The organism is Robertmurraya sp. DFI.2.37, from assembly GCF_029211245.1.
GTDB classification, from domain to species: domain Bacteria; phylum Bacillota; class Bacilli; order Bacillales; family Cytobacillaceae; genus Robertmurraya; species Robertmurraya methanolica_A.
Window position 1 is genome coordinate 1 of the sequence record NZ_JARGEJ010000042.1, and the last position, 43,123, is coordinate 43,123.

At 37.5% G+C, this 43,123-nt stretch carries 47 protein-coding genes and 2 pseudogenes; 35 read left to right on the plus strand and 14 right to left on the minus strand.

Annotated elements, in window-relative coordinates; genetic code table 11:
* The first annotated feature begins 183 nt into the window (after nt 1-183).
* From PZE06_RS18440 to PZE06_RS18480, 10 genes are all read left to right on the plus strand, one after another.
* Nucleotides 184-1,368: a hypothetical protein gene (locus PZE06_RS18440; RefSeq protein ID WP_275791797.1), complete on the plus strand. Its 1,185-nt coding sequence runs from the start codon at nt 184-186 to the stop codon at nt 1,366-1,368.
* A 45-nt stretch (nt 1,369-1,413) separates the two neighbouring features.
* Entirely contained in the window at nt 1,414-1,938 is a 525-nt protein-coding gene (locus tag PZE06_RS18445) for a MerR family transcriptional regulator (RefSeq protein WP_275791798.1), read from the plus strand.
* A gap of 20 nt (nt 1,939-1,958) precedes the next feature.
* Entirely contained in the window at nt 1,959-2,288 is a 330-nt protein-coding gene (locus PZE06_RS18450) for a hypothetical protein (protein ID WP_275791799.1), read from the plus strand.
* Between the two features lie 470 nt (nt 2,289-2,758).
* The gene (locus PZE06_RS18455) at nt 2,759-3,133 is read left to right on the plus strand and encodes a GntR family transcriptional regulator (RefSeq protein ID WP_275791800.1); all 375 of its coding nucleotides are present in this window, start codon (nt 2,759-2,761) and stop codon (nt 3,131-3,133) included.
* Nucleotides 3,134-3,145: 12 nt separating this feature from the next.
* Nucleotides 3,146-3,835, plus strand: coding sequence for an ABC transporter ATP-binding protein (locus PZE06_RS18460; RefSeq protein ID WP_275791801.1), 690 nt, complete (start codon nt 3,146-3,148; stop codon nt 3,833-3,835).
* Nucleotides 3,832-4,227 (plus strand): hypothetical protein, encoded by a 396-nt coding sequence (locus tag PZE06_RS29615; RefSeq protein WP_306421263.1) that lies wholly within the window; start codon nt 3,832-3,834, stop codon nt 4,225-4,227. The genes PZE06_RS18460 and PZE06_RS29615 overlap by 4 nt, the downstream gene beginning before the upstream one ends.
* Nucleotides 4,228-4,271: 44 nt before the next feature.
* Entirely contained in the window at nt 4,272-4,661 is a 390-nt protein-coding gene (locus PZE06_RS29620; protein ID WP_306421264.1) for a hypothetical protein, read from the plus strand.
* 16 nt (nt 4,662-4,677) lie between these two features.
* Nucleotides 4,678-5,874, plus strand: a complete 1,197-nt coding sequence (locus tag PZE06_RS18470) for a hypothetical protein (RefSeq protein WP_275791802.1) — start codon at nt 4,678-4,680, stop codon at nt 5,872-5,874.
* 74 nt (nt 5,875-5,948) lie between these two features.
* A complete protein-coding gene (locus tag PZE06_RS18475; protein ID WP_275791803.1) occupies nt 5,949-6,446 on the plus strand; it encodes an RNA polymerase sigma factor in 498 nt (165 codons plus the stop codon).
* Nucleotides 6,447-6,788: 342 nt separating this feature from the next.
* A complete protein-coding gene (locus tag PZE06_RS18480) occupies nt 6,789-7,013 on the plus strand; it encodes a hypothetical protein (RefSeq protein ID WP_137744458.1) in 225 nt (74 codons plus the stop codon).
* Nucleotides 7,014-7,229: 216 nt separating this feature from the next.
* On the opposite strand, the gene PZE06_RS18485 is transcribed toward PZE06_RS18480, so the two are convergent.
* Nucleotides 7,230-7,502, minus strand: coding sequence for a hypothetical protein (locus PZE06_RS18485; RefSeq protein WP_137744459.1), 273 nt, complete (start codon nt 7,500-7,502; stop codon nt 7,230-7,232).
* A gap of 97 nt (nt 7,503-7,599) precedes the next feature.
* Nucleotides 7,600-7,935 carry a DUF6054 family protein gene (locus tag PZE06_RS18490; protein WP_137744460.1) on the minus strand — a complete coding sequence of 112 codons (336 nt, stop codon included), beginning with the start codon at nt 7,933-7,935 and terminating at the stop codon, nt 7,600-7,602.
* Nucleotides 7,936-8,242: 307 nt separating this feature from the next.
* Here PZE06_RS18490 and PZE06_RS18495 point away from each other — a divergent pair, with 307 nt between their 5' ends.
* From PZE06_RS18495 to PZE06_RS18505, 3 genes are all read left to right on the plus strand, one after another.
* Nucleotides 8,243-9,280, plus strand: a complete 1,038-nt coding sequence (locus PZE06_RS18495) for a serine hydrolase domain-containing protein (RefSeq protein ID WP_275791804.1) — start codon at nt 8,243-8,245, stop codon at nt 9,278-9,280.
* Between the two features lie 31 nt (nt 9,281-9,311).
* Nucleotides 9,312-10,517: an MFS transporter gene (locus PZE06_RS18500; protein WP_275791805.1), complete on the plus strand. Its 1,206-nt coding sequence runs from the start codon at nt 9,312-9,314 to the stop codon at nt 10,515-10,517.
* A gap of 98 nt (nt 10,518-10,615) precedes the next feature.
* Complete coding sequence (locus PZE06_RS18505; protein WP_275791806.1) at nt 10,616-11,287, plus strand: GNAT family N-acetyltransferase; 672 nt, start codon at nt 10,616-10,618, stop codon at nt 11,285-11,287.
* Nucleotides 11,288-11,511: 224 nt separating this feature from the next.
* Here PZE06_RS18505 and PZE06_RS18510 read toward each other — a convergent pair whose 3' ends face one another.
* Nucleotides 11,512-11,955: an Rrf2 family transcriptional regulator gene (locus tag PZE06_RS18510; RefSeq protein ID WP_275791807.1), complete on the minus strand. Its 444-nt coding sequence runs from the start codon at nt 11,953-11,955 to the stop codon at nt 11,512-11,514.
* Between the two features lie 176 nt (nt 11,956-12,131).
* Between PZE06_RS18510 and PZE06_RS18515 the strand changes: the two genes are divergently transcribed.
* The gene (locus PZE06_RS18515) at nt 12,132-12,998 is read left to right on the plus strand and encodes an SDR family oxidoreductase (protein WP_275791808.1); all 867 of its coding nucleotides are present in this window, start codon (nt 12,132-12,134) and stop codon (nt 12,996-12,998) included.
* 55 nt (nt 12,999-13,053) lie between these two features.
* Here PZE06_RS18515 and PZE06_RS18520 read toward each other — a convergent pair whose 3' ends face one another.
* Nucleotides 13,054-13,614, minus strand: a complete 561-nt coding sequence (locus tag PZE06_RS18520) for a sugar O-acetyltransferase (protein ID WP_275791809.1) — start codon at nt 13,612-13,614, stop codon at nt 13,054-13,056.
* Nucleotides 13,615-13,732: 118 nt separating this feature from the next.
* Nucleotides 13,733-14,278, minus strand: coding sequence for a cupin domain-containing protein (locus tag PZE06_RS18525; RefSeq protein ID WP_275791810.1), 546 nt, complete (start codon nt 14,276-14,278; stop codon nt 13,733-13,735).
* A gap of 148 nt (nt 14,279-14,426) precedes the next feature.
* Between PZE06_RS18525 and PZE06_RS18530 the strand changes: the two genes are divergently transcribed.
* Nucleotides 14,427-15,035 (plus strand): LysE family translocator, encoded by a 609-nt coding sequence (locus PZE06_RS18530; protein ID WP_275791811.1) that lies wholly within the window; start codon nt 14,427-14,429, stop codon nt 15,033-15,035.
* Nucleotides 15,036-15,408: 373 nt separating this feature from the next.
* Here the strand turns inward: PZE06_RS18530 and PZE06_RS18535 are convergent, their stop codons facing one another.
* Both PZE06_RS18535 and PZE06_RS18540 read right to left on the minus strand, forming a co-directional pair.
* A complete protein-coding gene (locus PZE06_RS18535; RefSeq protein WP_275791812.1) occupies nt 15,409-15,846 on the minus strand; it encodes a VOC family protein in 438 nt (145 codons plus the stop codon).
* 333 nt (nt 15,847-16,179) lie between these two features.
* The gene (locus PZE06_RS18540) at nt 16,180-16,965 is read right to left on the minus strand and encodes a helix-turn-helix transcriptional regulator (protein ID WP_275791813.1); all 786 of its coding nucleotides are present in this window, start codon (nt 16,963-16,965) and stop codon (nt 16,180-16,182) included.
* Between the two features lie 298 nt (nt 16,966-17,263).
* On the opposite strand from PZE06_RS18540, the gene PZE06_RS18545 reads away from it, so the two are divergent.
* The 5 genes and pseudogenes from PZE06_RS18545 (at nt 17,264) to wrbA (ending at nt 22,347) form a co-directional block, all read left to right on the plus strand.
* A complete protein-coding gene (locus PZE06_RS18545; protein ID WP_275791814.1) occupies nt 17,264-18,736 on the plus strand; it encodes a flavin monoamine oxidase family protein in 1,473 nt (490 codons plus the stop codon).
* A 286-nt stretch (nt 18,737-19,022) separates the two neighbouring features.
* Nucleotides 19,023-19,961 carry a ring-cleaving dioxygenase gene (locus PZE06_RS18550; protein WP_275791815.1) on the plus strand — a complete coding sequence of 313 codons (939 nt, stop codon included), beginning with the start codon at nt 19,023-19,025 and terminating at the stop codon, nt 19,959-19,961.
* A 139-nt stretch (nt 19,962-20,100) separates the two neighbouring features.
* Nucleotides 20,101-21,015 (plus strand): annotated as a pseudogene (locus tag PZE06_RS18555) (ring-cleaving dioxygenase).
* Nucleotides 21,015-21,623: an alpha/beta hydrolase gene (locus PZE06_RS18560; RefSeq protein WP_275791816.1), complete on the plus strand. Its 609-nt coding sequence runs from the start codon at nt 21,015-21,017 to the stop codon at nt 21,621-21,623. Before PZE06_RS18555 ends, PZE06_RS18560 begins: the two are co-directional and overlap by 1 nt.
* A 58-nt stretch (nt 21,624-21,681) precedes the next feature.
* Nucleotides 21,682-22,347, plus strand: a complete 666-nt coding sequence (wrbA, locus tag PZE06_RS18565) for an NAD(P)H:quinone oxidoreductase (protein WP_275791817.1) — start codon at nt 21,682-21,684, stop codon at nt 22,345-22,347.
* Between the two features lie 518 nt (nt 22,348-22,865).
* Here the strand turns inward: wrbA and PZE06_RS18570 are convergent.
* Nucleotides 22,866-23,642 (minus strand): YibE/F family protein, encoded by a 777-nt coding sequence (locus PZE06_RS18570; RefSeq protein WP_275791818.1) that lies wholly within the window; start codon nt 23,640-23,642, stop codon nt 22,866-22,868.
* Nucleotides 23,639-24,754, minus strand: a complete 1,116-nt coding sequence (locus PZE06_RS18575; protein WP_275791836.1) for a YibE/F family protein — start codon at nt 24,752-24,754, stop codon at nt 23,639-23,641. The genes PZE06_RS18570 and PZE06_RS18575 overlap by 4 nt, the downstream gene beginning before the upstream one ends.
* Nucleotides 24,755-24,906: 152 nt before the next feature.
* On the opposite strand from PZE06_RS18575, the gene PZE06_RS18580 reads away from it, so the two are divergent.
* The 6 genes and pseudogenes from PZE06_RS18580 to PZE06_RS18605 all read left to right on the plus strand — a co-directional run bounded on the left by PZE06_RS18580 (nt 24,907) and on the right by PZE06_RS18605 (nt 28,524).
* Nucleotides 24,907-25,356: a MarR family winged helix-turn-helix transcriptional regulator gene (locus tag PZE06_RS18580; protein ID WP_275791819.1), complete on the plus strand. Its 450-nt coding sequence runs from the start codon at nt 24,907-24,909 to the stop codon at nt 25,354-25,356.
* Nucleotides 25,357-25,437: 81 nt separating this feature from the next.
* Nucleotides 25,438-26,304: a permease gene (locus PZE06_RS18585; protein ID WP_275791820.1), complete on the plus strand. Its 867-nt coding sequence runs from the start codon at nt 25,438-25,440 to the stop codon at nt 26,302-26,304.
* 159 nt (nt 26,305-26,463) lie between these two features.
* Nucleotides 26,464-26,589: a hypothetical protein gene (locus PZE06_RS18590; RefSeq protein WP_275791821.1), complete on the plus strand. Its 126-nt coding sequence runs from the start codon at nt 26,464-26,466 to the stop codon at nt 26,587-26,589.
* Between the two features lie 118 nt (nt 26,590-26,707).
* Nucleotides 26,708-27,195, plus strand: a pseudogene (locus tag PZE06_RS18595) (arsinothricin resistance N-acetyltransferase ArsN1 family A).
* Nucleotides 27,196-27,572: 377 nt separating this feature from the next.
* Nucleotides 27,573-27,785 (plus strand): helix-turn-helix transcriptional regulator, encoded by a 213-nt coding sequence (locus PZE06_RS18600; RefSeq protein WP_275791822.1) that lies wholly within the window; start codon nt 27,573-27,575, stop codon nt 27,783-27,785.
* Nucleotides 27,778-28,524 (plus strand): hypothetical protein, encoded by a 747-nt coding sequence (locus tag PZE06_RS18605; protein WP_275791823.1) that lies wholly within the window; start codon nt 27,778-27,780, stop codon nt 28,522-28,524. The genes PZE06_RS18600 and PZE06_RS18605 overlap by 8 nt, the downstream gene beginning before the upstream one ends.
* Before the next feature lie 99 nt (nt 28,525-28,623).
* Here the strand turns inward: PZE06_RS18605 and PZE06_RS18610 are convergent, their stop codons facing one another.
* Nucleotides 28,624-28,986: a hypothetical protein gene (locus tag PZE06_RS18610; RefSeq protein ID WP_275791824.1), complete on the minus strand. Its 363-nt coding sequence runs from the start codon at nt 28,984-28,986 to the stop codon at nt 28,624-28,626.
* A gap of 492 nt (nt 28,987-29,478) precedes the next feature.
* Nucleotides 29,479-29,832, minus strand: coding sequence for a winged helix-turn-helix transcriptional regulator (locus PZE06_RS18615; protein ID WP_275791825.1), 354 nt, complete (start codon nt 29,830-29,832; stop codon nt 29,479-29,481).
* A gap of 124 nt (nt 29,833-29,956) precedes the next feature.
* On the opposite strand from PZE06_RS18615, the gene PZE06_RS18620 reads away from it, so the two are divergent.
* The 6 genes from PZE06_RS18620 to PZE06_RS18645 all read left to right on the plus strand — a co-directional run bounded on the left by PZE06_RS18620 (nt 29,957) and on the right by PZE06_RS18645 (nt 34,712).
* The gene (locus PZE06_RS18620; protein ID WP_275791826.1) at nt 29,957-31,015 is read left to right on the plus strand and encodes an LLM class flavin-dependent oxidoreductase; all 1,059 of its coding nucleotides are present in this window, start codon (nt 29,957-29,959) and stop codon (nt 31,013-31,015) included.
* Between the two features lie 12 nt (nt 31,016-31,027).
* Nucleotides 31,028-31,594 carry an NADPH-dependent FMN reductase gene (locus tag PZE06_RS18625; RefSeq protein ID WP_275791827.1) on the plus strand — a complete coding sequence of 189 codons (567 nt, stop codon included), beginning with the start codon at nt 31,028-31,030 and terminating at the stop codon, nt 31,592-31,594.
* Nucleotides 31,595-31,718: 124 nt separating this feature from the next.
* Nucleotides 31,719-32,024: a hypothetical protein gene (locus PZE06_RS18630; RefSeq protein ID WP_275791828.1), complete on the plus strand. Its 306-nt coding sequence runs from the start codon at nt 31,719-31,721 to the stop codon at nt 32,022-32,024.
* Between the two features lie 15 nt (nt 32,025-32,039).
* Entirely contained in the window at nt 32,040-32,285 is a 246-nt protein-coding gene (locus PZE06_RS18635) for a YuzB family protein (RefSeq protein WP_095310595.1), read from the plus strand.
* Between the two features lie 674 nt (nt 32,286-32,959).
* Nucleotides 32,960-33,955, plus strand: coding sequence for an NAD(P)/FAD-dependent oxidoreductase (locus PZE06_RS18640; protein WP_275791829.1), 996 nt, complete (start codon nt 32,960-32,962; stop codon nt 33,953-33,955).
* 145 nt (nt 33,956-34,100) lie between these two features.
* Complete coding sequence (locus PZE06_RS18645) at nt 34,101-34,712, plus strand: superoxide dismutase (protein WP_275791830.1); 612 nt, start codon at nt 34,101-34,103, stop codon at nt 34,710-34,712.
* Nucleotides 34,713-35,540: 828 nt separating this feature from the next.
* Here the strand turns inward: PZE06_RS18645 and PZE06_RS18650 are convergent.
* The 3 genes from PZE06_RS18650 to PZE06_RS18660 form a co-directional block, all read right to left on the minus strand.
* A complete protein-coding gene (locus PZE06_RS18650) occupies nt 35,541-36,170 on the minus strand; it encodes a helix-turn-helix transcriptional regulator (protein WP_275791831.1) in 630 nt (209 codons plus the stop codon).
* 300 nt (nt 36,171-36,470) lie between these two features.
* Nucleotides 36,471-36,797 (minus strand): hypothetical protein, encoded by a 327-nt coding sequence (locus PZE06_RS18655; protein ID WP_275791832.1) that lies wholly within the window; start codon nt 36,795-36,797, stop codon nt 36,471-36,473.
* 696 nt (nt 36,798-37,493) lie between these two features.
* The gene (locus PZE06_RS18660) at nt 37,494-38,279 is read right to left on the minus strand and encodes an HD-GYP domain-containing protein (protein WP_275791833.1); all 786 of its coding nucleotides are present in this window, start codon (nt 38,277-38,279) and stop codon (nt 37,494-37,496) included.
* A gap of 309 nt (nt 38,280-38,588) precedes the next feature.
* On the opposite strand from PZE06_RS18660, the gene PZE06_RS30135 reads away from it, so the two are divergent.
* From PZE06_RS30135 to PZE06_RS18670, 3 genes are all read left to right on the plus strand, one after another.
* Nucleotides 38,589-38,633 (plus strand): erythromycin resistance leader peptide, encoded by a 45-nt coding sequence (locus PZE06_RS30135; protein WP_369011855.1) that lies wholly within the window; start codon nt 38,589-38,591, stop codon nt 38,631-38,633.
* 302 nt (nt 38,634-38,935) lie between these two features.
* Complete coding sequence (locus PZE06_RS18665; RefSeq protein WP_275791834.1) at nt 38,936-40,399, plus strand: Msr family ABC-F type ribosomal protection protein; 1,464 nt, start codon at nt 38,936-38,938, stop codon at nt 40,397-40,399.
* Between the two features lie 453 nt (nt 40,400-40,852).
* Nucleotides 40,853-42,481, plus strand: a complete 1,629-nt coding sequence (locus tag PZE06_RS18670) for a Na/Pi cotransporter family protein (protein WP_275791835.1) — start codon at nt 40,853-40,855, stop codon at nt 42,479-42,481.
* Nucleotides 42,482-43,123 lie beyond the last annotated feature (642 nt).

Genomic DNA, 43,123 nt, shown 5'->3' on the forward strand with positions numbered 1-43,123 from the left:
CCTCCACTGCAAGTATGAACTATGATCATTTTACAGTGATAGGTTGATATTTTTTGCTGGTATATTTGGGTAAATAAGCGTTTCATCTTATCAAGCAAAAACTGTACACTTTATTCTAGCAGTCACAATCCCACCTCCTATCTAGAAAAATAGCATTAGAAATTGTTTGAGGAGAATTGTAGAATGATGAATGATATTGAGCGGATTATTTTGAACTTAGAACAGGTTAAACTAAATCAGTATTGGCCAGGTTTTGAAAAAGTTGCCTATGCATTATACGATGAGACGAGTGCTTATATTTTTAACCATCCCAAATTTGACAATCAGCAAATAGTGGAAGAAAAGGAACCATTTCATGCTTGTACCCTCATCATATATGAAGGCTACCCAACAGCGATTGTTGATCTCAGGCTGTTTAAAAATTACGAAGACTTATATTCGATCCTTGTCCATGAATTATTTCATGGCTATCAATTTTTAAAGGAAGAAAAACGATTTCCGGATGAACTTATGGGAATCACCTATCCTATAACGGTAGAAAACGTGGAATTGCGAAATCAGGAACGATTGAGTCTTTTTCATGCTTTAATGGAAAAGGAGCCGCTAGCAAAGAAGGAGTACCTTAATACATTTATCGCTCTCAGACAGCAAAGAGAATTACAGCTTGGGGCGTACCTTGAGTATGAGAATTTAATAGAAACGATAGAAGGCCCTGCATGGTATGTGGAACTTCATGCTTATTATGAAACAAGTCAATTTGAATTTTCTGCAGTTTTACAAAAGTATGGTGAGCCGTTAATAAATCAATATCAATCGACAGTAAATATTCGTCGCAGCTGCTATAGTTCTGGCTTGTTTATGTGTCTATTGTTGGATGAGTTATCACCAGGATGGAAGGAAAGCTTTTTTAGTACGGAAAAAACTATCTATCAATACGTGAAGGAGCTTAGCGTTTTTGACGCTCCCTTTCGGACTATTGAAGTCAGTCCTGAAACAGAGAGGGTTGTTCATGCTATTTTCCAAAATAAGGAGGCGGAATTTACCACGTTTAACGAGGAAGCAGGCATTCAACTCATGATTATTGGAAATATGGAGGCAACCTCTTTTGACCCTATGAATATCGTGATGTTAGCGGGTAAGGTTTTACATAAAAATTTCCTCAAAGTTAAAATCCAAGAGAGAGAATATTTATTCGCTCAACCAGTCGTTGCATACGGTGAGAAACTTCGAGAATTTGGTAAACTTCAACTCAAATTAGGGAAAGAACTGTTGGAACGAGATTCCTCTCTTTTTATTGAGGGGGTCGGTGACATTAAAGGGAAAATTGAGAAGAAGAGAAATCAGCTTTACTTATACATTGAGGATTGACTGTCCCCTTAGGGATTGGCTTATGATCCTGATGAGGTGATGAAAATGTTGATAAATGAAGTGTGTAAAGAATGTTCTTTAACAAAAAAAGCGATCGAATATTATGAAAAGCAAGGACTAGTCCGTCCTAAGATTGAAGAAAACGGATATCGGAATTACAGTGCTGAAGATGTTGCAGTCTTAAAAGAAATATTCGTTCTCCGGAGTTTAGGTCTCGGCATCCCTGAGATCAAACATGTCATTTCAAGTGGTGATAAGCAGGCGGCATTATCCAAGTATAAGTATTTGAAGGAATTGGAGAAGCAAAAAGTTGAGAAGCAACAAAAGGGTATTGAGTTGTTAATAGAAAATTATCAAATTGAGCCGGTCAAACAATATATTGAGGATCAGATTAACCCTTTTTTAACCATTAAGGAAAAACTCGTTCAGTCTTTCCCGGGGGTTTATGGAATTTACTTCTCGATTCATTTTGGAAAATTTTTAAACGAAACAATCGATGGCTACGAGAAGAAAGAGCCTATCAAGAGATTATTAGCTTTCTCGATCATTTGGAAGTCAATGAGGAATTAGAGAAATCTATAGAGAACTCCATGGTTCTTTTTAAACAGAAAGACTTAGAGCAAATGGATATGGTTCTTTTTACTGCAGTCGAGAATATTGAGGAGTACATGAAAACAAATAAGCAAAGGATTGAGAAGTACATTCGTTTTCGTGACTCTGAAGAATATAAGTCTACAGACGCGCATAGAATGCAGCAGCTCCTAGTAGAGTTTCAGAAACAAAGTGGATTTACCGACGTATTTATCGCCAATTTAAAAATTTTGAGCGACTCTTATCGTGATTATTATAAAAAGTTAGAAGAGGCAAATGAGCGATTTATTAAGAGCTTTCCGCAAATGAGCAAGGGGGAGGTTCCTTGATTATATGGAAATAGAAAAGGATTTGTCTTAAAGTAGCACAAATCTTGAAGCAACTTAATAGGCTTTGTTATATGTCGATCTTGATTTTTGATTTATTTCATTTGAAACTAGGGTTTCGCATAGCATATTTATAAAGTTGAAGCACTCTTTTAATATAGGCTCAGCCATGTTAATGAAAAAAATAAATATCTCCTTGACTTTTAAACTGTATTAACCATATAATACATATATCGGGTGTATTATGTGGTTAATACATAAGCAAGGGATGCATGTTTTTCCATTTTTTTGTTGGTGGTGTATTAACCGAATGATACAGCACTTTTTAAACCTTTTGTTTGAATGAACTGGGGAAAAAATTTACTAACACTGTATTAATCGTTTAATACATATGATTTTTTGCCCAAACTGTATTAATCCATTAATACATCATTTTAAAAAATCACACATTTTGTTATTAGGAGATGGATCTATTGAAAATTAAATTTAATAACCGGGATCCTGTGTATGTGCAAGTTATTCGGCATTTTAAGGAGCAAATGGCAACAGGGATTATTGAACCGGGTCAGGAGATTCCTTCTAGAAGAGAGCTTGCGAATCGATTGAAGATTAATCCAAACACGGCGCAGCGAGCGTATAAAGAAATGGAGGAAAAGGGATTGATTTTTACTGAAGGAAATTTACCAAGTCGAATGACGACAGACGAAAAAGTATTCCAGACAGTACGGAGCGAGTTGATTTTGGAAGCGGTGGATGCTTTTGTTAGTGCAGTTAAAACGATTAATGTGCCGTTAGATGAAGTTTTGCCAATCATCGAGCAAAAATATAAAAACGAGTGTAATGAATAGGGGGGATTGACTGTGATTGAACTAAAAAATGTAACAAAAAAATTTGGCAAGAAGCAGGTTCTAAAAGGTGTATCCTTTACAGCGGAGAAAGGAAAGATTACTTGTTTAATTGGAATTAACGGTGTAGGGAAAACAACAATTATGAAGGCAATTATGGCTCTTACTCCGATAGATAATGGCGAAATTTTGATAAATGGCGAAAAGCTTAATAAAGGCAGTTATGAAAAAGTTACCTTTATCCCTGATGCGATTACGATGCTGCCCAGTATGAAAATTAGTGAAGCCTTTACATTTATGGCTGATTTTTATAACAGCTGGAACCCGGAAAGGGCAAAGGAGCTTTTGAAATTTTTTAAATTGAATGAAACGGATCGTATTTCTGAGCTTTCAAAAGGAAACACCGCGAAAGTAAACCTAATCCTTGGATTGGCCTTAGATGTTGATTATATCTTAATGGATGAACCTTTTTCAGGAATTGATATATTTAGTCGAGAACAGATTGCCGATGTGTTTACAAGTCATTTAATTGAAGATCGAGGAGTTATTATTACAACGCATGAAATCAATGATATTGAGCATTTAATCGATAAGGCGGTTTTGCTTGATAATGGTGTGATATTAAAAGAATTCAATACGGAAGAGATTAGGGAAACCGAGGGGAAATCTGTTGTTGATGTGATGAGAGAGGTGTATCGAGGATGAACCGTTATTTGAAGCTAGTGAATTTTGAGTTTGAACGCTTTTTTCGTTTTTATCTTATTTTAATAGGGATTACAATCCTTTCAGAAATAATTGGAATCATCGTAAAATCAAAAGCTTATTTGAATCTGGCTCACCAAGAAATTAATGTGAATTTAATGCCGCAAAGCGAGTTTATTGAGCACTTTGGGAAAATGTCTATTCATAATTTTTCGCAATCGGGCTGGTTTATGGGGCCAATTGCTCTCTGTATCGTGACTTTATTAATTTATGTGTTTTTTATTTGGTATCGTGACTGGTTTGGAAAAAACACCTTTAGTTATCGCTTATTTATGTTGCCAACGGAGCGGATTAATATTTATTTTGCAAAGGCAACAACGATTATTTTGTTTTAGGTCTTGTTGCATTACAAATTCTATTATTCCCGATTGAAAGCCAATTGTTAAAATGGCTCGTGCCATCCGAGTTCCGCATTGATATGAATTTGACTGAAATTACTGAAAATCTATATTTCTTATATTTATTATTTCCGAAAACACTGATTGAATTTATCCTTTATTATGGTACGGGAATCATTGCCGTGTTTGTTATCTTTACAGCTATTCTATTTGAACGTTCGTACCGTTTAAAAGGAATCTTTTATGCCATCATTTATGTTGCTGTTTCCTTTCTCGTCTTTATAGGACCTGCATTATTTGATGCGTTTGTTCTTGAAGGATATTTTTATCCTATTGAATTATTCTTGTTAGAAATTGATGCAGCCTTTCTCGTTTTAGCTGGTGCTATATGGGTAGGGAACAAGCTCATCAAGCATAAAATTAGGGTATAAGGGAGGAGTGAGTTAGATGAAACGTTATTGGAAAATTAGTCTGCTCTCAATCGCAGTGGTTGTTGTGTTGGGAACATATTTTTTACAATCAAGCTTAGCAGCGAAAAATGATATAAATATCAAGTTTGAAAAAATAAGTGGCGATGACGCTGAGTTGAATGACTTAGTTATATATGGTGATTTTCAACTTGGAGATATATTCCAATCTTTTAAGCAAGTATCCGAGGAAGAAACAGTTTTCTTCAATAATCAATCTTTTCTGGAGCAATTGCTTCATATTACTGCTAATCCGGTTTTAACAAGATTAATTGATGAACATCGAAATTTTATGAGAGGCAAGGAATTAATAACAAATAATTTTTATGAGGATGAGAATTTATTAGCTTATGCGACGATAAATAGCAAGAATCCTTTTTCTTCAGTTAGAAGTTTTTCTTTTGAAATGGAAGTATTAAATAAAAAATCAAACGAGACGGTCAAAATAGAGTATGATATTCCCGAAAAAGAACGAGTTAGCTGGATTGAGGTCGTAAATGTCGAAGTGATCAATGAACAGGTAAAGGTAATGACGCAAAACTCTCTTCTTGATGGGGGAAGTAAAATAAGTGTGTACACCTTTGATCTGAAAGAGAAAAACTTCGTAAATAAAGAAGAAATTTTATCAACATCTAATAGTGAGGATAGATGGGAAGGTTTAAGAGCAATCAGCGATTATTCATCGATAGAAGCAAAGCAATATGTCTTGATGCTGAAAGAAAATTCCGAGATTAAACAGATTGAGGAAAATGGCTATTACTATCAGGAAGAGGAAATGATCGCAAAGGAACAATATGTGCTCAACGTTGAGACAAATGAATATAAAGAAATCAAAAAATCAGATGAAGAACTCCGCTTTGACTCAGCAGTAAGCGTTGGTTCCTCCATCTACGTTCCGGTTCTGGTGGAAAAAGGCTTCGAATTGCATCATTATGATATTGAAAAGGATGAATGGAGCGCGAAAGAGATATTTAATAGGCCTGATATGAAAAATGGTTTTGAATCCAGTTTCTTAAAGTTGATGAATGGAAAATTTTATTTAACGTATTTATCAAATGACGGTCACATCCTTTTTATTGGGGATATGAAAACAGGCAAAACCTTATATGAAGGAAAGCTAAAGGTCGATAGTGCAAATTACAGCGAAGATAGTCTTAATATACATGATATAGAGTAAAGAAGGACGTTTGAAGAAAGAACGAGAAGGAATTTTAAATTTTTTCTCTAAAAAGATGGGTTTTGGTGATGAAGATGAGAGAGAATCTTAATGATATTCAATTTGAAGAAATCGTGAATATGTATAGTCCGGAGTTAAAAAAATTAGCGTGGAGATATGTGATGGACTCATACCTTGTGGAAGATATTGTTCAAGAGGTTTTCATAAAATGTTATCTCCATCAAGAACAATTAGAAAGCTTCCATTCGATTAAAGGGTGGTTATACACGATAACGAGAAATCAATGTATGGATCATTTAAGAACAAGTTATCACCAAAGAGTGGTACCAACCTCCGAATTCTTTATTGCCAATGAACAGACACCAGAATCAGAAGTGATGACGCAACAGCTCGGGGAGGAAGTTCATAAGCAAATGAATAGCCTCCCTGATAAATATCAAGAAATTTTATATTTGTCCTATATGAAAGATTTGAAAATGAAAGAGATCGAAAAATATTTGAATATTAATATCTCGACTATAAAAACAAGACTTTTTCGAGCAAAACGTCTATTAAGGCAATCGATGAACTAAAAATCCAAACCGCATGGCTTGGGTTTTTTTATTCTCAAGCACACATAGTTAAATTTCTAACAAACTTTTGGCATTACGGCGATTTTTTCAAAGGAAAGCCCCTTCGCTTAATCCTTGCAGAACAATCGACCCTCAATGATCCTGCGCTTTAATTTGTCTGACAATTTGTAATCAAAAGGTTGATGAATAGACATTATGCTTCCTTTGCAAACCTTCTTTTATTGCGTAACAGCTTCCATCTAACTGATACATACTATTGTCGATACTGAAAATAATACTTGTATGGTTATCCTTTTCTAACGGAGGGAGTGAACACCTCTAACTGCTATTAGAGGATATATAATGAAAAATATCGCTGACATGGTTCATATAGGTGAGTTAATAGCTGTTTCTCAAGTTTTTCAACTAAATCCTTTTCAGATGGTAACTTCAATAGAAAAGGGCTTGGTAGAAGTATTTGAAACAAAGGAAGATTTTTTAGCTAAATATGGAGTTAAAGAAACGTATGATGAATTAGATGATTGGTGTGAGTTAAACAATGGTAAGCTTTTTACTAAATTAAAGTAGAAGTCAGTGTATCCAGGTGATGATTGCTCCATTAACGTCATTATCCGTTTCATTAGTTACAGCCGTTTTTAAGCTCAATAAAAACTTAAAACAAGAAATTGTTTTTTGCCGAGTTTAGACGTAAGAATCAAAGTGTTGTAAGAATGATAAGGCGCTTAATTTTTCCTCTTTTCAGCTCGAAACGCTGGAATGCTCCTAATAAAAGAGTAATGTTGGTCACCCTTTGCTTTTGGAGCTGTTGCGTTTTCGTTGTGAATTTTGATATTGTTCACAAACGATGATCAATGAACCAGTTATTAATAAAATGATGCTTAATGTATAAGGAACCCAGCCAATGATTTCCCCTAGTACTATTGCAAGTTTGCCAGGCGGATCACTCCAACCTGATAAATTAGGAATGTATAAAGCAATTGCCAGATGCATGATGCCAAATAATATGATTCCTGTAAAAAATAAAAAGTAGCCTAAACGGGTTAAGTCTTTATTCATCTAATCTCTCCTATAGTTTATCGAAATAAACAATTAAGTACTTTTATTATCATATTTGTTAAGCTGGGAACTGAGCGGCGTGCTCATTAAAAAAGGATTATTCCATTTGTTCTATACTTTTTCGGACGATTTCCACCATATCATCTTCGGCGCCGAGACTAAAGTTAAAGAAAACACCACTTCCTCCGCCAGCGCCAATTGCTGATATGAAAATAGTATTGTGAGAACCGACTACAGTAAGGCTTAAGCTAGCCCTGTTGCCATTTCTCATAAAATATTTATCATAGACTCGAACGGCTATTTTAGTATCTTCAATCGTGTAGTTGCTTTCTGCGACTAACTTCATACTTATTCCACTGTTGTTAATATCATTTTGCAATTGGTTGATTACCTCTTCAAACTTACCATTAATCGTTTTTTCATACTTTGCCATATGGACACCATCCTACCTATAGTCTTTCTAATTCTATGGAATTAGAGGCTTTATATTAAAAAGGCCTGAAAATCAAGGCTGTACACGAAATGAGCCCAAAACCGCTTTATCAACCATTCTGATGAACAAAGTCATTACTTTTAATATACATTTTTATTGCTGTTTTTCAAACTTATTTAGAAATAACGCGAATGAAATATCAATAGAAAATTAGCTTTACAGTGAGAAGTTTTGTTTTGGGAGAAGGATTCTAGCTTTTTGTATGGAAGTATTGAAGAAACAAAACTTTTTTGGATTGGAGAAATGGATGCAGACTAGATTGCTTGAAAAAATAAAGAATGTGCAAAATGAGAATGAATTTTCTGGTTCTGTCTTGGTTGCAAATGAGATGGAGCAGATAATAGAGCTAAGCTTTGGCTATGCAAATCGCTCCGAGCAACTAAAAAATCATTATGCTACACGCTTCGGAATTGCATCAGGGTGTAAGATATTTACAGCCGTTGGCATATGTCAATTAGTGGAGAAGGGAAAACTATCATTTTCAACAAGATTGGATGAGTGTCTCGATGTTAACTTCCCTCATTTTGATCAGAGGATAACGATTCATCATTTATTAACACATACAGCAGGAATTCCGGATTACTTTGATGAGGAAGAGATGGAAGATTTCGAAGAATTGTGGATCGAAAATCCTATGTATAAAATAAGGAGCTTGCGAGATTTTTTGCCATTATTTCAGAATAAGCCAATGAAATTAAAGGTTGGAGAAAGATTTCACTATAATAATGCTGGCTATATTTTATTAGGCTTAATCATTGAACAGATAAGTGGCCAAACTTTTTCCGACTACATTCAAACAAACATTTTTTCTCAAGTTGAGATGATGGAATCAGGCTATTTTGAATTTGATGCACTTCCGTATAATACGTCATTTGGCTATATTGATTTTCCTGATGGAACGTGGAAAACCAATATTTATTCCTTACCTGCTAAAGGCGGTTCAGATGGTGGTGCATATGTGACCGTAAACGATATGGGGAAGTTCTGGCATGCGCTTGTGAACGGACATATCATTAGGAAAGAAATGCTTGAGCAAATGCTCACCCCACACGCTCAAGTAGATGAAGAAGAAGAAGATCATTATGGCTATGGTGTTTGGGTTGAGAAGAAAGGGAAAGAGGTGCACAAATATCATGTGATGGGTTATGACCCAGGTGTAAGCTTTCATTCTGCTTTTTATCCTCGTGACGGTACAACTGTAGTTGTTTGTTCCAATAAATCTGAAGGTGCATACGGGGTAATGAAGGGAATTGAACAAATTATCTCAGAAGAATGGAACAAGTGAGAGCTTTTCAGCATAAGAAATGGGTGAGTGAATGAAAGGATGGAAGAATCCTATTTTGCTAATTTTAGGAATAGGGATTTCTTATTTGGGAAATTGGATCTATTTAATTGCTTTAAATTTATCTATATTAGAGTTAACAGGCTCGGCAGCAGCTGTGGCAGGCTTATATATTATTAGACCGATTGCTATTTTGCTAACAAACACTTGGGCTGGGAGTGTTATAGATCGGGTAAATAAGCGAAAATTAATGATAATCATTGACCTTGCCAGAGGCTTACTTGTATTTTGTATTCCGTTTATTGGTTCACTGGTGATTATTTACTCGCTACTTTTGCTAATTAATATCGTTGGAGCTTTCTTTGGGCCAAGTTCAGCAGTATATATAACTAAATTGGTTCCACAGGAAAACCGAAAAAGGTTCAACTCAATCATGAGTATGACCAATTCAGGCGCCTTCCTGTTAGGACCAGCGATAGCAGGCGTTCTCATTATGTACTTCGGAACCGAATTGTGCATGATGATTAATGCAGTCACTTTTATAGTCTGTGCGTTTTTTATATTTCTTCTTCCGAATGTTGAGGAAGGACAGCATCGTAACAGAGAGCGTGTAGACTGGCAGCTATTATTAAATGATTGGCGGACAGTGACAAACTATGTAACGAAGGCGAAGGTTTTTATGATTGTTTATGCCTTATTTCAAACTGCAATGTTAATTGGATTTGCCCTTGATTCACAAGAGGTTACATTCATTAAACAAATTTTGCAATTATCAGATTGGGAATATGGGGTCATCGTAAGTATTACTGGTGTTGGGGCGTTAGCAGGAGCTTTTGTTGCTGCAGTAATCGCTAAAAAAATACCCTTGAAATGGTATTTAGGAGCAGGGATGTTTTTAACATCTGTTGGATATGCGTGGTTTTATTCCTCGAACAGTTTTATAACAGCAACGGCTGCCTTTGTTTTTCTCGGTTTTTTTATGGCCTTTGCTAATGCGGGCTATGCAACTTTTTTCCAAAATAATGTCCCTGTGAATATTATGGGGCGATTTGGGAGCATGGCCGATATGCTGCAAGGTATCGTTCAAATAGGTTTTACCTTAATTTTAGGTTTTCTTGCGGAATGGTTTTCATTACAACTAGTGTGCCTAATCTTCTCGGTTATCGGGATTTGCTTCGCGCTAGCTCTTCTTATCACGGTGTTGCTGCCATCAAAGCTAGGAAATGTTTTAATGGATTAGTGAATGAATTTTTTTAGCTTTTTTGCAACTTATTGTGATATTCTATCTTTGCTTAATGTTTAAGCACAGTTTTCTATTTAAGGGAGGATAAGTGAAAAATGGAATACATAAGAATAACAAGTATAGATGATCCGTTGTTTAAGCAAATGCATCAGCTAATGCAAAATATTTTTCCACCAGAAGAAGTATTGGAATTTGAGCTATGGAGAGAGCCATTAGAAGATTCGGGAATTAGAGTATTTGTTGCTGTGCACGAAGGAAAAGTGGTTGGAGCAACAGAATATCGCTATTATGAGGATTTTAATGTCGCAATGACAGATTTTACGATTATCGGTGAAGCTGGACTTGGCATCGGTCCTTTTTTAGCCAATAAGAGAGCGGATGATTTAAAAGCGTTAGCGGAAGCAAATGGAAAACAGCTATTTGGTATGTTTGCAGAAATTTATGATCCATATCGGGTCGAGCACTATGAATTTGGCGGCGTCAAACCGATGGACCCTTATGTGCGCCGTGAAGTGTTGTCTCATTTAGGCTATCGCCGTTTAGATTTTCCATATGTGCATCCGTCTTGGAATAATGATGGAAAAGCGGTTGAGGGGTTAGACCTTTCTTTTTTAACGATAGACCCTGAAGTGAATGAAATCAAGGCAGAACTCGTGGTGGCATTTTTAAAAAGGTATTACACCGTGTTACCAAACAAGCCTCAGAAGTGGTTGGATATGATTGCAAACTTAGAAACGGAAGAAACCGTTGCGTTAAAACCATTTTAATAGGTTGAATACTGAGTTTCGCCGATATATTGTTTTTTTCGCTGATAAATTTGCTTTTTCGCCGATATATTTTTTAAAACGCCGATATAATCCAAGTTTCGCCGATATATGAAAAAAAGCGCCGATAAATATATGTATGGATAAAAAGTGTTTAAGCAAGTGATAAGGAGCTAGGACATAATAGCTTCAAATCATGAGAAAGGTGAATTTGAGTACGCTCAAATTCACCTTTCTCTATTTTGTTCTTCTTTATTTATGATGTCTTGAACGATATCTTCAATCGTGACACCGCTCAAAACCTTTTCCAGAGCTAATTGAGCGGTTGCTAAAATAGGGGTAATCGCATCTTGAATGTTCCGACCGACAAGGCATTGCGGATTTGAATTTTCATGGATGTTAAATAATTCGTTGTCCTGAACGACATCAACTGCTTTGTACACATCCAATAAAGTAATTTCCGATAAGTTTTTAGCAAGCTTCGCTCCCGCAATTCCTGGATGGACCTCCACTAGTTTAGCCTTTTTTAACATGCCGATAATTTTTCTTATTAGTGCAGGATTTGTATTCACACTGGCGGCGATATATTCTGAAGAGCTAACTCCTTCTTTATTAAATTCAATTAAGGTTAATATATGAACGCCTACAGCAAAACGGCTGCTGATCGACATAGAGAATCACCAACTTTATAAGAGTTTTAACGCAATTATACGATATGACTATTATTATACTAAATAGAAATCACTATATGAAATAGGGAATGTTTGTGTAGAATTCTTGACATGATTTATAATTGTAATTAAAATGGTTACAGGTAATCATAAAAAATTGATCGGGGGAAAAGAAGATGAAAATGTTAGTAACTGGGGCAACAGGGAAGCTTGGCAGCAAAATAGTGGAAACTTTGCTACAAACAGTACCTGTAGAACAATTAGCTGTCAGTGTTCGTGATCCAAAGAAAGCAGAAGGACTGCAACGGCGTGGGGTTGAGGTCCGTCAAGGGGATTTTGACTATCCAGAAACATTGGATTCAGCTTTTGCAGGAATTGAGCGTTTGTTGCTGATTTCAGCCGATGGTGATAATGATACAAGAATTCGCCAGCATTCCAACGCAGTGGCTGCAGCGGAGCGAGCTGGAGTTCGCTTTATTGCTTATACGAGCATTGCCAATGCAGAGGGAAGCACGAATTCCATGGCACCGGTGCATAAAGCAACGGAGGAAGCGATTTTAAAAACAGGAATTTCTTATTCCTTCTTGCGCAATAACTGGTACTTAGAGAATGAAATTTCTAGTATTCAAGGTGTTATTGCAGGTGCGCCGTGGATAACTTCAGCAGGAGACGGAAAGGTTGGCTGGGCATTGCAGCAGGACTATGCGGAAGCAGCTGCAAAAGTGCTAGCTGGTGAGGGACATGAAAACACGGTCTATGAACTTTCAGGACCACTCTTATCACAGCAGGAACTTGTTACAGCAATTGGAGAAGTATTGGGTAAAGAGATAACAATGCAAAAAGTGGATGATGTCACTTATGGTGAAATCATGAAGGGTGCTGGACTGCCAGACTTCCTCATCCCAATGCTAGTCAATATTCAAAAGGACATACGTGAAGGATCACTAGCAATAGAGAGTGAAGATTTCGCAAAAGTTCTTGGACGATCAACAACGCCAATTAAAGAAGCACTTACGCAAATCGTGAACGGGATTAAGGCATAATATAAGTAAAACCGGCTTCCATTTGGAGGTCGGTTTCTTGGTTTTTATTGAATGATTACCGTTCAATTTCCTTAATGATTTTTGCGGGATTACCGCCTACAACAACGTTGTCTGGTACATCCTTCGTCACGACGGCACCAGATGCGATGACGGCATTATTTCCGATTGTGACACCTGGATTAATGATCGCATTGCCGCCAATCCATACATTGTTGCCAATTGAAATCGGCTTTGCATATTCATTTCCTGAATTACGTTCAGTAGGATGAAGTGGATGAGTCGCTGTATAGATTTGTACACCGGGGGCAAGCATGCAATTATCACCAATACGTACTTCGCAAACATCTAAAATGGTACAGTCAAAATTGGCAAAAAAATTCTCTCCGACATGGGTGTTATATCCATAATCAAAACGGATATTCGGTTCCATATAGATATGCTTTCCTGTGGAACCAAGTAATTCTTTTAATAAACTAGTTCGCTTTTCTAATTCAGTTTCTAACGTTTGATTGTAAATTCGAACCTTGCGTCTAGCTTCCTCACGTTCTGTTACTAAAACTGGATCGGCTGGATTGTACATTTCACCTGCTAGCATTTTTTCTTTTTCTGAGCGCATAAACGTTGTTCCTTTCCTGAATATATTATTGCGTTTTGTAATATGCCGTTTTTTGAGTCATTACATGTGAAACCTTGGTTTCGCATGAGGAGAACCAAAAGTCTTTAGTAAAAAAACGTTAAAAAGACGGGGGTGTAACAGAAAATAAGATCGAAGCTGTCTGTTCAAATGTATTTTCCCATTTATGATGCATATGAGCGGGAATTTTAACGCTATCGCCTGTTTCTAAAATATATTCCTCATGATTTAAATAAATTTTGATTTTTCCTTCAAGCACATAGGCGATCTCTTCTCCTTTATGTTCGAGTAGCTTTTCAGACGATACTGTTTTCGGAGGTACATTCATAATGGCTGTAGCCAATGTACCTGTGAAATTGGGGGAAATGAGTTCGTATGTTAAACCATCGACAATCATTTCTTTTCGCTGCTTCGATCTTACCACTAAATCAGCAGTAGGGGTATCCTCAAGTAAAAAACTAAAGGTGGGTACATCAAGTGTCTTCGCTAGTATCTTTAATGTTTGAATCGATGGATTAGCTAGGCCACGTTCAATTTGACTTAACATGGAAGGAGTTATCTCAGCGGCCTTAGCCAACTCTCTGCTACTCAATCCTTTCTTTTCACGACATTCCCTCACCTTTTTCCCGATATTTATACTCTCCATCCTTTATGCTCCTTTTCGTTTACATGAAATTTAAAGTTTATTTTCTAAAAAATACTAAACAGCAATATCATTCTGTGTTAAATTATATTTAATGTAATTAAATTATATTTTGTGTAGACTTTTATTTCAACGAGTAGGGGTGGCCAAAATGAATGATTTCTTGACCTTTTTATTGTTATCACTTTTTGTTGTCATGAGTCCAGGGATAGATACGGCGTTGATTACAAAAAGAACGATTTCAGATGGTAGAAAAGATGGCTATAAAATGGCGTTAGGAATTACGACTGGTTCATTGATTCATACAGTGGCAGCTGCCTTTGGGCTTTCGGCAATCCTCATGCAGTCTGCTCTTGCTTTTGAAATTATAAAATATATTGGTGCGATTTATCTTATTTATCTTGGAGCATCTTCTTTTATCAAAAAAGGGAAGGTTAGTAAGTCCCACCTTGGGGAAAATGGGAGGAAATCGCCTTATACGCAAGGGCTGTTATCGAATGTTCTAAATCCTAAAGTGGCGATGTTTTTCATTACTTTTCTTCCCCAATTTGTGAATGGATCAGGCAATGTAACGATACAGCTTATGACAATGGGATTTGTGTACACCGTCTTATCAATTACATGGTTTTTTGTTTACGTGTTTTTCATTAATTATTTGCGTGAATGGTTAATGTCCGCGAAGGTTCAAAGAATCATGGACAAAACAACAGGGCTTATCCTCATAGGATTCGGCTTGAAGCTAGCGTTGGAAAAAAGGTAAGGGAAGGTTGACTAAGGAGCTATCGGTTGTAAATGGCATTCAGCAAATTGGAGATTAAGTATAAGCTATTGCGTTAAGGAAAAGGCAATTGTAATATTTACTCAGCAAAATTATTTTCTTGACGCTTAGGAGAAGAGAAAAAGTTTGGTTTTGCACTCACTAAAAGGGCGAGGCAGAGCCAAACTTTTCTTTTAAACGAGATTGCTCACATTGTACAGTAAAGACAATCCTTTTCCGTGTGTACAAAGTAATCTTTGTTGGGACTTCTCTAAATCAGTTCGTTGAACTTTTCCAATGATTGTTTGAAATCATAGTTTGGAATATTTCAACCTTTTAAGGATTTTTTATTAGTAAAAATATCTTTTAATCATTCTTACTCGCCGTCCAGATCTTTAAATGCTGTCACTATCTGCCATGTAATACCGAACTGATCAGTCAACTGAGCATAGGCGGGGCTGTAACTGGTAGCACTTAATGGCGTATCAATTTCTCCACCAACAGATAATTTTTCAAATAATCTCTTCGCATCCGCTACTTCCTGTAAATCGATCATAATGGTAATTGTTGTTCCTGCTGTAAAGTTTTGCCCAGGCAAAGCATCAGCAAGCATTAACTGAGAGGTGCCAATGTTTATGTGTGCGTGCATGACATTTTCTTCATAGCCCTCTGGGATCCCCTTTTCAAATTCATGGGGCCAATCTTTTAAAAGTTCCATACTTTCCACCTCAGCTCCAAAGGTATCTGCATAGAAGGTAACAGCTTCTTTCGCGTTTCCGTTTAACAATAAATAAGGGGTTAATTTTACATCCATGGTAAGAACATCCTTCCTCTATTTAATTAATTTAAAGCTCTTAGATCTCAATTTTTCCTCACTAAGTAATCCATGCCAATCATTAGTTAGAGTGTTCGCCAATGGAGAAATCAAAAAGACATGACCTCTATACTTCGTAACGCCTCTTGAATGATACCTCACAGGCGTTCACAAATTGTATCTGTTCTTTTTCAGCTTTTTAAAGCCGCTACAGGAATTGTTTCTTCCTCTTTTGGAATATGGCCACTGTTGTAGATTAATAACAAAGCATAACGGTCCCCTCCTTTATAATGTTCAATTATATTTTGGCACAAAAGGGGAGGGGGGGACTTCTTATAGATTGCGGAATGCAATAGTATCGGCTAATAGCTTAGGTAAGTTAATCAAAATCGGAGGGTCTTCAGGTAGAGGAGGACGTAAGCGCACATCTACATGGGCATGCACGGAAGATGGAAAGTGTAAAACATCTTCCACTTTTCCTCGTAAACATTCATTTAGAACAAAATAGCGCAGAGGATTCAAGGTCTCTTCGATAGAGCAGACCAATAGATAATAGTATCCATCTGGGATATGTGTAAAAGTATGTCTATTTGTTTGAGTTAAAGCAGTGCCGACAATAGGTTTGTGGTTAGGGATAGGAGTGTGGAATAGTCCGGCAAATGTAATACTTGATTGATAATTTTCAGGGTAATGGACTGTGAAAGAGAGTTGGTTATTTTTTCCTTCATCGTTTTCTTCCGAATAATTATGAAGGCTACATGGAGAGTTTTTTTCGTATTCTTTTGTGATCCCATAAAGAGATTCGACCTGTTTTTTATATTCACGAGGTGAAAGACCCGTTTTTTTCGCAAAAGTAGTTGAGAATGTACCTAAACTTGAAAATCCTGCATTAAAACTAGAATCAGTGACGGAAAAATTTTGTTTTAGTAATTCTTGTTGTGCTCGTTCAATTTTGATAGAAGACAAATAATCTGCAGCTGAAAAGCCCGTCAGTCTTTTGAACTCACGGCTAAAATGATATTTACTATACCCGAAGTGATCGGCTACCTCTTCGATAGTCAACTCGTCAGATAGATGGTTTTTTATGTAAGTAAGAATATCAACAATGATTTCGTTCATAGGAATCTTCCTTTTCAGTCAATCTTTAATGCAAGGTTTCTTTTATTGTACTTCTCATCTGCTCAATCAACAATGATTTTATCAATGTTTTGGGGGAGTTATCATCAATATTTTTAGTAAAACGGCTTTAGCTAGTAGGACAAAAAATGAAAAGGCGGTTTTAAATTAGAGAGAATTATGTTAAGTAGAGTAACGTAAGTCATAGCTACGAGGAGGTATTTTGTTGGTGTTACCAGTTGTTCTCCCATCATAACCACTTTCGCCTTTACATAGGATGAAAAGGAAGGGAGTGGGACGGATGAGCAGAATTGCGACAGAATATCATTACTTGAATTATCCGAATGATATGATCCGGCTAATTCAAAACGGATTAAACAAAGGAACAGTGCCGAAAAGAATACTGATCGCAGGGGCAGGAATGGCGGGGCTTGTGGCAGCCTCTCTTTTAAAACAGGCTGGCCATTATGTAACAATAGTGGAGGGAGATTCTCGCATTGGAGGACGAATTTATACGGTTCGCAAGCCTTTTAGTGCGGGCAACTATTTGGATGTTGGTGCTATGAGAATACCTCATAACCATCTATTAGTGTCTGAATATATTCGTCGCTTCAAGCTGAAAACAAATCGCTTTATTAATGCTACTGCGAATGATTTAATTTACGTTAATAATGTGCTAACGACAAGCGATCATTATGAACAAAACCCTGATATACTGCAATTTTCTCTCACCGGTTGGGAAAAAGGAAAAACGGCGAACGAACTTTTTTTAGCTGCCGTACAGCCTTTTTTGGATCGTTATCAAAGTGGTACTTCGGAGGAACAAGAAGAATTGATGGAGCAATTTGATCAATATTCGATGGAAGCTTATCTTAGAGACAATCCTTATGGACCATCTTTGTCATTGAACGCGATCCGAATGATCAGTATTTTGCTTGGAATTGAAGGCTTTCGTGAGCTTTCGTTTGTAGGAATTGTAACAAATATTATATATCCGATTTTTAATGAGGATGCCGTTTTTTATGAAATCGAAGGTGGGAATGATCGCCTTCCTTATGCATTTTTACCTGAACTAGGGAACGAACTTTTTTTAAATGAGAAAATATATAAGATTATACAAAATGAGCAATGTGTTTGTTTTCAAACAATCAATCAACGCAACGGACAAATTCAAACATTTACAGGAGACTATGCGATTATTACCATTCCTTTTTCAGCCTTACAGTTTATCGATTTTGAACCGTATGAGTCGCTCACTTTCAATAAACGCCATGCGATTAGGGAGCTGCTATCAATACCGTCCGTGAAAATTGGTATTGAGTTTAAACATCCATTTTGGGAAAGGCTTAAGGTCGGCAATGCAATTTCTGATCTGCCGACACGGTTTAGTTATATTCCTAGCCATAATATCGGCAAAATGGGGCCAGCAGTAATGCTCGCAAGCTACAGTTGGGGACATGATGCTGCCTTGTGGAATAGTCTATCTAATCAAGAGGTCATTCAATATGCTTTAAGGGATTTGGCGAAAATTTATGGATCCGTTGTGTATCAAGAGTTTTTACAGGGTTTTACCTTTAATTGGAGTAGAAATCCTTTTTCAGCCGGCTGTTTTACTCTATATGCTCCTGGACAAAAAGCAGATTTAGGGGACGTGATTTATCAACAAGAAGGCAGATTGCATTTTGCTGGTGAGCATACTTCCACTTTTCACGGTTGGGTGGAAGGAGCGATTGAATCCGGAATTCGGGCTGCATATGAAGTTAATCGAAGATAGATACTGAAAAAGAGGTTGACATTCAGAAGTAGATTATATATCATTATCTTGAATTAAAGATAAATCAATCCGAGATAAATGCTTATTTTTTTAATTTAATATCTCGAATTCGAGATATTTTGATAAGTAAGATAAGATAAATACTAGTAAATAATAAGAAGAAGCATTTTTCCAATTATGACGTTCTGTAATGGAAGAGAAAAAATCGTGAAGGTATGAATTTTGGCTAGAGACAATTAAGCGGAAGCCTTTGCGATAGAAATGATATGAAAGAGAAGTGATAGACATGGGTAAACAAACAGCAGGAATTCATCATATTACGGCAATTGTTGGACATCCTCAGGAGAATGTAGATTTTTACGCTGGTGTATTAGGGCTTCGTTTAGTCAAGCAAACAGTCAATTTTGATGATCCAGGCACATACCATTTTTATTTCGGTGATGAAGAGGGAAAGCCAGGAACGATCATTACTTTTTTTCCATGGTCTGGAGCAAGACAAGGGGTTATTGGTGATGGCCAGGTAGGCGTAACGACTTATGTTGTACCAGCTGATTCTATAGCTTTTTGGAAAAGGAGATTGGAGAAATTTGCAATTCCATTTACAATGGTTGAACGTTTTGGTGAGCAATATTTAAGCTTTCTTGATCCGCATGGACTTAGATTAGAAATAGTTGCACGAGCTGGTGGTGAGAAAAACACTTGGTCTTTTGGTGAAATAACTCCAGAAGTCGCAATAAAAGGGTTTGGAGGGGCGATATTGTTCTCTGCACAACCTAAAAAAACGGCTGAATTGTTAGAGAAGGAATTGGGCTTTGAACTTGTTGGGGAGGAAGGAGATACGGCTCGCTTTCAATCATCAGCAGACATTGGCAATATTATTGATCTGAAACTGACTTCAAACGGCCCTGGTCAAATGGGAGTAGGAACAGTTCATCATATTGCTATGCGCGCAATCGATGATGCAGATCAATTAGATTGGCAAGAGCACCTTTCCATGAAGGGGTATGGCGTAACTCCAGTTCAGGATCGCAATTATTTTAATTCGATTTACTTTCGTGAGCATGGGGAGATATTATTCGAGATTGCAACCGATCCCCCTGGGTTTGCTCTTGACGAAACTCACGACCGTTTAGGTGAAAAATTAAAATTACCAGAACGATATGAAAAGTTTAGAGCGCAAATTGAACGTGGCCTTATTCCGTTTGTTGTAAGAGAGTTGGATTAATCGTTTAAACGGATTGATTTCTAGTGAATCAACCCAAAATACAGTGTGGGAATATGATAAATCCTTAAACGCAATATTATTCCAATAATCCGATTGCGATTTTATTAGAATAACTAAAGTAGGGAAGGTGGTGAGAGCGTTGTTAAAGTCTGAAGGCATTCATCATATTACAGCAATGGTTAATAATGCCCAAAGAACGATTCATTTTTACAATGACATTCTTGGGTTAAGATTGGTGAAAAAGACGATTCATTTTGAACGCCCGGAAGTATATCATCTTTATTTTGGTGATTATAGAGGATTGCCTGGAACGCTTCTGACATTTTTTCCATGGGAAAAGCAATTAAAGGGACGAATCGGCACAGGTCAAGTAGGGGCAACAAGTTATGCCATCCCTGCAAATTCTCTTGATTTTTGGGAGAAGCGCCTTTACCAATCTGGAATTGACTATGAGAGAGGTAGTCGTTTCGGAAATTCGCTTCTGTCATTCACCGATCGAGATGGTTTGCAGCTGGAGTTGGTTGAGCAGCCTGTTGCCTTAAATACGACTGAAATCATTGGACTTGCTGGCGCTACATTGTATTCGGCAAAACCGGATAAAAGCGCGGATATTTTAGAAAATTTGTTTCGTATGAATTGTGCTGGAGATGATGATGGTTATTTGCGATTTAAAGCGGAGGGAGCGGTTGGCAATGTGATTGACATAAAGCTGACCCCATCAGTACGCGGGCTGATGGGCGCTGGGACGCTCCATCATATTGCGTTAAGAGCAAAAGATGAGACGGAGCTATATCAATGGAGAGAATTTCTTCTGGAAAAAGGTTTGAATCCTACCGAGATCCGTGATTGACATTATTTTAAATCGCTTTATTTTCATGATGAAGGGGGAATCCTTTTTGAAATCGCAACGGATTCCCCTGGTTTTACTATTGATGAATCGGTTGAACATCTTGGACAACAGTTAATGTTGCCACCGTGGTTAGAGTCAAAAAGAGCAGAATTAGAAGCTCTATTACCAGACGTGGAAGTTCATATTGTGGAGGGAATAGACTGATGAAGCATATTTTTAACCAAGGCGCAGATCAATCGAGGCCGACTTTGCTCTTACTGCATGGGACAGGCGGGAATGAACTGGATTTGTTACCGCTTGCGGGTAGAATTGATGAGGATGCCTCTGTATTAAGCGTGCGCGGCAACGTTCTTGAGAATGGGATGCCAAGATTTTTTAAACGTTTAGCAGAAGGTGTCTTTGATGAAGAGGATCTCATTTTTCGAACAAATGAACTGAACCAGTTTCTTTATGATGCCGCTAAGGAGTATGGGTTTGACCTTGATAATATTGTTGCGCTTGGCTACTCCAATGGAGCCAATATTGCAGCAAGTCTATTATTTCATCATAAAAATGCATTAAGAGCTGCTATTCTTCACCATCCAATGGTACCAAGAAGAGGCATAGATCTTCCTGATTTAACAGGCAAAGCTGTGTTCATCGCCGCTGGCACGAATGATCCGATTTGTTCTTCAGCAGAATCTGAGGAACTGCAATCCTTATTGGAAGGTGCTAAGGCAAATGTTGAACTTCATTGGGAAAATCATGGCCATCAATTGACGCTTGGGGAAGTAGAGGCAGCAGCACAATGGTATCGAAATTTATCTTTATAGTTTATGGAAGACGCGTATAGGAATAGAAAAGCAAACAGAAACTAGGTGGTGGTTGTATATGGGCATTTTGTCCAAACTATTTGGAAATTCAACAAAAAAGGAGTCAGAGCCAATGTCAAATGTAAAATTAGCAGTTATTTATTACAGTATGGGTGGTACAAACTATCAATTATCGAAATGGGCTGAGGAAGGTGCGAAAGAGGTCGGTGCTGATGTAAAGGTGTTAAAAGTACCAGAGCTTGCGCCTGAATCTGCAATCGAGGGCAATCCAGCATGGAAGGCTCATGTTGAAGCAACAAAGGACGTCCCTGAGGTCACTTTAGACGATTTGGAATGGGCAGATGCGATTATTTTCAGCATGCCAACACGTTTTGGAAATATGCCGTCACAGATGAAACAATTTTTAGATACAACTGGTGGATTATGGTTCAATGGCAAGCTTGTTAATAAGGTGGTAAGCGCGATGTCATCTGCGCAAAATTCCCATGGTGGTCAAGAAGCAACTATTCTTTCTTTATATACGACGATGTATCATTGGGGCGCGATTGTGGCAACTCCAGGCTATAGCGATCCAGTTATTTTTGCTTCAGGAGGCAACCCATATGGAACAAGCGTGACTGTAGATCAAGATGGCAACATGGTTGAGGATGTACAGGCTGCCGTAAAACATCAAGCAAAACGCACGGTACAGGTTGCCGAATGGGTTAAAAAGGGTAACCAATAAGGTAAAGAGCTCATTTTCGAGGCGGCACAAAGCTGGCGTTTCCCTCGAGTACTTCTAGATAAGACGCTTCAAACCGCCAAATAAAGGTGGAATGATGCGTCTTTTCTGTTTTAAATTTTCTTTCATAAAGTGGAATAGCTAAAAGAGCCCCTCGTGTCCGCAAGGAGGGCCCATGAGGACAAAGCTCGTCCAAAAAGAGCATCCCGTGTCCGCAAGAAGGGCTCATGAGGAGAACTGCGAGCCTGATCTAGATAGAAGTTGTTCGCATAAACGACACAAGAGGACATACATGAGCATGGGAAAAGTAAAAAAGTATCCTCAAAGAAGGACTCATGAGGACAAACTCAGATTAGACTCAAGCGCAATCTGTCCTCACGTATCGTAGATATTTTTAGACAAACGTAGAAAAGCAAGTGAATGTGTGAACTGCCCCGTAAATGTTAGACACAATCTGACGTTTATGGGGCAGTTCAATGTGCTTCACCTGCTTTTTTTGGGGATTCTTCTGACAGCCCTTGTTATGGCTGTGGGGCTTTTTTATCACGGATTTTGACAAAGTAAAGTGCTGATATCCATGCTGTAATGGGAATGATTAATGTAACTCCAGTGCTAGCGCAAAAAATGGTAATCATTTCAGCACTGAAAATTTTTGAATTAACGATTTCTCCGATTGAATAGGAGAGATCCTTAAACCAAATGAGCAAGGCTAAATAGCTGCCAAAGAAAGCAAAGAAAAGTGTATTAGCGCTAGTTCCTAAAATATCCCGGCCAATACTCATGCCAAATTTAAATAAATCCTTGCGGCTAATATGGGGATGATGGTAAAACGCCTCATACATTGGAGAAGAAATCGCAATCGCTGCATCTGTAATAGCGCCAATTGTACTCATAATAATGACGGCAGTAGCCAGCTTAACAAAATCAATTCCAATGTAGAGTGAAAAGATGCCAAGCTCCTCTATTTCCTCTTCGCCAAACCCTTGAATCATCGCTTGTTCAGTGATGACGACTATAAAAACAAGCAAAATCACAATCGTAATGAGTGTAGAAACAAAGGCAGTTTTTGTTTTGATGTTGATCTCGTTTATATAGAATAAATTAATACAACTGATGATTGTACAGGCAATGACCGTTATAACGATTGGATTTAGACTTGGGTCATTCATAAATAAAACGGCTAGAAGAACGACGACAAAGTTGAGAAATAGGGCGAAAAAGGAACGCGCTCCCTTTTTACCGCCTATGACAGTCATCAATAAAAACAATATGATTCCAAGTAAAACTAATACATTCATTGTCTTGCCCTCTTTCGATTAACAAACAGAAGCGTAATATAGAGCCCAATTGGGATTGTGATGACAATACCTATCCCACCAGCTAGTGCACGAGCCAATTCTAATGATAGATTCATTGAAAGGGTAAAACCTAAAGGAGACGCATTTTTAAAATAAAGGATAAGCATCGGAATTGAACCGCTGATATAGGCAAAGAACAAAATATTAGTCATGGTTCCCATAATATCTTTCCCGATTTCCATCCCGGACTTTTTCAGAGCCTTATTTGAGATATTTGTATCTTTTTCATACAATCCAAAGATTGATGAAGACATTGTGATAGCAACATCCATGACAGCCCCTAAGGAACCGATAAATAAGCCTGCTAAAAAGACGAGCTTATAGGGTCTAGTAATAAATTGGATTTCCTCATAGCGCAGTCCTTGCTCGGACGTAATCCACATGACAGCATAGGTAATCAGCAATGACAGAAAGGTCCCTAGAAGCGTTGCAATGATGGCCGCATATGTCTTTTCATTGAAACCATTCACGAGCAATAATGAAATGGCGGTGAATAAAATGATGCTGATACTACAGATCACTAGCAAATGGATACCAGATGTCTGGAGATAAAAATCTAGTGCATAGGAAAGCAATACAGCGTTTACGACTAAACTAATGATGGCAAAGAAGCCTTGTTTTTTTCCAACAAGCAAAAGGGTAAAAATAAATGCCCAAGCAACAATGAGCAAGTATTTATCTCTCTTTACATCTTGGATTGTTCCTGTTAATTCGGATTGACCCTCAGCAGGTTGCTCAATCATGACAAACAATTCATTGCCGACTTTATATTCGTGATCGTAAGCACCTGATAAGGAAAACTCATTCACGAGATGAATTTCCTCATTTTTATGTTCACCATTCATTAATTTTGCGACCAACTTTTGTGTTGTCAGAAGATCTTTATTATCATACATATCTACATTCTCAATAGAATCTTGTATCCTTACATCGATTACTTTAGCAATGGGACGCTCATAAAAACCATAATTGAAACGGACAAAAAGAAAAGAAGAAATAAAAAGGATTGCTAAAAGGATATATGAAAGAATGTTTCGGTTTTTTTGGGTCATTTTAGTTGTTAATAGTTGCAAGAGAGGAACCTCCCATTGGACTTCATGAATGGTCTAAGAATATCAAGAATGCTTAAAGAGCGTCAAGAAATTACGGAAAATAGTTGTAATTTACAAATTATTAATTATAATAGAATCAAGAGGTGGAGAGAATGGAAAATTTGCGTGAAATATTTCAAATAATGGCAAGACGTTTTGGATTTTTAAATAAAAATTGCTGTAGTGTAGGCGGCAGTGAGATTTCACTTACTCAAAGCCATATTTTGTATGAGATTGATCGTCAGCACCAGCCGTCCATGCAGCAGATTGCTGAAACGTTAGGAATTGATATTACTACCTTTAGCCGTCAGGTTCAGTCATTGATAAAGATGAATTTAGTTCAGAAAACACCGGCTCCGGAAGATAAAAGAGTTCAGATCCTCTCATTAACAATCGAAGGGAAATACGTTGCGAAGACGATTGATGAACAAATGAATTTATTTTTGAACGAAGTGTTCTCCCATATGAATGATTTTGAGAAAGAAACGGTGATTCGCTCCATAAAATTGTTAAATGATGCTATGTCTAAATCCAGTATGTGCTGTGGCAATATGCAGGGCTAACATCCCTGATTAATAATACTTGCATATTACAAATATTTAACCGATTTACTTGCACTTTGCAAATAAAAAGGAGGGGGTAAGATGCTAGGACAAATGTTGAGGGATTTTCTTTCTATTGCACTTGAGCTCACGGTTCTGTTTATCGGGGTATCATTTCTTGTAAGCATACTTCAAGGGTTGATTCCATATGAAAAATTAAATCGTTATTTATCTGGGAAAAACACGTATACCGGTGTGAGCGCAGCGATTATTTTTGCCTTTATCACCCCGTTTTGTTCATGCTCTACGATTCCCATCGTCGTTAATCTTCTTCATAAGCAGGTTCGCTTTGGGATTGTGATGATTTTTTTATTCGCATCTCCTGTATTAGACCCGATTATTCTTTCGTTAATGGCCGCTCTTCTTGGCTGGAAAGTGGCTGTTGTATACACGCTCGTTACAAGCGTTTTATCCATCATCATCGGTTTATCGCTAGAGAGGCTCGGTTTTGAAAAGGCAGTAAAAAGAGTGAGGATGACTGGATATCAAGAGCCAAAATCGAGATTTAGCTTGAGTTATGCAGCGAGGGAGACGTTGAATCTGATGAAAACGGTCTATCCTTTTCTTTTAATTGGTGCTGGAATTGGAGCAGTTATTCATGGGGCTGTACCAACCGAATGGATGACGACACACCTTGGTGGAGACAAATGGTGGTTGGTTCCAATCGCTGCAATCATTGGAATTCCCCTTTATATTCGTCTGTCAACGATGATTCCTTTGTCACAAATTCTCATTGCAAAAGGGATGGCCTTTCCACCCGTCATGGCGCTAATGATTGCTTCGACAGGCGCTAGTTTGCCAGAGGTGGCACTATTGAATTCGATATTTCAGAAAAGGTTAGTATCTGCGTTTGTAGTAGCGGTGGTGTTCATGGCTTCTGTTTCAGGATTTCTATTTTATTTAATTTAAATTTTTGTCGCTCAAACGGTTTTGGCTCATTTTAAATGAAATCTTGATTTCACAAGTCTTTTGTGAAAAAGCTCGTTTGATTTCATAAAGCGATATGAAAAATTAAGCCCAAATCATTGCTGACATATACCAAAGCCACATTTAAAGGAGGTGAGAAAAATGGCATGGTTCAAGCTTAAAGCAGATAATGCTTGTTGTGATGTGAAAATTGAAGAAGTAGATAGCTCATGTTGTGAAAATAAAGAAGAAACAAACGGTTGCTGTGATGAAGAAGGAAGAGCGTAAATAAGTCTAAGGATAGCTATGAGCTGTTGGAACCATTTTCAATTTGGAGGATGGTTCCTTTTTGTGAATACTCGTTTTATGATAAAAAGAAAAAGTGAGCATGGGGAGTGTGTGAGGCGTGAAAATTAGAGATGCAAATTTTGAAGATATTGAGTCAATTCGAAAGATTTATAACGAAGGCATCCAAGATCGAATTGCGACGCTTTAAACTGATGAAAAGGATGTAATCTACATGGAGCAATGGTTTAAGCAGCATGTGGAACGTTATTCAATTGTTGTGGCTGAAAATGAAGGAAGCATCGTCGGGTGGGCATCTCTCAATCCTTACAATAATCGTTGTGCCTACGCTGGGGTAGGAGATTTATCCGTGTACATTGCCCGCGAATATAGGGGAAGAGGAATTGGGAGTCTGCTGTTAAAAGCGATTGAAGAAGCAGCAAGAAAGAATGGTTTTCACAAAATTATATTGTATACTTTCCCGTTTAACGAAATGGGACAGAAGCTTTATGCCAAAAATGGCTTTCGTGAAGTAGGAACATTTCAAAAACACGGCATACTTGACGGGAATTCGTCGATGTCATGGCAATGGAAAAACAGCTGTTCTAATAATGATTGAAATGCTTCTGTGGAAGCTAATGTTAATAAGCAGAACCGCAAGACCTTCAGGATCGGGCTATTTAATGAAGCTACCGTTATCAAACCCATTTACCCTCAGCATTTTTTCTGCGAAGCACAAAAAAACTTGTTGTGAAATGAAGACATCTTTTAGTGGTAAGGAAAGTGGACTGCATTTGGTGATACATGCTTATAACCGATCGGTTTCTCTTGAAATTCCCTCTCCTTAGACTGAAAGAGCCGTTTGTTTGCCTATGTACGATTCTGTAGAACTAAATTTATTTTTCCATAATAGTTGACTAAATGTTAATTATACTTTACATTTTGTATATAAAAGTTAACAGTGGTTTTGGGGAGAGATGTTATAAATGCTTCGAAATCGTATAAAGGAATTACGAGCAAGACACGGTTTCTCACAAACTGAGTTGGCAAATCGTGTTGGGGTAACTAGACAAACGATTGGGTTTATAGAAAAAGGGGAATTTTCTCCATCGATAGCATTATCGTTACGATTAGCTAAACAGTTACAAGTAAAAGTGGACGATTTATTTTGGCTTGAAGGGGAGGATTCAGTTGACTAAAAATGATTTTCGCGTTCAGTTTCCGTTATGGAACATTGCATTATGGATGATATTAATGTTCTGGAGTTTTGGGATCGTGTACGCAGTTGATATTCTCGCTGAGGGAGTTGACAGTATTTATGCGATCGTTGATGGCGAGTTAACGATTAAATGGCATTATCCAGCACTTTTCTCGATGATCGTTGGTCTTCTGTTATTAATTGCTTTTTTTATAGCCTATTTTCGAAGGCTAAACAAGCATAATCGGGAAAATCCCGCATTAAAGATATCTGCATTTAGTTTTTTTAAACCAGGGGAGTTTTTGGAGGATGATGAACTGCTGTCTCAAGTGACAGAAAATGCGGCCAAAAAGGTGTATGTTTTGTATTCACAAGCGTTGCCACTCATCATTTTCTTTATCATGATATTTCCGTTTAATCGCTATGCTTATATTGTTATAATGCTACTTATGTTGATTGTGCATAATGCATTGTACTATCGAGAATTTCGTCTTTTCTTTTCTGACGATTATCAACTCGAGTCTGCTGGCAATATGAGAAGCAATTGGTTACGGATGATATTTCCGGTTATTTTAACAGTGATTATTCTTATTTCTATCGCTATACCTAGTTATCAAATTGTTCAAGGAGGAAAGGATCAGCAAGAAAAATTGCAACAGTTTGAGAGCTGTTTAGATACTGGAAAATCAGCAACGATGGAGATCGCACAAAATGGGAAAACGATTGTAACTTGCCAATAGCGAACTTCAGTTTCAAAAAAATTATTTGTGAAGAATGGACAATATGATGCCCCAAATGTTGAATTTAGGGCATCACACGTGTTTGGCTAAATTTATTTTTTAGCTAAAACGATTACCGCCGCTCTGATTTTGTGCGGATTGCTGATTTTGTTGTCTAACTTCTTCAGCATCTGTTCCAGAAAACTCCGAGCTTAAGATCGATTGATTTCCACTTAATTGCCCACTTGCATTTCCGGTTGCTGATTGAAAGCTTTGTTGCGTTTGGTTTTGTTGTTGGTATTGCTGGATCAACTGTTGAATTTGTTCTAATTGTTGAGCCGCATTTTGTTCTAAATCACTCATTTGTTGTTGCTGCTGCGTTCCCAGATCTTGATTTTGCAGGACCTGAGCATTTTGCGCTTCTTGTTGTTCTAATTGTTTTGCAATTGTTGCGATTTGAGCCAAAATAGTGTTTTGAGGCATATAAGAACCCCCTCCTTTCATTGAGCTAACTTTAATTTGTCAATAAAATACCTATATTATGCTCATTATTTTTTTTGAGACTTGGTAGTTAAAAAAAATTAGAGTTAGATCGGTAGATCAAGTAAAAGATGTTAGATAGCCATTTTCTTTCAGACTGAAAGAAAACGTTAGTCTTTCAAGGAGCGGAGTTACCCTAATAGGTAATGAGGATTGGACAAGGCGAAGCAACAAAGAAAGCGAGCGTTTGTGGCCAGTCTGAGAAGCTGGGAACATAACTAGCTTTAAATCATGAGAAAGGTGAATTTGAGTACGCTCAAATTCACCTTTCTCTATTTTTATGTAACAAATTCTTCTATTCCCTAGTTGTTGGCCGTGAATTTTCTTAAATTCATGGCCATTAAAGCAAAACCCGTTTCGTTCTCAACCTTTGATTTTCCACGAACAGAAAATCGAGTGAAACGAACTAGAGTATGAAAATACTCTAGGTTTTCGTTAGTCTCCCACACTCTCTTTTTTCATTTTTTCCCGTTTGTGAATGATATGATTGGTTCCCCATTCATGCATTGCGTTTAAGATCGGCTCTAAACTTCTCCCATATTCCGTGATGGAGTATTCAACCTTTGGAGGCACCTGAGGATATACTTTTCGTGCAATAATATCTTCTTCTTCTAAGTCCCGCAATTGGTTTGTCAGCATTTTTTGTGTGATTCCCGGAACACTTCTTTTTAACTCACTGAATCTTTGAGTACCATTCTTTAATAAGTGCAATAATATGAGGGGCTTCCATTTTCCAACTAAGATCCCTAGTGCATCATCGACACGGCAAGATTCAGGTTCAATCTTCATCTACAACCCTCCTGTAGTATCCTTTTGTATACTATACCACTAAAAAGTACGTACTTCATTAATAGAGTATTATGAGTGATAATAGCATTGGATAGAGCAAAAATGAGTAGAAAGGTTTGATGACATGGAAAAATATCGGATTGATCAAAGTAAAGGCTTAGAGTTTGGGATTTATACGTTAGCGGACCATCTCACCAATCCGCATACAGGGAAAAGAATATCAGCTCAACAAAGGGTTCAAGAAATTATCTCGTTAGCCAAATTGGCAGATGAAGCAGGCATTGACTTTTTTAGTGTGGGAGAAAGTCATCAAGAATATTTTGTGGCACAAGGCCATTCGGTTATATTATCAGCCATCGCCCAAGCGACAAAAAATATTAAAATCGGAAGCTCTTCTACGATTATAAGTACATCTGATCCAGTTAGAGTATACGAAGATTTTGCGACGATTGATTTAATCTCTGACGGACGTGCAGAAATAATAGCAGGACGAGCATCACGTATTGGCCTATATGAATTACTGGGGTATGATGTTCGTGATTATGAGGAGCTTTTTGAAGAAAAATTTGATTTATTATTAAAAATAAATGAAGAAGAGGTTGTGAACTGGAGTGGGCAATTTCGAGCTTCATTGAGAAAAGCGAAAGTACTGCCACGCCCGAAAAATGGTTCTTTACCAATCTGGAGAGCAGTTGGAGGAACACCGGCAAGTGCAATGAAAGCGGGTTATGCAGGAGTGCCTATGGCCTTAGCTGCATTGGGTGGTCCTGCTAGTATTTTTAAACGTACCATTAATGCATATCGAGAGGTAGCAGAAAATAATGGATTTGATCCAGCGACATTGCCAGTTGCAACAACGGGATTTTTCTTTGCAGCTGAGACGACTCAGGAAGCAATGAGGGAAATGTATCCATATATTAATGAAGGAATGAAATTAACAAACGGAAATGGCTTTCCAAAGCAAGCCTTCGCTCAAGCTCCTGATAAGCGCAATGTCATTAATGTAGGGAGTCCACAGGAAATTATTGAAAAAATTCTATATCAGCATGAGCTTTTTGGCCACCAACGTTATATGGCTCAAATGGACTTCGGTGGAGTTCCGTTTGATAAATTGGCAAAAAATATTGAGATTATTGCTACAGATATTTTACCAGCGATCCGTAAATACACAGCGAAAAAGTAGGAGGGAGAATTTATGAAAATAGTAGGCATTTCTGGTTCTATTGTTGGATCGAAAACGAGAACGGCAATGAACTACGTTTCTGAAGAAGTTTCTGCAAAATATCCAGAGGTTGAATTTTCAATTATCGATTTAGCGGAGTATAATTTGCAATTTAGTGACGGTCGAAATTATTTGGAGTATGATGGTGACACAGGGTTTGTCACGAAGGAATTAATGGAAGCAGATGCGATTGTGATTGGAACACCAGTTTTCCAAGCCTCGATTCCAGGTACGCTAAAGAATGTATTCGACTTATTACCAGTGCAAGCGTTTCGTGATAAAGTTGTTGGAATGATTGTCACGGCAGGCTCAGCAAAGCATTATTTAGTAGCCGAGCAGCAGTTGAAGCCAATCTTGTCCTATATGAAGGCTCAAATTGTTCAAACGTACGTATTTATTGAGGAAAAGGATTATCATCGTAAGGAAATTGTCAATGATGATGTCATTTTCCGCCTAGAACGATTACTTGAAGATATAGTTGTGTTAACGGAAACATATCAAAGTATTCGTCAAGAAAAAGAGGATGAATACGATTTTTAAAAAAGGTGTCAGCAAATTGGTTGAATGATTTCGTTATTCATGATTTAATTTTTTATAAGCTCTTTTTATACTTTTAGGTTTAAAAATATTTTGAACATGCTAGTGATGTACAAAGGAGAAGAAGATGACAGCTGTGGAAGGAATTCTTAGCATCAGGAGAATTAAAGGCTCAGATATCATGCTTTTAAATGACACTCCTCTTGTTAAATCACTATCCCACTTCAATGATAAAGAGATTACTGTAACAATTAAGTGTGAAAATGACAGAGCTCAAATATTCTCTGGTGTAGCGGAAATATTTTATTTTGAAGGGCAACAGCAATATCATAGAGGAATAAAATACGTTAGCGATTTTTTTATCGACGATGTGGATATAATGGAATGGTTGGAAAGACTAGAAGGTAAATATATTAAGTTGATTGTAAAATGAGGAGGTGGAGCAGCTATGGGCATTGTAGTAGTAGAGATATGTGACGGTAGCCTTATTAATGTGTTGCCAATTGAAGAGATTTTGGAAGAAGAATATCCTGAAGTGGCAGTGCTCGAAAGTAGCTGCTTATCCTTCTGCGGGATGTGTGCGAAAAGACCGTATGCCATCGTTAATGGCAAACGCATCTTTGCAAAAACAGCAGAGGAATGCTTAGAACTAATAAAAAAGCAAATTGAAATCGAGTTAGCTATTTTTGCATAAAAGAGCTGTCTAGTGGGAAATCAAAAGCTTCTTCAACAAACCTGAAATTAAAGGATTAACTATTTTCGAGTTATGCCGCCTTCAATAAAGAGTTTTTCAAATGCTCTGTTCGGTCGGATAGAGGAAGTTTTGTGGTTTGAGTTAAGTGCGTGGAATCCGTCTGAAAGGACTGGAAGGATTGTATGATAGCCGATTGGAGGAGCTATTGGACGCGAAAGAACTGGATTGGCCGATTAGCCCCAATTGAGGTACTAATGGTCGTGTAAGAGAGAGCCTCGTTGTCGAAAAATCCGAATCGAGGGTTCTATTGAACGTGAAAGAGCGTGCCTCGTTGTCGTAAAGTCCGAATTGAAGTTCTAATGGACGCGAAAGGCCAGACCTTGTTATCGATCGATCTGAATCGACGAGCTAATTAATTTTAAAGACCAGAGAGCATTGCTGAGAAGTCCGAATCGCACGCCTATTCTGATTTTAAAGTGCTAATCCAAGGCTCGCCGGAAAAAGTCGGAATAGTTCGCCTAAAAGTTCAGTTTTCTTCTAGCGCAGGTATGGGCGGCAATAAAATGCTTTTGACCCTGAATTAGCCTACTTTCCAGTAAAGGAAAGGGCAGGAATAATACATTTTTTCGAAAGAGATAGACCAACGACATAGAAGCACAAAAGGAGGAAAGAAAATGAAAGAGGATCAGAAAGTATATGATGTGACGATCATTGGTGGCGGTCCAGTAGGAATGTTCACTGCATTTTATGGAGGGATGAGACAGCTTTCAGTTAAGGTTATTGAAAGTCTACCCCAGTTGGGTGGGCAACTAGCGGCACTTTATCCTGAAAAGTTTATTTATGATGTGGCAGGCTTTCCAAAGGTGCGCGCACAAGAGCTGGTCGATCGACTTAAAGAGCAAATGTCAGTTTTTTCACAGACGATTGTTTTAGGACAAACTGTTGAAAAAGTGGAAAAAAAAGAGGGTGGTACGTTCACGTTAACAACGAATGAGGAGATCCATTACTCAAAAACAGTCATAATTACTGCTGGTGTAGGTGCCTTTCAGCCTCGTCGTATTGAATTAGAAAATGGTTTTCATTATGAAGGGAAAAATCTACATTATTTTATCGATGATTTAAACAAGTTTGCTAATCAAAAAGTGATTGTATTTGGTGGCGGAGATTCTGCGGTCGATTGGTCGCTAATGCTTGAGCCGATTGCTGAGAAGGTTTCCATTGTTCATCGCCGTGATAAGTTCCGCGCTCATGAGCATAGCGTTGAAAATCTCCAAAATTCAAAAGTAGATGTAAAAACTCCGTATGTCCCAGCTGCATTGATAGGTGATGAAAAGAAAATTTATCAGGTAGTATTAGAGAATGTCACGACAAAAGAAAGTGAAACATTAGATGTAGATGCGGTTATTGTCAATTATGGTTTCGTCTCTGCGCTAGGCCCCATAAAAGAGTGGGGATTAAACATTGAGAGAAACTCTATCGTCGTCAATTCTAAAATGGAGACGAATATTGCGGGGATTTATGCAGTAGGCGATATATGTACGTATGACGGAAAGGTGAAATTGATTGCGAGTGGGTTTGGAGAAGCTCCAGTAGCAATAAATGCAGCCAAACACTTTGTGGATCCAACTGCAAAAAAGCATGTCCCGCATAGTTCAGATATGTTCAAGTAAATTTCACGTCATATAATTGAAAGAAAAATTTAGCTCACTTCATATTTTTAATTTTTTATACTTTTTAGTTGAAAAAGTTTAAAAAAGAAAATACAATAAAAGAGTAAATCGGTTTCATGAAATTACATATTGGGAGGAATTACTAATGGCAAAGTACGAATTACCAGCATTACCTTATGCAAACAATGCACTTGAACCACATATTGACGAACAAACAATGATGATTCACCATGATCGTCATCATGCAACATATGTCAATAACTTAAATGCAGCACTTGAAGGTCATGATGATCTAGCAAGTAAGACAGTTGAACAGCTCATTGCAAACCTTGATGCAGTTCCTGAAAATATCCGTACAGCGGTGAGAAATAACGGCGGCGGACATGCAAATCATAGCCTTTTCTGGACAATTCTTTCTCCAAATGGTGGTGGAAATCCGACTGGTGAAGTGGCAGAGGCAATTAACAGTGCTTTCGGAAGCTTTGACGCATTTAAAGCTGAATTTGCTAAGGCAGCAACTACTCGTTTCGGTTCTGGTTGGGCATGGCTGATTGTCGATAATGGTCAACTTGCTATCACAAGCACAGCAAATCAAGATAGCCCATTAATGGAAGGTAAAACTCCAATTCTTGGTCTTGATGTTTGGGAGCATGCTTACTACTTAAATTATCAAAACAAACGTCCTGATTACATCGCAGCATTTTTTAATGTTATCAATTGGGATGAGGTAAACAAGTTATTTGCAGCTGCAAAATAAAAATTAAAAAGGCATAACTGTCATCAATTTAGAAGGCAGCGGCATAAGCGGCTTTAGCTCAATATTTTTTAGGGCTAAAGCCGCTTTTTTATCGTCAAGTTCATCGTATGTCTCATAACGTCTCATAACACTATTTCTGTATCCCCTGTTTATGTTATCTCTTCTTAAGTTTGGGTACTTCCACGATTTATTCTATCATATTGCTTGTGCAATCGGTTTGAAAATACATGCCGTTCTGAATTCAGTGGAAGCGATTCTCTATTTCTTCGGAGAGCTATTTCCTACAATTGGAACTCAATATAGATCGTGAAGAACACGGAAAAAAGCTATTTTCTCCTGAGAAATTTGATGCGATGGACTACTTTAAGAGGTCTTAAAAACAAGTCTATGCAGACGATGCTTACTTTTGCTGCCATGAACTTAAAAAAGATGGCGATTTGGACTTGGCAAACTGCTTGAGTCGAGCCAAACTAGTTGATTGGAGTGGAGGGTGCTTGACTCCTGGGGGATTTGCAGGACAGGTGAGATCCCGCAGGAGCGACAGCTCTGAGGAAGCTCACCGCCTGCCCCCGGAAAGCAAGTGCCCGGAGCGGAAATCAACGGATTTTTACAGACAACTATCCAAAAATGACAAAAGCCATCGAGAGGTTGCCTCTCGATGGCTTTTGTCGACACTCTGAAATGCTCCCATTAAAGTAAGGGGAGCATTTCAATTTTCTCTATTCGAAAATGTAACAGGTGCTAAGTTAATGGTGCAGTTACTGCTTTCAGGATAATGAGCTAATTAATGATTAGGTATCAATATTTAAGGTCTGATTGATTTTTCACCTATGATTGTAAGGTGATTAAAAATCTACAGTGATCATTGCCATCCGTTTTACAGCTTGCTCTGCGAACATCATCTGCGTCAAGAACAGTTTTTAGTATGTTTGTTTCGCATTGACAAGCGGTTTTGTATTGATTGGCAACTGCGATGATCGGGCAATTATATTCAACGAGTTCAAATGTATTGTCGTTAATTTGTGAGACATCGGCCATGTATCCTTTTTCATTCTGGATCGCAACGATTTCTGTCATTTTTTCAAGAGCATTTTTTTTCGCTAATCGCTGTGTATACTCAGCGGTTAAACGTTCTTCCCTTTTATGGAATAAATCAGCAATTGATTCTTGCCCATACATTTCTTCTATATCTTGTAAAAATTCAAGCGTAATCCCCTCATAATTTTTTGGAAAAAGTGTTTCTCCTTTTTCTGTCAAAAAATAGATTTGCAGAGGTCGGCCAATGGGCTGTTTCACTTCTCTTGATGAAACGAGCTTCTCTTTTTGAAGGCTATCAAGATGTTTTCTGACGGCCATATGAGAGATATTTAATTCTTCGGTCAAATCATTGACCGTTAAAGAAACCTTCTTCTTTAGCAGTTGAAGAAGTCGTTCCTTTGTTGAAATTTTGGTCGTCAAGTTAAAACACCTCAATTCTTTTCAGCGTCTAATTACGACTAATTATACTAGAAAGTATAAAAAATGAAAAGAAACTGATTGCCGGGCAAATTTATTTTATCGGTCTGCTAGTCAATAGTTAAGATCTAAAAACCATCTCTCAAATGAAGGATGGTTCAAGGCTTATTTATTTTTGAAATAATTGATAAAAGCCTGAGAAATTTCAATCCCTTGATAGACAAATAATGTCAGGGACGTAAAAGACATAAAGCCAATGATTAAATATCGAATCCACATGGATTTTTCCCCCTTTGTTCATTTTTAGTGAATGAAAGGGGAGTGAACCACATAATTTGATTGAAATTGAATCGGTGTTAATATCGCCATAATTCTTTTAAAGCGAATAAAAAGAAAAAGCAGTGATGTAATTATCAAGATGAATATGACAATAGTAGGTGCAAAAAACGATGTAGCTGGGATGAATTTCAAGCTATCATCAACAGGATGACCCGAATGGGGATCGGAAGATTCAAATGTACTACTATCTATGGCAATATTAAATTTGTCATGTGCAAGATGATGTTCGGTGTGACTATAGGAGAAAATGGAGAATAATAAAATAAAAGTAATCATTAAAGATTTTTTCATTCGCTCCATCCTCCTTTTTAATATAGTTTACATCATACACTAGTTAGAAAAATTGTAAAACAAATATCGCTCGCAATATTTGACATTTTTTTGCTGAAAGCTTGATATATGGAATTTTAATTAAATGAGTTCGTTTTATATGCTAAAAAGTTGAAATGCATGGTGATTTAGTTGTCCTTCATTACAGAACTGTGAAAAGAGAAGAGGAGCTATTATGTTGAGCTGGATTCAAGCGTTCAAAGAATTGAGCAGTTTTTAGTCCTTCTTACTCAAGTACAGTAAGAAGGGACATTGATTCCTCCTTTTGGTGCGAAGGGGTAGCAAAGCAATCGGGTTGGAAGATTTTCAAAAACGGTTGACTTATCTGACCTGCAAGATGAGTAATGGGAGGAGGAGATCATAGAAAAGAGCGAAATCGTAAATTAATATGCCGAGCTTTTTCGTGCACAACAAAAATGCTGTGAATCATTTAGAAATCAATCCACTACCTGTCCGTATTTTTGTGGCGGAATGTTCGTGATAGGCGAGTTATGAACAGACTCTTATTTGCTGTTTTCTTGGTGCAATGCAGCGCGGCTATTAGTAGCTATTACCGTTAATGAACTGTCATTGCGTGATTTCGCATGACAGCTTTAGTGAGATATTTCACGGAGTTATATATGAACTGGTAGACGAGTTCGAGCAGCCTTCTATATTTTAGTGCTCTTTGACAATAGTAAGAAAAGCATCAACTACATCTGGATCAAATTGGGTGCCCTTATTTTTGCAGATTTCTTCAAGTGTGTAAGATAAATCTAATTCAGCACGATAGACGCGCGAAGAGGTCATTGCATCAAATGTATCAGCAACAGCGACAATGCGAGCAACCAAAGGGATATTCTCGCCGGACAGTCCTTCTGGATAGCCTTTTCCATCATATCGTTCGTGATGGTACAAGACAATATCTAAAACTCCGTTTTTATGGAAGTTGGAAATATGGCGAATCATATTATAGCCAATATAAGGATGGCGTTGAATAACTTTGTATTCCTCATCTGTTAGCTTTCCATCTTTTGAGAGAATATGCTCAGGAATACCGATTTTTCCGATATCATGTAGCAGTCCACCGATTCGAATAGAATCACGTAATTCTTTCGATAAATTCATCTTTTCAGCAATCTTAACAGCATACTTGGAGACATTCTCGGAATGGTGTAAAGTATTGGCATCCCTAGAATCTAAGGCATTTGCAAGCGCGGTCGTCAACTCTAAAATATCATTGCGAACGGTTTGTGCGTACCGCATCAAATAACGAGAAATAAAAGAAATTAAAAAATAGGTAACTAAATAAGTTAAAAATGTTCCAAAATCTGCAGTTGAATCTAAAATGAGAAAGAACCGACAGATTACTAACAAAGTAGTAACAGTTATAATAAAAAGAGCAGAGCGATTGTAAAATCCGATTCCTAAAAAGATCGAGCTAAGAATATACAAGATGAACATATTGTTTTCGTTCCCGACTTGAATTACATTGAGAATTATTGCAAAGGTGAGAACGATAAAAAAGGTAGCTTAGCCAGCTATTCAAGGTGTTTATCATGGAATGACGCTCCCTATTTCTTCAAAATAAAGCTAATTTATCAGAGTATTAAGAAAAGAGATGATTTTATATACTTATTTTCCCGTAATGAAGAACAGATATGTAAAAAGTTTTTTAGGTGTTGACGTAATTTTGTTTTTTCTTTGACTAATCTGAAGGGAGAAAATATAATGTTTAGTGTATTGCATTAAATTAAGGAGGATTATTAAAAAATGACACACTCAATGAGACTTCGTATTCCCGCTTTGAACAAGTAACTAAATACGTTCAAAGGCTCTGTTTTATGTGAACAGAGCAAGTGGGAGCAGTCTGTCCTTTTTTAATAATCTTCATTAGTTGTAGTCCATTTAATTGACCTTTATTAAGGTACCCTTTTAAACGTGACTCTAATTAAACATGTGATGAAAGAAAGGTGGAGCGTTCTGCCTTTTTTTCTTTTGCTCAAAAATTAATGTGCTATCTACTTATAGGGATAGAGCTTTTTCCACTTGTTCTGAATCACAGGCCGTACGCCTGTGATTTTTGTGTGTTTATGAAAAAAGTGAAAAGAGGTTGAAAGATGGAAAAAGTTTGTCTTGAATTAAAAGATATTGAAATGACCTTCTTAGATAAATTAGTTTTATCCATCCCCCGTTTAGCTGTTTATCAGTTTGATCGGATTGGGATTGTGGGAAAAAATGGTGCAGGTAAAAGCACGCTTTTAAAATTAATGGCTGGGGAAATAAAACCTGAAAAGGGAATCATGAAGAGTTTTGTTGATTTCGCCTATTTTGATCAAGTTTCTACACCTGAAGATGGAGTGGTCGAAGCAGAGCTAATCAGTAAGCTTTCGATTCCAACAACAAAATTGGAGCATTTTAGTGGCGGGGAACAAACAAAGCTGAAGCTGGCGCAGATTTTTTCTTCCTATTATGAAGGAATGCTAATTGATGAACCGACGACCCATTTAGATGAAAGAGGAACTCAGTTTTTCATTGAACAAATGACCTATTATTATGGAGCTCTTGTCCTTGTTAGCCATGACCGTTATGTGCTTGATCAACTCGTGACAAAAATATGGGAAATTGAGAATGGAGAGATTACAGAATATGTGGGGAATTATTCCGAATATATTGCCCAAAAGGAGTTAAAACGAAAACAACAAGAGGAGAATCATGATAGATATATAAAAGAAAAAACGCGTCTTTTAAAAGCTGCGGATGAAAAAATGAAGAAAGCGAAGAAAATTACAGAGGCAAACAGTCGTATATCGAAAAAGGAAACGAGTGCCCTGGCCAATAAGATGTTTATGACGAAATCAAAAGGTACAAGTCAAAAGGCAGTACAACGAGCTGCAAAAGCGATTGAACAACGAGCAGAGCAGTTAGAAGTGGTGGAAGCACCACGGAGTGAAGAAGTTGTTCGATTTCATCAGGCGCCTATTCTAAAGCTCCACAACAAGTTCCCGATTATGGCAGATAGACTAACTTTAAAAGCGGGTAATAAAGTTCTTCTTCAAGAGGCGAGCTTTCAATTTCCTTTGGGGAATATCGTCGCAATTAGAGGAGAGAATGGTTCTGGGAAATCAACATTATTACAGCATATTTATAATCGTGGGAAAGGGCTAGCTGTTTCACCAAAAGCCGCCTTTGGTTTTTATAAACAAATGAGTTATCAATTTGAAAGAGATGAAGAGGTGTTTGCCTATTTGCAGGCGAGAAGTAATTACGATGCTCGGAAGATTCGTTCCGTACTCCATTCTATGAATTTCAATGGAAATGACTTGAACAAAAATGTTCACAATTTAAGTGGTGGAGAAGCGGTTAGATTAGTATTATGCGAGCTTTTCTTAGGGAAATATAACATATTGCTTCTAGATGAGCCTACCAACTTTTTAGATGTATTTTGCATTGAGGCATTAGAAAAATTTATGAACGGATACGAAGGAACGATTTTGCTTGTATCTCATGACCGATTTTTTGTGGAACGTGTTGCCGATCTTGAATACAGTATGGTCGATAAGAAGTTGAAATTGATAAAATAATATAGAGGGATGCAGAGAATAATTCTCTGCTCCATTTTTATTGTCTAGCAAATTAAACAATGTGTATAACTTTTTGGGTTTGCTTAGATCCGGCGCTTCGGCCCTACCAAATTTCCCATCCGTCCGTACAACAAGTCAACATCAGCTTCTTATTAATCGCTATGTGTCTATCTCTTACCTAATTACGGGTCCGAGCAAAGCGCCTGCGCTGTTGATCTAGCTAGAGTAATTTTAGGTTTTAATTTATGCCTAGCCCTGAGATAGCGAAAGAACCGCTCCTTTAACAATGAATACGAAAAGAATAATCTAGTTTCGTTCTTTTAAAGGTGATTTATGCATGCTCGCTTCCTAAGAGCTAAGCGTAGATAAAAGAGGAATTCGGGCATAGTTCAACTCTGTCGAGAAATACTAAATAGCGAATGTTGTTGGCGATTAGTACAAGGAGTGGAATTTATGGAATTCGATCTTCAAGAGCTTATATTTAGTTTTGTTGGTGGACTAGGAATCTTTATGTTCGGAATCAAATATATGGGGGATGGTCTTCAGGCAGCGGCGGGGGATCGCTTACGAAGTATTCTTGATCGCTTTACGACCAATCCCTTTATGGGTGTGCTAGCTGGAGTTTTCATTACTGTACTTATTCAATCAAGCTCAGGTACAACGGCGTTAACAGTAGCATTAGTAAGCGCCGGCTTTATGAAGCTTAGACAAGCAATTGGTGTCATTATGGGCGCAAATATTGGCACGACGGTAACAGCTTTTATTATCGGGATCAAAATTGGTGAATATGCACTTCCAATTTTAGCGGTAGGAGCTATTTTTTTATTCTTTTTTAAAAGCAAAAATCTCAATGCTCTTGGGCAAATCTTTTTTGGTTTCGGTGCGCTTTTTTTTGGGCTAGAGTTGATGAGTGATGGCTTAAAGCCGCTTCGAACATTAGAATCATTTCAAAATCTTACCGTCAGCATGAGTGACAATCCCATTTTAGGCGTTGTGATAGGAACTGTTTTTACCATAATTGTACAAAGCTCAAGTGCCACGATCGGAATTTTACAGGAGTTATTTTCACAAGGGGCTATTAATTTAAGGGCTGCTTTGCCTGTATTATTTGGTGATAATATTGGCACGACCATCACCGCTATCCTTGCTTCGATCGGAACTTCAGTCTCAGCAAAAAGGGCTGCCGCCGTTCACGTAATGTTTAACGTTATTGGCTCATTTCTATTTTTGCTAATTCTTGGATTGTATACTGCCATAATCGAATGGCTGCAGATGCAGCTGAACTTGAATCCTGAAATGACTATTGCGTTTGCCCATGGAATCTTCAATGTAGCGAATACGATAATTCAATTTCCATTCATTGGCGCATTGGCATGGATTGTCACAAAAATCATTCCAGGGGAAGATGTTGATATTGACGCAACGGCAAAGCACCTTAATCCTGCGATTATCGAACAATCAGCTTCCGTGGCGATCGGACAAGCTAAAGATGAAGTCAAAAGAATGGGGGAATACGCACAAAATTTCGTTTCAGAGGCGCTGCATTTTTTAAATACGAGTGATAGAAGTCATGCTAAACGTGCCTTTCAATATGAAGAGGCAATTAATAATCTCGATCGGGCGATTACTGACTATTTAGTTGAAATTTCAAGGAACTCCTTATCCACTGCAGATTCAGAAGAACATAATTCGTTAATAAGTACGATAAGGGATATTGAAAGAGTCGGTGATCATACGGAAAATATTGTGGAGCTGCTTGAGCATCGACTTGAAAAAAAGATTTCTCTCTCAGCAGATGCAGTAAGTGAATTAAATGAGATGTTCCTATTGACGCTAGAGACCTTGAAAAACGCTCTTGAAGCTCTTTTTACTAATGACCCAAAATTAGCAAACGATGTTCTAATAAAGGAAAAAAGGATTGACGAAATGGAAAGAACTTTACGGAAAACCCATATTGGAAGAATGAACGAACGTGTCTGCACAGGAGATGCAGGTGTAATCTTTGTTGATATTGCCAGCAATTTGGAGCGCATTGGTGATCACGCTGTTAATATCGCCGAAGTAGTGTTGGAAAATCATTAACAACTGAGCATGGGCTTCCGAAAGCCTATGTTTTTTTGGGGGGGAGAAAGATGAGAAAAGTAAAGCCCCAGAAACGAATCGATGGGAAGAACAGTATTTAAAAAATCAGTCTTTGCGATTTGCTGTTTATAAATTATCCTTCTGTTAGTGCATATTTCTTTTCTATTCTTTATTTTCGATAATTAATAGATCTTTTCTATCATTGCTTGAAAAAATTTTCCTACCTATAGGAAGTTTTGACGCCATTTTATTTTTAAACGAATAAAGTATAATTGCTTTCATCTTCCCCGAGTTCCTTATTTTTCGTTAAACTTCATTCATTTACCCATTCAATATTTGTTTGGTAAACCATATTCTTTAACAAGAAAATATCAGTGTCTTTATTCTCTATCAAAAGTTTCTTTGCTGATGGTGATTTCTTTATATTTACAGTTGCCTGATTATCAAACCCGCATCCTGTGAAAAAAAGATATACTAGACAGAAAAACAACGAGCAACTTGTATTTCATTTTCATCCTCCCTCTATAAATATTGATATATCAACGGTTTGAACCGCTGTTGGAGTGCCAAAAAAATATTTTTCGACACGATTCCTAATAAAATTTACCTAATATGTTAAACTATTCCAATACATAGATACGC

Coding starts and splice junctions, on each gene's coding strand:
- PZE06_RS18475 (WP_275791803.1), top strand. CDS start 5,949: ATGAGAGAGAATCTTAATGATATTCAATTTGAAGAAATCGTGAATATG.
- PZE06_RS18445 (WP_275791798.1), top strand. CDS start 1,414: ATGTTGATAAATGAAGTGTGTAAAGAATGTTCTTTAACAAAAAAAGCG.
- PZE06_RS18470 (WP_275791802.1), top strand. CDS start 4,678: ATGAAACGTTATTGGAAAATTAGTCTGCTCTCAATCGCAGTGGTTGTT.
- PZE06_RS18540 (WP_275791813.1), bottom strand. CDS start 16,965: ATGAACGAAATCATTGTTGATATTCTTACTTACATAAAAAACCATCTA.
- PZE06_RS18495 (WP_275791804.1), top strand. CDS start 8,243: ATGCAGACTAGATTGCTTGAAAAAATAAAGAATGTGCAAAATGAGAAT.
- PZE06_RS18585 (WP_275791820.1), top strand. CDS start 25,438: ATGCTAGGACAAATGTTGAGGGATTTTCTTTCTATTGCACTTGAGCTC.
- PZE06_RS18485 (WP_137744459.1), bottom strand. CDS start 7,502: ATGAATAAAGACTTAACCCGTTTAGGCTACTTTTTATTTTTTACAGGA.
- PZE06_RS18655 (WP_275791832.1), bottom strand. CDS start 36,797: ATGAAAAAATCTTTAATGATTACTTTTATTTTATTATTCTCCATTTTC.
- PZE06_RS18535 (WP_275791812.1), bottom strand. CDS start 15,846: ATGGATGTAAAATTAACCCCTTATTTATTGTTAAACGGAAACGCGAAA.
- PZE06_RS18600 (WP_275791822.1), top strand. CDS start 27,573: ATGCTTCGAAATCGTATAAAGGAATTACGAGCAAGACACGGTTTCTCA.
- PZE06_RS18615 (WP_275791825.1), bottom strand. CDS start 29,832: ATGAAGATTGAACCTGAATCTTGCCGTGTCGATGATGCACTAGGGATC.
- PZE06_RS18560 (WP_275791816.1), top strand. CDS start 21,015: ATGAAGCATATTTTTAACCAAGGCGCAGATCAATCGAGGCCGACTTTG.
- PZE06_RS18440 (WP_275791797.1), top strand. CDS start 184: ATGATGAATGATATTGAGCGGATTATTTTGAACTTAGAACAGGTTAAA.
- PZE06_RS18665 (WP_275791834.1), top strand. CDS start 38,936: ATGGAAAAAGTTTGTCTTGAATTAAAAGATATTGAAATGACCTTCTTA.
- PZE06_RS18625 (WP_275791827.1), top strand. CDS start 31,028: ATGAAAATAGTAGGCATTTCTGGTTCTATTGTTGGATCGAAAACGAGA.
- PZE06_RS18505 (WP_275791806.1), top strand. CDS start 10,616: ATGGAATACATAAGAATAACAAGTATAGATGATCCGTTGTTTAAGCAA.
- PZE06_RS18525 (WP_275791810.1), bottom strand. CDS start 14,278: ATGGAGAGTATAAATATCGGGAAAAAGGTGAGGGAATGTCGTGAAAAG.
- PZE06_RS18500 (WP_275791805.1), top strand. CDS start 9,312: ATGAAAGGATGGAAGAATCCTATTTTGCTAATTTTAGGAATAGGGATT.
- PZE06_RS18610 (WP_275791824.1), bottom strand. CDS start 28,986: ATGCCTCAAAACACTATTTTGGCTCAAATCGCAACAATTGCAAAACAA.
- PZE06_RS18640 (WP_275791829.1), top strand. CDS start 32,960: ATGAAAGAGGATCAGAAAGTATATGATGTGACGATCATTGGTGGCGGT.
- PZE06_RS18515 (WP_275791808.1), top strand. CDS start 12,132: ATGAAAATGTTAGTAACTGGGGCAACAGGGAAGCTTGGCAGCAAAATA.
- PZE06_RS18490 (WP_137744460.1), bottom strand. CDS start 7,935: ATGGCAAAGTATGAAAAAACGATTAATGGTAAGTTTGAAGAGGTAATC.
- PZE06_RS18630 (WP_275791828.1), top strand. CDS start 31,719: ATGACAGCTGTGGAAGGAATTCTTAGCATCAGGAGAATTAAAGGCTCA.
- PZE06_RS18645 (WP_275791830.1), top strand. CDS start 34,101: ATGGCAAAGTACGAATTACCAGCATTACCTTATGCAAACAATGCACTT.
- PZE06_RS18480 (WP_137744458.1), top strand. CDS start 6,789: ATGAAAAATATCGCTGACATGGTTCATATAGGTGAGTTAATAGCTGTT.
- PZE06_RS18635 (WP_095310595.1), top strand. CDS start 32,040: ATGGGCATTGTAGTAGTAGAGATATGTGACGGTAGCCTTATTAATGTG.
- PZE06_RS18550 (WP_275791815.1), top strand. CDS start 19,023: ATGGGTAAACAAACAGCAGGAATTCATCATATTACGGCAATTGTTGGA.
- PZE06_RS18590 (WP_275791821.1), top strand. CDS start 26,464: ATGGCATGGTTCAAGCTTAAAGCAGATAATGCTTGTTGTGATGTGAAA.
- PZE06_RS18520 (WP_275791809.1), bottom strand. CDS start 13,614: ATGCGCTCAGAAAAAGAAAAAATGCTAGCAGGTGAAATGTACAATCCA.
- PZE06_RS18580 (WP_275791819.1), top strand. CDS start 24,907: ATGGAAAATTTGCGTGAAATATTTCAAATAATGGCAAGACGTTTTGGA.
- PZE06_RS18570 (WP_275791818.1), bottom strand. CDS start 23,642: ATGAATGTATTAGTTTTACTTGGAATCATATTGTTTTTATTGATGACT.
- PZE06_RS18530 (WP_275791811.1), top strand. CDS start 14,427: ATGAATGATTTCTTGACCTTTTTATTGTTATCACTTTTTGTTGTCATG.
- PZE06_RS18660 (WP_275791833.1), bottom strand. CDS start 38,279: ATGTTCATCTTGTATATTCTTAGCTCGATCTTTTTAGGAATCGGATTT.
- PZE06_RS18575 (WP_275791836.1), bottom strand. CDS start 24,754: ATGACCCAAAAAAACCGAAACATTCTTTCATATATCCTTTTAGCAATC.
- wrbA (WP_275791817.1), top strand. CDS start 21,682: ATGGGCATTTTGTCCAAACTATTTGGAAATTCAACAAAAAAGGAGTCA.
- PZE06_RS18620 (WP_275791826.1), top strand. CDS start 29,957: ATGGAAAAATATCGGATTGATCAAAGTAAAGGCTTAGAGTTTGGGATT.
- PZE06_RS18545 (WP_275791814.1), top strand. CDS start 17,264: ATGAGCAGAATTGCGACAGAATATCATTACTTGAATTATCCGAATGAT.
- PZE06_RS29615 (WP_306421263.1), top strand. CDS start 3,832: ATGAACCGTTATTTGAAGCTAGTGAATTTTGAGTTTGAACGCTTTTTT.
- PZE06_RS18670 (WP_275791835.1), top strand. CDS start 40,853: ATGGAATTCGATCTTCAAGAGCTTATATTTAGTTTTGTTGGTGGACTA.
- PZE06_RS18450 (WP_275791799.1), top strand. CDS start 1,959: ATGGTTCTTTTTAAACAGAAAGACTTAGAGCAAATGGATATGGTTCTT.
- PZE06_RS18510 (WP_275791807.1), bottom strand. CDS start 11,955: ATGTCGATCAGCAGCCGTTTTGCTGTAGGCGTTCATATATTAACCTTA.